This window comes from Pseudoalteromonas sp. MMG007 (assembly GCF_018100985.1).
Classification (GTDB): Bacteria; Pseudomonadota; Gammaproteobacteria; order Enterobacterales; family Alteromonadaceae; genus Pseudoalteromonas.
Genome location: NZ_JAGJEI010000015.1, coordinates 1 through 57139 on the forward strand (window position 1 = coordinate 1; position 57139 = coordinate 57139).

At 40.9% G+C, this 57139-nt stretch carries 59 protein-coding genes (1 of these 59 cut by a window edge); 17 read left to right on the forward strand and 42 right to left on the reverse strand.

Features of this window, described 5'->3' with window-relative positions:
- Nucleotides 1-411: 411 nt before the first annotated feature.
- The 18 genes from rplQ to J8L71_RS15385 all read right to left on the reverse strand — a co-directional run bounded on the left by rplQ (nucleotide 412) and on the right by J8L71_RS15385 (nucleotide 11126).
- A complete protein-coding gene (rplQ, locus tag J8L71_RS15300; protein WP_058547890.1) occupies nucleotides 412-813 on the reverse strand; it encodes a 50S ribosomal protein L17 in 402 nt (133 codons plus the stop codon).
- Nucleotides 814-852: 39 nt separating this feature from the next.
- Nucleotides 853-1839, reverse strand: a complete 987-nt coding sequence (gene rpoA / locus J8L71_RS15305; RefSeq protein WP_058547891.1) for a DNA-directed RNA polymerase subunit alpha — start codon at nucleotides 1837-1839, stop codon at nucleotides 853-855.
- Nucleotides 1840-1863: 24 nt separating this feature from the next.
- Nucleotides 1864-2484, reverse strand: coding sequence for a 30S ribosomal protein S4 (gene rpsD, locus J8L71_RS15310; protein ID WP_002959461.1), 621 nt, complete (start codon nucleotides 2482-2484; stop codon nucleotides 1864-1866).
- A gap of 21 nt (nucleotides 2485-2505) precedes the next feature.
- Entirely contained in the window at nucleotides 2506-2892 is a 387-nt protein-coding gene (gene rpsK, locus J8L71_RS15315) for a 30S ribosomal protein S11 (RefSeq protein ID WP_002959471.1), read from the reverse strand.
- Nucleotides 2893-2904: 12 nt separating this feature from the next.
- The gene (gene rpsM, locus J8L71_RS15320) at nucleotides 2905-3261 is read right to left on the reverse strand and encodes a 30S ribosomal protein S13 (RefSeq protein WP_058547892.1); all 357 of its coding nucleotides are present in this window, start codon (nucleotides 3259-3261) and stop codon (nucleotides 2905-2907) included.
- A gap of 125 nt (nucleotides 3262-3386) precedes the next feature.
- Nucleotides 3387-3500 (reverse strand): 50S ribosomal protein L36, encoded by a 114-nt coding sequence (gene rpmJ / locus J8L71_RS15325; protein WP_002959476.1) that lies wholly within the window; start codon nucleotides 3498-3500, stop codon nucleotides 3387-3389.
- Nucleotides 3501-3522: 22 nt separating this feature from the next.
- Nucleotides 3523-4851, reverse strand: a complete 1329-nt coding sequence (gene secY / locus J8L71_RS15330; RefSeq protein WP_211001297.1) for a preprotein translocase subunit SecY — start codon at nucleotides 4849-4851, stop codon at nucleotides 3523-3525.
- Nucleotides 4852-4861: 10 nt separating this feature from the next.
- On the reverse strand, nucleotides 4862-5296 hold the full coding sequence (rplO, locus tag J8L71_RS15335) for a 50S ribosomal protein L15 (protein ID WP_002959480.1): 435 nt from the start codon (nucleotides 5294-5296) through the stop codon (nucleotides 4862-4864).
- Between the two features lie 4 nt (nucleotides 5297-5300).
- Nucleotides 5301-5483, reverse strand: coding sequence for a 50S ribosomal protein L30 (rpmD, locus tag J8L71_RS15340; protein ID WP_002959482.1), 183 nt, complete (start codon nucleotides 5481-5483; stop codon nucleotides 5301-5303).
- 2 nt (nucleotides 5484-5485) lie between these two features.
- The gene (gene rpsE / locus J8L71_RS15345; protein WP_002959485.1) at nucleotides 5486-5992 is read right to left on the reverse strand and encodes a 30S ribosomal protein S5; all 507 of its coding nucleotides are present in this window, start codon (nucleotides 5990-5992) and stop codon (nucleotides 5486-5488) included.
- 9 nt (nucleotides 5993-6001) lie between these two features.
- Nucleotides 6002-6352 (reverse strand): 50S ribosomal protein L18, encoded by a 351-nt coding sequence (gene rplR / locus J8L71_RS15350; protein WP_058547894.1) that lies wholly within the window; start codon nucleotides 6350-6352, stop codon nucleotides 6002-6004.
- Between the two features lie 9 nt (nucleotides 6353-6361).
- A complete protein-coding gene (rplF, locus tag J8L71_RS15355; RefSeq protein ID WP_008115390.1) occupies nucleotides 6362-6895 on the reverse strand; it encodes a 50S ribosomal protein L6 in 534 nt (177 codons plus the stop codon).
- A gap of 13 nt (nucleotides 6896-6908) precedes the next feature.
- Nucleotides 6909-7301 (reverse strand): 30S ribosomal protein S8, encoded by a 393-nt coding sequence (rpsH, locus tag J8L71_RS15360; RefSeq protein WP_058547895.1) that lies wholly within the window; start codon nucleotides 7299-7301, stop codon nucleotides 6909-6911.
- A gap of 21 nt (nucleotides 7302-7322) precedes the next feature.
- A complete protein-coding gene (rpsN, locus tag J8L71_RS15365; protein WP_006794245.1) occupies nucleotides 7323-7628 on the reverse strand; it encodes a 30S ribosomal protein S14 in 306 nt (101 codons plus the stop codon).
- Between the two features lie 10 nt (nucleotides 7629-7638).
- Nucleotides 7639-8178 carry a 50S ribosomal protein L5 gene (gene rplE, locus J8L71_RS15370; protein WP_211001382.1) on the reverse strand — a complete coding sequence of 180 codons (540 nt, stop codon included), beginning with the start codon at nucleotides 8176-8178 and terminating at the stop codon, nucleotides 7639-7641.
- 16 nt (nucleotides 8179-8194) lie between these two features.
- Nucleotides 8195-8509 carry a 50S ribosomal protein L24 gene (rplX, locus tag J8L71_RS15375; protein WP_054206416.1) on the reverse strand — a complete coding sequence of 105 codons (315 nt, stop codon included), beginning with the start codon at nucleotides 8507-8509 and terminating at the stop codon, nucleotides 8195-8197.
- Nucleotides 8510-8519: 10 nt separating this feature from the next.
- Nucleotides 8520-8888 carry a 50S ribosomal protein L14 gene (rplN, locus tag J8L71_RS15380; RefSeq protein ID WP_002959498.1) on the reverse strand — a complete coding sequence of 123 codons (369 nt, stop codon included), beginning with the start codon at nucleotides 8886-8888 and terminating at the stop codon, nucleotides 8520-8522.
- A 267-nt stretch (nucleotides 8889-9155) separates the two neighbouring features.
- A complete protein-coding gene (locus tag J8L71_RS15385; RefSeq protein WP_211001298.1) occupies nucleotides 9156-11126 on the reverse strand; it encodes an AsmA family protein in 1971 nt (656 codons plus the stop codon).
- Between the two features lie 309 nt (nucleotides 11127-11435).
- Here J8L71_RS15385 and J8L71_RS15390 point away from each other — a divergent pair, with 309 nt between their 5' ends.
- Both J8L71_RS15390 and J8L71_RS15395 read left to right on the forward strand, forming a co-directional pair.
- Complete coding sequence (locus J8L71_RS15390; RefSeq protein WP_211001299.1) at nucleotides 11436-12599, forward strand: hypothetical protein; 1164 nt, start codon at nucleotides 11436-11438, stop codon at nucleotides 12597-12599.
- Between the two features lie 278 nt (nucleotides 12600-12877).
- A complete protein-coding gene (locus J8L71_RS15395) occupies nucleotides 12878-13564 on the forward strand; it encodes a TorF family putative porin (protein WP_211001300.1) in 687 nt (228 codons plus the stop codon).
- 385 nt (nucleotides 13565-13949) lie between these two features.
- Here J8L71_RS15395 and J8L71_RS15400 read toward each other — a convergent pair whose 3' ends face one another.
- Complete coding sequence (locus J8L71_RS15400; protein ID WP_211001301.1) at nucleotides 13950-17528, reverse strand: M1 family aminopeptidase; 3579 nt, start codon at nucleotides 17526-17528, stop codon at nucleotides 13950-13952.
- 9 nt (nucleotides 17529-17537) lie between these two features.
- A complete protein-coding gene (locus J8L71_RS15405; protein ID WP_029773142.1) occupies nucleotides 17538-18419 on the reverse strand; it encodes an ABC transporter ATP-binding protein in 882 nt (293 codons plus the stop codon).
- Between the two features lie 184 nt (nucleotides 18420-18603).
- On the opposite strand from J8L71_RS15405, the gene J8L71_RS15410 reads away from it, so the two are divergent.
- Entirely contained in the window at nucleotides 18604-19281 is a 678-nt protein-coding gene (locus tag J8L71_RS15410) for a nitroreductase family protein (RefSeq protein WP_138684037.1), read from the forward strand.
- 6 nt (nucleotides 19282-19287) lie between these two features.
- Here J8L71_RS15410 and J8L71_RS15415 read toward each other — a convergent pair whose 3' ends face one another.
- Nucleotides 19288-19596, reverse strand: a complete 309-nt coding sequence (locus J8L71_RS15415; protein WP_211001302.1) for a metalloregulator ArsR/SmtB family transcription factor — start codon at nucleotides 19594-19596, stop codon at nucleotides 19288-19290.
- 285 nt (nucleotides 19597-19881) lie between these two features.
- Between J8L71_RS15415 and J8L71_RS15420 the strand changes: the two genes are divergently transcribed.
- Nucleotides 19882-20226, forward strand: a complete 345-nt coding sequence (locus tag J8L71_RS15420; RefSeq protein ID WP_211001303.1) for a rhodanese-like domain-containing protein — start codon at nucleotides 19882-19884, stop codon at nucleotides 20224-20226.
- A 66-nt stretch (nucleotides 20227-20292) separates the two neighbouring features.
- The gene (locus tag J8L71_RS15425) at nucleotides 20293-22071 is read left to right on the forward strand and encodes an alkaline phosphatase D family protein (RefSeq protein ID WP_211001304.1); all 1779 of its coding nucleotides are present in this window, start codon (nucleotides 20293-20295) and stop codon (nucleotides 22069-22071) included.
- On the opposite strand, the gene J8L71_RS15430 is transcribed toward J8L71_RS15425, so the two are convergent.
- The 4 genes from J8L71_RS15430 to J8L71_RS15445 all read right to left on the reverse strand — a co-directional run bounded on the left by J8L71_RS15430 (nucleotide 22068) and on the right by J8L71_RS15445 (nucleotide 23912).
- A complete protein-coding gene (locus tag J8L71_RS15430; protein ID WP_211001305.1) occupies nucleotides 22068-22607 on the reverse strand; it encodes a PH domain-containing protein in 540 nt (179 codons plus the stop codon). The genes J8L71_RS15425 and J8L71_RS15430 overlap by 4 nt on opposite strands.
- Before the next feature lie 88 nt (nucleotides 22608-22695).
- Nucleotides 22696-23313: a LysE family translocator gene (locus J8L71_RS15435; RefSeq protein ID WP_211001306.1), complete on the reverse strand. Its 618-nt coding sequence runs from the start codon at nucleotides 23311-23313 to the stop codon at nucleotides 22696-22698.
- Entirely contained in the window at nucleotides 23314-23496 is a 183-nt protein-coding gene (locus J8L71_RS15440) for a hypothetical protein (RefSeq protein ID WP_024599480.1), read from the reverse strand.
- Between the two features lie 17 nt (nucleotides 23497-23513).
- Nucleotides 23514-23912, reverse strand: coding sequence for a DUF3224 domain-containing protein (locus J8L71_RS15445; RefSeq protein ID WP_211001307.1), 399 nt, complete (start codon nucleotides 23910-23912; stop codon nucleotides 23514-23516).
- A gap of 103 nt (nucleotides 23913-24015) precedes the next feature.
- Here J8L71_RS15445 and J8L71_RS15450 point away from each other — a divergent pair, with 103 nt between their 5' ends.
- On the forward strand, nucleotides 24016-25794 hold the full coding sequence (locus J8L71_RS15450) for an ABC transporter transmembrane domain-containing protein (protein ID WP_211001308.1): 1779 nt from the start codon (nucleotides 24016-24018) through the stop codon (nucleotides 25792-25794).
- On the opposite strand, the gene J8L71_RS15455 is transcribed toward J8L71_RS15450, so the two are convergent.
- Nucleotides 25791-26423: an OmpA family protein gene (locus J8L71_RS15455; RefSeq protein ID WP_211001309.1), complete on the reverse strand. Its 633-nt coding sequence runs from the start codon at nucleotides 26421-26423 to the stop codon at nucleotides 25791-25793. The genes J8L71_RS15450 and J8L71_RS15455 overlap by 4 nt on opposite strands.
- A 205-nt stretch (nucleotides 26424-26628) precedes the next feature.
- Here J8L71_RS15455 and chrA point away from each other — a divergent pair, with 205 nt between their 5' ends.
- Nucleotides 26629-27783: a chromate efflux transporter gene (chrA, locus tag J8L71_RS15460; protein ID WP_211001383.1), complete on the forward strand. Its 1155-nt coding sequence runs from the start codon at nucleotides 26629-26631 to the stop codon at nucleotides 27781-27783.
- Here chrA and J8L71_RS15465 read toward each other — a convergent pair.
- From J8L71_RS15465 to speA, 4 genes are read right to left on the reverse strand one after another with little or no spacing between them, the layout of a single operon-like run.
- On the reverse strand, nucleotides 27740-28999 hold the full coding sequence (locus J8L71_RS15465) for a mechanosensitive ion channel domain-containing protein (protein ID WP_211001310.1): 1260 nt from the start codon (nucleotides 28997-28999) through the stop codon (nucleotides 27740-27742). The two genes, chrA and J8L71_RS15465, sit on opposite strands and share 44 nt — an antisense overlap.
- On the reverse strand, nucleotides 28996-29916 hold the full coding sequence (locus tag J8L71_RS15470; protein WP_211001311.1) for an acetyltransferase: 921 nt from the start codon (nucleotides 29914-29916) through the stop codon (nucleotides 28996-28998). Before J8L71_RS15470 ends, J8L71_RS15465 begins: the two co-directional genes overlap by 4 nt.
- 24 nt (nucleotides 29917-29940) lie before the next feature.
- Nucleotides 29941-30822, reverse strand: a complete 882-nt coding sequence (locus J8L71_RS15475) for an acyltransferase (protein ID WP_211001312.1) — start codon at nucleotides 30820-30822, stop codon at nucleotides 29941-29943.
- A 60-nt stretch (nucleotides 30823-30882) separates the two neighbouring features.
- Entirely contained in the window at nucleotides 30883-32763 is a 1881-nt protein-coding gene (gene speA / locus J8L71_RS15480; RefSeq protein ID WP_211001313.1) for a biosynthetic arginine decarboxylase, read from the reverse strand.
- A 199-nt stretch (nucleotides 32764-32962) separates the two neighbouring features.
- Between speA and speE the strand changes: the two genes are divergently transcribed.
- On the forward strand, nucleotides 32963-33826 hold the full coding sequence (gene speE, locus J8L71_RS15485; protein ID WP_211001314.1) for a polyamine aminopropyltransferase: 864 nt from the start codon (nucleotides 32963-32965) through the stop codon (nucleotides 33824-33826).
- Between the two features lie 54 nt (nucleotides 33827-33880).
- On the opposite strand, the gene J8L71_RS15490 is transcribed toward speE, so the two are convergent.
- The gene (locus J8L71_RS15490) at nucleotides 33881-35113 is read right to left on the reverse strand and encodes a hypothetical protein (protein WP_211001315.1); all 1233 of its coding nucleotides are present in this window, start codon (nucleotides 35111-35113) and stop codon (nucleotides 33881-33883) included.
- Nucleotides 35103-35726 (reverse strand): methylamine utilization protein, encoded by a 624-nt coding sequence (locus tag J8L71_RS15495; protein WP_211001316.1) that lies wholly within the window; start codon nucleotides 35724-35726, stop codon nucleotides 35103-35105. Before J8L71_RS15495 ends, J8L71_RS15490 begins: the two co-directional genes overlap by 11 nt.
- Before the next feature lie 159 nt (nucleotides 35727-35885).
- Between J8L71_RS15495 and J8L71_RS15500 the strand changes: the two genes are divergently transcribed.
- Complete coding sequence (locus tag J8L71_RS15500; protein ID WP_211001317.1) at nucleotides 35886-37928, forward strand: glycoside hydrolase family 97 protein; 2043 nt, start codon at nucleotides 35886-35888, stop codon at nucleotides 37926-37928.
- A gap of 27 nt (nucleotides 37929-37955) precedes the next feature.
- On the opposite strand, the gene envZ is transcribed toward J8L71_RS15500, so the two are convergent.
- Complete coding sequence (gene envZ, locus J8L71_RS15505) at nucleotides 37956-39272, reverse strand: two-component system sensor histidine kinase EnvZ (protein WP_138684017.1); 1317 nt, start codon at nucleotides 39270-39272, stop codon at nucleotides 37956-37958.
- 5 nt (nucleotides 39273-39277) lie between these two features.
- The gene (gene ompR, locus J8L71_RS15510) at nucleotides 39278-39997 is read right to left on the reverse strand and encodes a two-component system response regulator OmpR (protein WP_058547924.1); all 720 of its coding nucleotides are present in this window, start codon (nucleotides 39995-39997) and stop codon (nucleotides 39278-39280) included.
- Between the two features lie 182 nt (nucleotides 39998-40179).
- Here ompR and greB point away from each other — a divergent pair, with 182 nt between their 5' ends.
- The 4 genes from greB (at nucleotide 40180) to J8L71_RS15530 (ending at nucleotide 44222) form a co-directional block, all read left to right on the forward strand.
- Nucleotides 40180-40653, forward strand: a complete 474-nt coding sequence (gene greB / locus J8L71_RS15515) for a transcription elongation factor GreB (RefSeq protein WP_211001318.1) — start codon at nucleotides 40180-40182, stop codon at nucleotides 40651-40653.
- A 135-nt stretch (nucleotides 40654-40788) separates the two neighbouring features.
- Nucleotides 40789-41100, forward strand: coding sequence for a hypothetical protein (locus tag J8L71_RS15520; protein ID WP_211001319.1), 312 nt, complete (start codon nucleotides 40789-40791; stop codon nucleotides 41098-41100).
- 50 nt (nucleotides 41101-41150) lie between these two features.
- The gene (locus J8L71_RS15525) at nucleotides 41151-41732 is read left to right on the forward strand and encodes a CBS domain-containing protein (protein ID WP_211001320.1); all 582 of its coding nucleotides are present in this window, start codon (nucleotides 41151-41153) and stop codon (nucleotides 41730-41732) included.
- A 168-nt stretch (nucleotides 41733-41900) separates the two neighbouring features.
- Complete coding sequence (locus tag J8L71_RS15530; RefSeq protein ID WP_211001321.1) at nucleotides 41901-44222, forward strand: Tex family protein; 2322 nt, start codon at nucleotides 41901-41903, stop codon at nucleotides 44220-44222.
- Nucleotides 44223-44310: 88 nt separating this feature from the next.
- Here J8L71_RS15530 and J8L71_RS15535 read toward each other — a convergent pair whose 3' ends face one another.
- The 3 genes from J8L71_RS15535 to bioH form a co-directional block, all read right to left on the reverse strand.
- The gene (locus J8L71_RS15535; protein WP_211001322.1) at nucleotides 44311-45162 is read right to left on the reverse strand and encodes a putative metalloprotease CJM1_0395 family protein; all 852 of its coding nucleotides are present in this window, start codon (nucleotides 45160-45162) and stop codon (nucleotides 44311-44313) included.
- Between the two features lie 5 nt (nucleotides 45163-45167).
- Nucleotides 45168-45476 (reverse strand): hypothetical protein, encoded by a 309-nt coding sequence (locus tag J8L71_RS15540; RefSeq protein WP_211001323.1) that lies wholly within the window; start codon nucleotides 45474-45476, stop codon nucleotides 45168-45170.
- A gap of 90 nt (nucleotides 45477-45566) precedes the next feature.
- Complete coding sequence (gene bioH, locus J8L71_RS15545) at nucleotides 45567-46304, reverse strand: pimeloyl-ACP methyl ester esterase BioH (protein ID WP_211001324.1); 738 nt, start codon at nucleotides 46302-46304, stop codon at nucleotides 45567-45569.
- A 74-nt stretch (nucleotides 46305-46378) separates the two neighbouring features.
- Between bioH and J8L71_RS15550 the strand changes: the two genes are divergently transcribed.
- Nucleotides 46379-47056, forward strand: coding sequence for a phosphoribosyltransferase family protein (locus J8L71_RS15550; protein ID WP_211001325.1), 678 nt, complete (start codon nucleotides 46379-46381; stop codon nucleotides 47054-47056).
- A 9-nt stretch (nucleotides 47057-47065) separates the two neighbouring features.
- Here J8L71_RS15550 and J8L71_RS15555 read toward each other — a convergent pair whose 3' ends face one another.
- The 4 genes from J8L71_RS15555 to J8L71_RS15570 form a co-directional block, all read right to left on the reverse strand.
- Nucleotides 47066-49186, reverse strand: a complete 2121-nt coding sequence (locus J8L71_RS15555; protein ID WP_211001326.1) for a TonB-dependent receptor — start codon at nucleotides 49184-49186, stop codon at nucleotides 47066-47068.
- Between the two features lie 193 nt (nucleotides 49187-49379).
- Nucleotides 49380-49685, reverse strand: coding sequence for a hypothetical protein (locus tag J8L71_RS15560; RefSeq protein ID WP_211001327.1), 306 nt, complete (start codon nucleotides 49683-49685; stop codon nucleotides 49380-49382).
- A 112-nt stretch (nucleotides 49686-49797) separates the two neighbouring features.
- Nucleotides 49798-51165 carry an alkaline phosphatase PhoX gene (locus tag J8L71_RS15565; protein ID WP_211001328.1) on the reverse strand — a complete coding sequence of 456 codons (1368 nt, stop codon included), beginning with the start codon at nucleotides 51163-51165 and terminating at the stop codon, nucleotides 49798-49800.
- Nucleotides 51166-51342: 177 nt separating this feature from the next.
- Entirely contained in the window at nucleotides 51343-53898 is a 2556-nt protein-coding gene (locus J8L71_RS15570; protein ID WP_211001329.1) for a M14 metallopeptidase family protein, read from the reverse strand.
- A 146-nt stretch (nucleotides 53899-54044) separates the two neighbouring features.
- Here J8L71_RS15570 and nfuA point away from each other — a divergent pair, with 146 nt between their 5' ends.
- Nucleotides 54045-54620, forward strand: coding sequence for a Fe-S biogenesis protein NfuA (gene nfuA / locus J8L71_RS15575; protein ID WP_211001330.1), 576 nt, complete (start codon nucleotides 54045-54047; stop codon nucleotides 54618-54620).
- Between the two features lie 9 nt (nucleotides 54621-54629).
- The gene (locus J8L71_RS15580) at nucleotides 54630-54899 is read left to right on the forward strand and encodes a hypothetical protein (RefSeq protein ID WP_211001331.1); all 270 of its coding nucleotides are present in this window, start codon (nucleotides 54630-54632) and stop codon (nucleotides 54897-54899) included.
- 1 nt (nucleotide 54900) lies between these two features.
- Here the strand turns inward: J8L71_RS15580 and dinF are convergent, their stop codons facing one another.
- The gene (dinF, locus tag J8L71_RS15585; protein ID WP_211001332.1) at nucleotides 54901-56235 is read right to left on the reverse strand and encodes an MATE family efflux transporter DinF; all 1335 of its coding nucleotides are present in this window, start codon (nucleotides 56233-56235) and stop codon (nucleotides 54901-54903) included.
- Between dinF and J8L71_RS15590 the strand changes: the two genes are divergently transcribed.
- Nucleotides 56215-57139, forward strand: the 5' portion of a protein-coding gene (locus tag J8L71_RS15590) for a polysaccharide deacetylase family protein (protein WP_211001333.1). The gene runs 113 nt beyond the window's last position; the window shows 925 of its 1038 coding nt (coding positions 1-925); the start codon lies at nucleotides 56215-56217; the stop codon falls past the right edge of the window. The genes dinF and J8L71_RS15590 overlap by 21 nt on opposite strands.

Genomic DNA, 57139 nt, shown 5'->3' on the forward strand with positions numbered 1-57139 from the left:
CGCTCAAAAACACAACTAAAAATAAGCTTTATTTATCTAATAACGCTATTTAACCTGAATTCATGATGATAAATCTATTCCAAGTTCCTATCTAAAGATGACTATTTTAAAAAACCTCATTAGATTATGAATCTATTTGGTTACCTAAATGCTAACGTCGACGTCTATGCAATAACACTGTCCATTTTCACTGAACCATCTAGGAACTAGAGGATTAGAAGTAGATAAGTAGATATATAGGTAAATAGGTAAATAGGTAAATAGGTAAATAGGTAAATAGGTAAATAGGTAAATAGGTAAATAGGTAAATAGGTAAATAGGTAAATATAATAATTTCAGGAATGATGTTTGTAAATTTCAGGCATTAAAAAGCCGAGCATAAGCTCGGCTTTTTGGTGTCTCTTTAAAGACTTACTCTGCAGACTGCGCGTCTTCTTGAACTTCTTCGTTTGTCGCTGGGCGACCTACTAGTTCAATATAAGCCATTGGTGCATTATCACCAGCACGGAAGCCACACTTAAGAATACGAGTGTAACCACCTGGACGATCCGCATTACGAGGACCGATTTCGCTGAACAATTTACCAACTACTTCATTATCACGCGTGCGAGCAAACGCTAAACGGCGATTTGCTACACTGTCAGTCTTAGCCAGTGTGATTAAAGGTTCAATTACACGGCGTAACTCTTTCGCTTTAGGCAAAGTAGTTTTGATGATTTCGTGTTTCACCAAAGAACTTGCCATATTGCTGAACATCGCTTTACGATGGCTACTGTTACGGTTTAATTGACGACCACTCTTACGATGGCGCATGACCCTATCCTTCTAACTAAACTAATATAGTGATTTAGATTATTCAGCTAGGCTTGCAGGCGGCCAATTTTCTAGGCGCATGCCTAGAGAAAGACCACGTGAAGCTAGCACGTCTTTTATTTCAGTTAGAGACTTCTTACCTAGATTAGGCGTTTTAAGAAGCTCAACTTCAGTGCGCTGAACTAAATCACCGATATATTGAATTTGCTCGGCTTTCAAACAGTTTGCTGAACGTACTGTTAGTTCAAGATCATCAACTGGACGAAGTAGAATAGGATCGAATTCTGGCTTCTCTTCTTTCTCTTCTGGCTCAGTTACATCACGTAAATCTACGAATGCATCTAATTGCTCAGCTAAGATAGTAGACGCACGGCGGATCGCTTCTTCAGGATCTAAGGTGCCGTTTGTTTCCATATCAATGATTAACTTGTCTAAGTCTGTACGTTGCTCAACACGGGCTGATTCAACCGAGTACGCAATACGTTCAACTGGGCTGAATGATGCATCAAGCAACAACCTACCAATTGGACGCTCATCGTCATCAGAGGATAAACGACTAGATGCCGGCACATAACCACGACCACGTTCAACACGAATACGCATGCTGATCTCGCTGTTATTTGTCGTTAAATGACAAATAACGTGATCTGGATTAGCAATTGTTACATCGCCATCGTGCTGAATATCAGCCGCAGTCACAGGGCCTACACCAGATTTAGTCAGGGTCAGAAAAACTTCATCTTTGCCTTCTAACGTTACTGCTAAACCTTTAAGGTTTAATAGTATTTCAATGATGTCTTCTTGTACGCCTTCTTTCGCGCTGTACTCATGCAATACACCGTCGATTTCAACTTCAGTTACTGCACATCCAGGCATAGATGATAACAGTATACGGCGTAAGGCATTACCCAGAGTATGACCGAAGCCACGCTCTAGTGGTTCTAAAACTACTTTAGAACGCGTTGGGTTGATAGCGTCGATGTCGACTAACCTTGGTTTTAGAAATTCTGTAACAGAACCCTGCATTTTATCCTCTCTTAACTCTTAACTTTACTTAGAGTAAAGTTCGACGATTAGTTGTTCATTAATGTCCGCAGACAGATCTGAACGCTCAGGTAGACGCTTAAAGCTGCCTTCCAATTTCTTACCGTCAACTTCAACCCAAGTCGGCTTTTCACGTTGCTCAGCCAACTCTAGAGCAGCGATGATACGTGCTTGTGTTTTAGACTTCTCACGGATTACTACAGTATCTTCTGGAGTAATTACGTATGAAGGAATATTCACAACACGACCATTAACTAGAATCGCTTTGTGGCTTACTAACTGACGTGCTTCTGCACGTGTGCTAGCAAAACCCATGCGATATACAACATTGTCTAAACGTTGCTCTAAAAGCTGTAACAAGTTTTCACCTGTATTACCTTTAAGGCGAGCAGCTTCTTTGTAGTAGTTACGGAATTGCTTTTCTAATACACCGTAGATACGACGTACTTTTTGCTTTTCACGTAATTGTAAACCGTAATCAGATAAGCGACCTTTACGAGCGCCGTGCTGACCAGGTGCAGTCTCAAGTTTACACTTAGAGTCGATAGCTCTTACGCCGCTCTTAAGGAACAGGTCAGTACCTTCACGACGACTCAGCTTGAGCTTAGGGCCCAAATATCTTGCCATGTTATTTCTCCTAACCTATTGTTAAACGCGACGTTTCTTCGGTGGACGACAACCATTATGTGGTATTGGCGTCACGTCAGTAATGTTGGTAATACGGTAACCAGCAGCATTCAAAGCACGTACAGCAGATTCACGACCTGGACCTGGACCTTTGATGAAAACTTCTAGATTTTTTAAACCGTATTCTTGAGCAGCAGTACCTGCACGCTCTGCAGCAACCTGAGCAGCAAATGGTGTAGATTTACGTGAACCACGGAAACCTGAACCACCGGCAGTAGCCCATGATAGTGCATTACCTTGACGGTCGGTAATCGTTACAATAGTGTTGTTGAAAGACGCATGAACATGAGCCATACCATCAGCAACTTGCTTTTTAACCTTTTTACGACGAATTGGTGTCTTAGCCATAATACTATCCCCTTATCGCTTAATAGGCTTACGAGGACCCTTACGGGTACGCGCGTTAGTCTTTGTTCTTTGACCACGAAGTGGTAAAGAGCGACGGTGACGTAGGCCACGGAAACAACCAAGGTCCATAAGGCGCTTGATATTTAGAGTAACTTCACGACGAAGGTCACCTTCTACAGTGTACTTGCCAACTGCATCACGCAGTACGTCAAGAATTTCGTCTGAAAGTTCACCGATTTTTGTGGTTTCGGCGATACCAGTCGCTTCTAAGATAGCCTTAGAGCGAGTCTTACCTATGCCATAAATAGCTGTTAAACCAATAACTGCATGTTTATGATCAGGGACGTTAATGCCAGCGATACGGGCCACTAACACATCTCCTATATTTGAATTTGGTAATCATAAGTTTGAAAAGCCCGTAAGGATACTCAAACGAAGACCAAATCACAACTAAAAACACAGGCCGAGAAATCTCAGCCTGCACGACTGTTTACTTAGCCTTGCCTTTGCTTATGCTTAGGCTCACTGCAAATTACGCGTACTACACCAGCACGTTTAATAACTTTACAGTTACGGCATATTTTCTTAACGGAAGCACGTACTTTCATTGCTCAACTCCGTAAACTGACCTTATCGACCGTAGCCTTTAAGGTTCGCTTTTTTCAGCACAGAATCATACTGATGAGACATCAGGTGAGTCTGTACTTGTGCCATAAAGTCCATGATTACTACAACGATAATCAAAATTGATGTACCGCCGAAATAGAATGGCGTTTGCCATGCCATAGTCATGAATTCGGGCACCAGACAGATAAAGGTTATATACAAAGCACCTGCCAATGTCAGGCGTGTCATCACTTTATCAATGTATTTAGATGTCTGCTCACCTGGACGAATACCTGGGATAAATGCGCCAGATTTCTTCAGGTTATCTGCTGTTTCACGAGGGTTAAACACCAACGCTGTATAGAAAAAGCAGAAGAAGATTATAGCCGCAGCTAGTACAAGTGAATACAACGGCTGACCTGGGGTCAACGTAGTTGCAACTGCTTGTAATACATCAGCGACCGGACCTTCACCCTGGCCGAACCAGCTGGCAATAGTACCAGGGAACAGAATTATACTGCTAGCGAAGATTGGTGGAATAACACCCGCCATGTTTACTTTTAGTGGTAAATGCGTGCTTTGAGCAGCAAATACTTGACGACCTTGTTGGCGTTTAGCGTAGTTAACAACGATACGACGTTGCCCACGTTCGAAAAACACTACAAGATAAGTAACAGCGAATACTATAACCGCAACCATCAACAGTACAAAAACATTCAAATCACCTTGGCGCGCCATTTCGGCTGTCGAACCAATAGCAGACGGCAGGTTAGCTACAATACCAACAAATATTAGAACTGAAATACCGTTACCGATACCGCGTTCTGTTATTTGTTCGCCCAACCACATAAGGAACATGGTACCTGTCACTAAACTCACCACTGCGGTGAAATAGAAACCGAGACCCGGGTTAACAACTAACCCGTCCATCATGCCCGGTAAGCTAGTAGCAATACCGATTGATTGGATAGTAGCAAGCACAAGCGTGCCGTAGCGTGTGTACTGGCTAATTTTTTTACGCCCTTGCTCACCTTCTTTCTTAAGCTCTATAAACGGAGGATACATATGCGTTAATAGTTGCGTAATAATCGAAGCCGAGATATACGGCATAATACCCAGTGCTAACACTGAAGCTCGCTCAAGCGCACCACCGCTAAACATGTTGAACATCTCAACAATGGTGCCCTTTTGTTGCTCGAAGAAATCGGCAAGTACAGCGGCGTCAATCCCAGGGATTGGCACAAATGAACCTAGACGGTAAATAATGATAGCACCTAAAACGAATAGTAATCGACGCTTCAATTCCGAAAGTCCACTTTGTGCACTTTGTGTATCTTGACCTGGTTTAGCCATTAGTACTTCCTTAGTCTTCTACCTTGCCTCCGGCAGCTTCAATAGCTTCGCGAGCACCTTTAGAGGCTTTAAGGCCTTTAACGGTAACAGCGCGTGAAACTTCGCCAGATTTAACAACTTTAACGAACAGAACGTTCTTTTTAACTAGACCAGCTGCTTGTAACGCGCTTAGGTCTACCACATCGCCTTCAACTTTAGCGATTTCAAAAAGGTTTATTTCTGCAGATACTAAAGATTTGCGAGAAGTGAAACCAAATTTAGGTAGACGACGTTGCATAGGCATTTGACCGCCCTCAAAACCAACGCGTACTTTACCGCCAGAACGTGATTTTTGACCTTTGTGACCACGGCCACCAGTCTTACCAAGACCAGAACCGATACCACGACCAACACGTTTTGGAGCAGTTTTAGAACCTGCAGCAGGTGAAAGTGTATTCAAATGCATCGAATTAACCCTCTACCTTAACCATGTAAGAAACCTTGTTTATCATACCACGCACACATGCTGTGTCTTCTAACTCAACAGTGTGATTGATACGACGTAAACCAAGACCGCGTAATGTAGCTTTATGTTTCGGTAAACGACCGATAGAGCTTTTTACTTGTGTTACTTTTACAGTTTGATTTGCCATGGTTACCCCAGAATTTCGTCTACACGTAAGCCACGTTTTGCAGCGATTGACTGTGGAGAATTCATATTCTCAAGAGCCGAAATCGTTGCACGTACTACGTTGATTGGGTTAGTAGAACCGTAACATTTAGAAAGTACGTTCTGCACACCAGTAACTTCTAGTACTGCACGCATAGCACCACCTGCGATGATACCAGTACCTTCAGATGCTGGTTTCATGAACACTAGTGAGCCAGCATGACGTCCCTTAACAGGATGCTGTAATGTGTTGCCATTTAGGTCTACGTTGATCATGTTACGACGTGCTTTTTCCATTGCTTTTTGAATAGCAGCTGGAACTTCACGTGCTTTACCATAACCGAAACCTACTTTACCTGCGCCATCACCAACTACAGTTAGTGCAGTAAAGCTAAAGATACGACCACCTTTAACTACTTTAGACACACGGTTCACCGCGATTAGCTTTTCAGCTAGATCAGGCTGTTGTTGCTTTGCTTCTACGTTAGCCATAGTCTACTCCTAGAATTGCAAACCGGCTTCACGCGCAGCATCAGCTAGCGCCTTCACACGGCCGTGATATTTAAAGCCACTGCGATCAAAAGCAATCTTTTCGATGCCTTTGTCAGCCGCACGTTCAGCAACCGCTTTGCCAACTGCTTGCGCAGCTTCAACGTTACCGGTGCCTTTAACTGTTTCGCTAATAGCTTTCTCAACAGTAGAAGCAGCAGCCAGTACATTACCCTCAGCAGTAACTACTTGAGCATAAATGTGACGTGGCGTGCGGTGGATAACAAGACGCGTTGTGCCTTGTTCAATATAATTTCTACGAGTGCGTTTAGCACGACGTAGACGAGCTGTTTTTTTATCCATCGTCTTACCTTACTTCTTCTTAGCCTCTTTACGGCGTACATTCTCATCTGAATAACGAACACCTTTACCTTTATAAGGCTCAGGTTTACGGTATGCACGAATGTTAGCAGCTGTTTGACCAACTAACTGCTTATCTACGCCCTTAACTAGAACTTCTGTTTGGCTTGGAGTTTCAATCGTAATTCCTTCTGGAACTGCGAAATTAACTGGGTGCGAGAAACCAAGTGTTAAGTCTAAAACTTTACCCTTAGCTGCTGCACGGTAACCAACGCCTACTAACTGAAGTTTCTTCTCGTAACCTTCATGCGTACCAACAACCATGTTGTTGATTAGAGCGCGAGCAGTACCTGCTTGAGCCCATGCATTAGCTACGCCTTCACGAGGTAAAGTTGTAATAACGTTGTCGTTAACTTGTACTTCAACAGCGTTGTTGATAGTACGAGTAAGTTCACCGTTTTTGCCTTTAACTGTGATTTCCTGGCCTTTTAATGTAACTTCTACACCGGCAGGAACATTAATTGGTGCCTTTGCTATGCGAGACATAGTTCCCCTCCGATTAAGCTACAAAACCAATGATTTCACCACCAACACCAGCACTGCGTGCTGCGCGGTCTGTCATTAGGCCTTTAGAAGTTGATACGATAGCGATACCAAGACCACCCATTACCTTAGGTAATTGGTCACGTTTCTTATAGATACGTAAACCAGGGCGACTTACACGCTGGATATTTTCAATTACAGCTTTGCCTTCGAAGTACTTTAACTCGATTGAAAGCTCAGGTTTCGCTTCGCTGTTAACAGCGTAATCTGCGATATAACCTTCGTCTTTTAGTACTTTAGCTAATGCTACTTTCAGCTTTGAAGTTGGCATCGTTACAGATACTTTCTTCGCTGATTGACCATTACGGATACGTGTAAACAAATCCGCGATAGGATCTTGCAAGCTCATAGTCTTACTCCCATGATTCTATTACCAGCTAGCCTTTTTAAGGCCAGGAATTTCACCGCGCATAGCTGCTTCGCGAACTTTAATACGGCTCATGCCGAATTTGCGAAGGAAACCATGTGGGCGGCCCGTAATGTTACAACGATTACGTTGACGTGCAGGGCTAGAATCACGAGGTAAAGCTTGTAGCTTAAGTACCGCGTCCCAACGATCATCTTCAGATGTATTAACATCACTGATGATAGCTTTTAGTGCTGCACGCTTTTCAGCATACTGAGCAACTAGTTTTGTGCGCTTTGCTTCGCGCGCTTTCATAGAATTCTTTGCCATAACCCTACCCTTATTTCTTAAATGGGAAGTTAAACGCTTCTAACAACGCACGGCCTTCCTCATCAGATTTCGCAGAAGTAGTGATAGTAATATCCATACCGCGTACACGGTCTACTTTATCGTAATCGATTTCTGGGAAGATGATTTGTTCACGTACGCCCATGCTGTAGTTACCACGTCCATCAAAAGACTTAGCACTTACGCCACGGAAGTCACGAATACGTGGGATAGCGATTGATACCAAACGCTCAAAAAAGTCCCACATACGCTCGCCGCGTAGGGTTACTTTACAACCAATTGGGTAACCTTCACGCACTTTGAAGCCAGCAACAGATTTGCGTGCTTTAGTGATTAGAGGTTTCTGACCAGAGATTGCTGTTAGATCCGCTACTGCGTTATCTAAAATCTTCTTGTCAGCTAGGGCTTCGCCCACGCCCATATTCAATGTGATCTTTTCGATCTGAGGGACTTGCATGACAGAGCTGAAACCAAACTTCTCTTGAAGTTCAGAAACTACTTTGTCTTTATATACTTCATGCAGTTTCGCCATCATTCTACTCCAACTATTAGATAGTTTTACCAGTAGATTTAAAGATACGTAATTTCTTACCATCTTCAATCTTGAAACCTACACGATCCGCTTTACCCGTTTCCGAGTTGAAGATCGCAACGTTTGATGCGTCCATTGACGCTTCTTTCTCAACAATGCCGCCAGCTTGGTTCAATTGTGGAACCGGCTTTTGGTGTTTCTTGATCAAGTTTATGCCTTCGACAAAGATTCGACCAGATTCAGTAACAACTGAAAGCACTTTTCCGCGCTTACCTTTGTCTTTACCTGCTAGTACGATTACTTCGTCATCACGACGTATTTTTGCTGCCATGATTGGCTCCTTACAGTACTTCTGGGGCTAGTGAAACGATTTTCATGAACTTATCATTACGAAGTTCACGAGTCACAGGGCCGAAAATACGTGTACCAATTGGCTGCAAGTTATCATTTAAGATAACAGCCGCGTTGCTGTCGAAACGGATCAGAGAACCATCTGGACGGCGAACACCTTTTCTGGTACGCACAACTACCGCGTTTTTAACATCACCTTTCTTCACTTTACCGCGAGGAATAGCTTCTTTTACAGAAACTTTAATGATGTCGCCAATCGCTGCGTAGCGACGGTGTGAACCACCAAGGACTTTTATACACTGCACTTTGCGAGCGCCGCTGTTATCAGCAACTTCCAGCTGAGTTTGCATTTGGATCATGTTAATGACCTCCGGTGTAGTAATTACAACGTGCCTAAAATTTGTTTAAAAATCAGACATTTCGATTAAATCCCATTCAAAAACAAACGAGTTGTCTCTTAAGGGCGGGCAATTGTACCAGCATTGAGGGGGTAACGATAGGTTATTTTTTAATTAATTTAACCTAGATAGGAATTAAAATTGAGTAATTACGGCTATGTAGCTATTTTACAGGTGGTTACAAAACAAACAAGGCGCTAAATGCGCCTTATTTGTTATTTACGTTTTTTAACCGAACAAACCTTTTAGTTTATCTTTCACTTTATCTTTGGCTTTTTCTTTTGCATCTTCTTTGGCGTCATCTAGCTTCTGTTTTGCTTCATCTTTAAGCGCATTACTCACGTCTAATTTAATACCCACATCGTGGAATGGGCCTTTTATACGTAGAGGTATTTTAAAGCCAGTACTATCATCAGTAGTCCCTTGCCCTTCAATAGAATCAACAATCCCTGTAACTAAGCGGTAATCTATATTTGTTTTTGGTAAATCTACGTCGCCTTCACCAGAAATACGAATTAGTGGGCTAATTAGTGAAAGATCAGTATTGTTTCCCACACCATTAGTAAAATTAAAGCTACCTGAAAGCGCAGAGAAATCAGTTTGCTCTGATTCTTCAAAACCTGTGTCTAGCCCTTCACTTACCGCACCAAGATTACCAGTAATAAGCTCCTTACCTTTACGAACCATTTCAGCTACGTTTGCACCTTTTACAGCCCCATCAGCAAATTCAAAACCTAATTTACCGTTCAATGCATCAATAAACGATTTTTGACTTTGACCCGTGGTCGTCAAGTCCCAATTTAATGAACCTTTACCCATTAACTTATCGAATCCAGCGGCATCAGTTAATAATGGTTGTGCATCTATGCCTGACAAATCAAAATTAGTGGTTATTTTATAAGGTGTGTTTTGGGCGTTAATGTTAATGACCCCTTTACCAGTGCCCTCATATGCAGAAAAGCTATCAAGGCTTAATTTAGCCACGCTGCTTTTTAGTACCACTGTAAATTGGTTTGCACCAAGCTCAATATCATTCGCTTTTAAACCGCTTGAACGAATAACTACATTGGCATCTAGTGCATTTAACGCACTTAAATCAATTTTAGTGTCATCCCAAACAATAGGCTGTGCTTCACTAGGTTCTGCACTCTGTTGCTCTTCCTGCTTCGCTACTGTCTCTGGTAGGTATGGATTTAAATCGAGCATCCCTAAGTCAATATCAGCATTAACAGCTAAGCGGCTTCCTAAGTTAAGCTCACTTTTTCCTTTTATCTCTAGCTCATCTAATGTAGCGATTAGCTCTTCAAGGTTAAATGTCTCACCCGCAAGTTGCATTTTACCGTTAACACTAAAGGCATTAAACGCGTTTTGTTTAGCGTTTAAGTCTACGCCCTGCCATGCTGCAAGCTCTTTGACTGAGTCACCGCTGAGTGCCAACTCACCTTTTATATCTTTTCCTTGGTGAGCAATGCTGCCATTAAACGTTAAATCGACTAAACGAGAGTCGAGGCTTTGCGTAACATCAAATGTAGCGCCTTCTATCGCTTTTGCAGGTGTATCTAGTGTTATATCAAGCTCAAAACGCTCTTGCATATAAGTGATACCACCCTTTACTTCTAATGCTTTACGAAGAGAAGGAAGTAAAATAGCCAGCTCTAAATCACTAATTTGCTGCTTAGCGCCAGTTTGCCCATCTAGGTAAGTAAACGTACCGCCATAAATAGCTACCTCACCTAGCTCTATATCAAAGTTCTCTGGTAGTTTAACAGCCTCACCTGATTGACTTTGCTCTGTGGGCTGCTCTGCTACAGCATCAAATAATTGCCAATTAGCTTTACCGTTTTTATCGGTTTCTAATAAAATATTGGGTTCATTAATTACAAATTTATCAAGCTTAAACTCACCACCAAATAACGACATCCAAGGTATATGAACTGCTAGCTGCTGCATGCTTGCCATGTCATCTCGCGAACCAGACTTCATGTTCGCAAAGTGCACGTCGTTAAGTTCTAACTTTAACGCAGGAAATACGCTAAGCGTTTTATCGCCATTTATAGTAAGTGTGCGGCCAGTTGTGCTTTCAACCTGCTGCGAAACTTTGTTAAAAATGGTATCAGTAGGAATTAAAAATGGCGCGGCAATAATTAATGCAATACAAAGTAGGAGTATTACACCAACAATTTTAAATAAGGTCTTCATGATCATCCTTTCAAACGTGCAAATAATGTTCTTATCATAGCGAGTGTTAGCTTTAAAATCATTGTAGTTATAATAAAAAAGCGTTTTATTGCAATTTATTTACCTAAAAATGAATTTGTGCTGAAAAACGACTTAACTGACACATACAATTTTAAAAAAACGTAAGTTAATATCTATCGTACTTATTGAAGTTCTTCAACATTGCATACATTAATTTCTTAGGTATGATGCACGCCCCTGTTGCTATTGGTGTATTTACGCTAAAATGAAGCAGCTAAAAAATGTATCTAATCGGAGAGTCTTCAAAGCATGAAAAAACTGCTAATTTCACCGTCAAAAATGGCGCTAGGCGAGCAAGAAAGTCAAATTTACCAAAATATTTTGAAGCAAGCTTCAGAACTTAGCCTAAACCTAATGGCCGTGAAAGTAGAAAACCACCCAGAAGATTTTTTAGGTTGGTGCTACGAGTTACTGAGCGCAAGTAAAGATCGTATTAATTACGACTTGCTTGAAACGCCACAGCTTCCCATTTTAAAAAAGTTACACGATCAACTCATATCAGCAATTAGCTTTTTACAAGTTAAAACTTTACGCGTTGCGCCTTGGCCAGTAGTAAGTATGTTTGTAGAGCAACATAAAGAGCTTATTGCTCTTGAAGAACAGCTTCGTTTAACGAATTACATAAGCAGTATTCGCCAGCAATCACTAAAGGAAATGCTCCCTGAAGATTTACTTACCTTTAGTGGTAAGCATACATCTGCCCTAGACCCAAGCACGTATAATTTTGACGTTGAATGGTTTGCTTCAACTAAAAGCGCTAAAGGTTTTCACCAAATGCTAGCAGACTTACCTGGTGCATTTGATGATGCGCTAAGTCATATCCCTCTTGAAGGCGATGTAGAGCAAAATGACTACCAACAATTCGTTGTAGCTTACTTAAATGCATTTAACGCCACAGATGAAAAACCAACATTAGCGCCAGCAACTCGCTTGTTAGCTATGCGTCGCCCTGATGTATTTACCCCAATTAGTAATAGCCGACTAGATGCCCTATGTGGCGCACTTGGTATTACTAAACTAAATAATCGTGATTTTGAACGTTACTGGCAAGATATTGTGCAAAGCATACACGCTATGTCGTGGTTTAAAATGGCGAGTGGCTCAAATGAATTAGAAACTCAACTTGTGGGTATTAAAGCACTACTACCCTGCTTTTTTTACTACGCAGATAAAAGCACAGCCGATAACTCTAACTACATAAAGTTACTGAGCAAGCCTAAGCGTAGTACGTCCACTACTGGAAAGACGCAGCGTAGAGGCAAGGAATCGGCAGAGATTTTAGTAGATCGCGCCCTTGCCGCCGATGATATCCCGGAGCATATCCGCACTAAGCGTGATTCAATTATTAGCGAAGTACAAAAAGGTCGCGGTGTAAACGAAACAATTAGCCTTATGCGCACTATATTTGGCTAAAAACTTCTAACCTAACTGTATTTATCTGGTGCAGTTAGGTTAATTTATGCACCAGCAGTGTGCGCAATACTTCCTTCCTCATAATACTACGCTTTAATAGAAAACCTTCAAGCATCTGTTTTATATCAATAAAAAACCATTTTAAAGATAATTTAATTGAGCTGGCACATACAGTGCAAATATACCGTTAGTTAAACAATAAAAAGCCGCCAGCCAAAAGGGTTGCGAATACATAATAAAAACCTTGGCGAGCAAAAATCATATAACGGGAAATGGACATGTTAAAACTAAAAAAAACCATCGCTATTAGCGCAATAGCATTAATGGGTGCAACTTCTTTAACGTCAACGGCTGTACATGCTGAAGTAACAGCAAACGCTGCGGCAACATCTAACTATTTATGGCGTGGACAAGAGCAAACTGGGGGAGATGCTGCTGTTTCTGGTGGTATTGATTACGCAGATGAGTCTGGCTTTTATGCTGGTACTTGGGTATCAAATGCTTCATGGGCCGACGAAATGACTTATGAGCTAGACCTATACGCTGGCTTTGGTGGCGATATTAATGAAACAGTTAGCTATGATGTAGGTTACATTTACTACGCATACCCAGATGCAGCGTCTGAAGCAGATGCTGATTTCTCTGAAATTTACGGTAGCATTAGTGTAGAAGGTTTTACTTTTGGTGCAGCAGTACTTGCTACTTCAGCTGCTGACGGTGATGGCACTGACTTTGGTGATTCATTATACCTAAATGCTGATTACAGCTTTGCTGTTGGCAGCAATGGTACGGAAATGGCACTTCATTTAGGTCATTACTCTGGTGACTTTATTGGCGATGATAATATTATTGATTACGGTATCTCTGTATCAAAAGATGGTTTTACTTTTGGCGTATCTGACACCGACATGGACGAATCAGATGTTAAAGTTTACGTAGCATATGCAGTAGACTTTACGCTATAGAAAAGAATGTGTTACTTGCTGCAACACGAAGGGCCTTTTGGCCCTTTTCTCGTTTTTAGAACAGCTTAAATACCCATAACGCCCTCTAAGGTTAGCAACTAATACGCTCGACCATACGCCTCGGTTAATCAATCACTATCTCCCTGAGGTTAAATCATTTACCTGTTATACCAACTCGCTTAAGTGACTAATCTATTTTGGGTGAGAGAAACGCGGCGGAACCTAAACAAAAATTCACTATTTAGTTTTTCTAAACCAGAGGTTTTAACGCAGCTAGCTGCCACGTTTAGCCCTGAAGTAATTAAGTATTATTGAGGGTTAATGCTATACACATTAGCTAAAAAAAGGCCGCACTAAATGCGGCCTTTAAGTTAATAGCTAATATTTAAAACTTAGCTAGGTTGTTTTTACTGTCTTTATCTACAAGCTTAATGTACGGGTCTACCCCTGCAAACATCGGCTTTTCTTTTACTTTTAGCTCAATAGTATTGGTACCAGATACTATTTGATGCTTTTGCGAGTAAATAACAAAGTCTTCAGCGAGTAGGTTTTCAGGGTCATCGCTAAACAATGCAATATCAATTAGCTCATCGAGTGGTTGCTCGGTTTCTTCACCTTGTCCATCGGCATGCTGCTTTGTTGCTTCAACGTTCAGTGTTACTGTATAAAAACCTTCGCTATCAACATCATCTGTAACCGAGATTTCTTTCATTTCAAGCTCATAAAGCGTTATATATTTAAACTGATCGTCAATAAAGCGTTGTTCAGCTTGTGTTGCATCTCGCTTTAAGTAACTAAGTAAATCAAGTGTGGTTGGGTATGGCATTGATTGGTATTTAAACTCATTCAAAAACGCTTTAAGTGCGGCATTTAAGCGTTTTTCACCTAAGCGGTCATACAAAGCCATCATTGCAACTGAGCCTTTATTGTAATGAAGATATTGTTGCGACTGTGTTTTATACAGCGGCATTTCTTCAAAGGCTTCGCCAGTACGGCCCATTAAGTATTTATCTAACTCGTACTTTAAGAATTTACGAAGCTTCTCGGCGCCAAAGCGTTTTTTTAGCACCATAAGCGCACTGTATTGGGAAAGTGTTTCAGAAATAACGGCACTGCCCTCTACATTAGCCCCCGATACTTGATGCCCCCACCATTGGTGTGCAACTTCATGTGCGGTTACATAGTAAGGTAAGTCAACTTTACTCTCATCTCTTAGGTCTGTAATAAAGCCAATACTTTCTGAGTAAGGCACCGTATTGGCAAAACTTTGCGCAAATGAGCGATACTTAGGAAACTCAATTATACGAAGCTGCTTATGCTGATATGGCCCAAAGGCTTGAGTGTAGTAATTTATTGAGTCTTGTACTGACTCAATCATACGGTCAACATTCCATGCATGATCTTTGTGGTAGTACACCTCAATGTTTACACCGTTGTGCTCCACCTTTTTACTTTCAAGCTCTGCCGAAAGCACAGAATAAAAGTTTATAATTGGTGCATCCATTTCATAAACAAAAGTACGGCGCCCGTCTTTTACACTCTCACTTTTTAAGTAACCAGGTGTAATAGCAAACTGCGATTCATCGGTGGTTACCGTTGCCTTGTAGTTTATAAACCCATTAGCAGGACCAAACTCATTTTGCGTATAAAAACGACTGTCTTCTAGTTTATGTGCGCGCTCAAGTTCGGGTAAGTCGTGCTTACGGCGCTCATACTTATCGGCAATTTGAAAATACTTTTGATAACCAAAACGCGGTAGTAATTCTCTATTATTTATAAAAGTACCGTTGTGCACGAGTTGAGTATCAGATCCTCTATCAACAAAACCGTCGTGTTCACGAGAAACAGAAAGCTCACCTTCGCGTACTTCATTCGGCATTAGCGGTTGTTCAAACTCAAACCATACCATGCCAAAATCGGTTAAACGCTCAACTATTTTTCCGCCCGCCATTTTTACATCCCAGCTTTTAGATTGGCTAGGCTCGATAATTAACACACGGGTTATTGGCTCGTTTGCGGTATTGGTAAACTTAATTTTAGCCACGGCATTTAAAGCACGTTTTTTAGGATAAATATCAATGTGTAAATCAACATCAGTTATTATAGGCAGCGGTAAATCTTTGTATTGTGAGAACTCTTGCTCATACCTTACTTGTAGCGCTTTGTTATCATCACTTGTTACAAACTCATTGATTACACGGGTGTTGTAATAAATGTTATAACCCGCGCCCACAAATACCAATAAACTTATAACGGCTGTAACCTGGCCTTTTAAAGACATGTTGTAACGCACTAAAGATAAACGCGTACGCAATGTTTGCGATGGACCGCGATGCCATAAAGCAAACCCTACAATAGCTAAAAACACACTCAATGCACCCCAATATAGGGTATACCAATGCGCGCCTTGTAAAAAATGCCCGTAACCGTTTATGTCTGAATACGGTACGCTACTGCTTTGTGAAAAATGATACATATGATGCTCAAACCCGTAAGCACCCATTACCATTTGAGCAATGTAATACAGAATAAACAAACCCATACCTATGTATTTATTAGGGCTAATTATTTGTAAAAAGAACGCCAATATAGCCATCATAATTAAAGGCAGTAATGTAAGGTAGCCCAATCTAAATAAGTACTGGCCAAGCTCTAGGTTAAATTGCCCCTTAAATAGTTGCACTGCAATGGTAAACATCATGCCTACTAAATAAAGGCCACAAACTGCAGTGATTAGCGCAATAATTTTAGATACCCAAAACACACTGTTATGCACTGGGTAGCTGTCAACAATATCGCCCATACCACTGTGGCGTTCTCGCCAAACCAGCTCTGCGCTGTAATAAGCAATAATAATAAACATAAATATAGCGGAGGCGTTTTGAATAATGCCCACCATGTTTTGTGTGAGCGGCCAATCTGTTGTGCCATATGCGCCAATAGGCGCAAAAAGTGGTGCGAGTAACGTAATAATACTGACACCCGCTAAAATCATAAAAGGAGCACTTAATATAACCTGCTTAAGCTCAAATAAGCTGCGCATTACTAATTGCGATTGCGTATTGACCCCTTTTGACTTGTAATTTTTAGCGCTGCTAATAAGTGCTGCTTGTTTATTTTTTACAAACGTAGAAACAGCAAATTGCTTTTTCTGTTTTTTAGTGACTACGCGGTTACCTAACTTTCCAAGGCCAAAAAACATCGCTAAACTTATTGCTACCCATAAAATACGGTTAATTAAAAAATCGCCCGAGAGCGTTAACACTTCAGTATTTTTATCACTTACAGTCCAGTAACGGGTTAAGTCAATTAATGAACCAGTGCCAAATGGGTCTGCGTAAACAACAATATTTCTAAACGCTAAATCGTCAAAATAGATACTCGCCAATTGGTAACTTATATAGATCACCACGGCCGTTACATATACCGCCATTATGGTTTTAAAATAAACCGCCACACTATTAAAAATAGCACTGAGCACCAATAAGCTTGGCACCGCTAAATATAAGAAAGGCGCAGCGTAATATATAAACTTATTAGGGCCAACTAGCTCACTATCAAGCCAACCAACCAACAAACCAAATTGAGTTCCCAAAAACACGCCTAATGGCACCGTTAAAAAAACAACGAGCACAACCAAGTAAGCACCAAAAAAACGTCCTGATTGATAAGCAAGCGGGTTAACGGGCTTACTAAACACCAGCTCATCCATTTTGGTCTCACTATTGCGAATCGCTGAGCTTGCAACAAAGTTAACCACTAAAAACATAGCAAGCGTACAAAAGATAACCGTTAAAAGCATAATGGTATAAGGCGAGTTCATATGAACATTAGCCCCACCTAGCGGAAACTTACTACTGGAGCTTATAAAAAACGCCATAAAAAAGAAGATTAATGAAGTCACATAAAATGAAGGCTGGCGCACAAAATAGCGCAGCTCAAACGCGAGCATATTAAAAAACATAGCGCCCCCTTATGCTACTTGGCTGTTACGATGATTAAGCAATGTAGAAAAATACACATCTTCTAGGTTTGCACTGCTGAGCTCAAAACCTTCAGGGGCTTCATTGGCTAATACATGTAATATGGTTTGCCCAGCAAATAAGCGTTTTGAAATAACAGGCAGTTGCGGTTCAAGCTCTAGCGCTTCTTCTTGGCTCATAGCTTTGCGCCAAATTTGGCCTTGGAGTTTATCGGTAAGGGCAATGGGGTTACCCTCTAATAGTATTTTTCCGCCTGCCAGTACGGCCATGTTTGGGCAAAGCTCTGCTACATCTTCAACAATGTGGGTCGATAATATAACGACTTTTTGCTCGCCCAAGCTTACTAACAAGTTATGAAAACGATTTCGCTCTTCAGGGTCTAGCCCTGCGGTGGGTTCATCAACAATTAGTAAATCAGGGTCGCCAAGTAAGGCTTGTGCAATTCCAAAACGCTGGCGCATACCGCCCGAAAAGCCACTTACGGCTTTTGAACGATGTTGATATAAATTAGTATGTGCAAGCAAGCCTTCCACCGACTCTTTACGCTCGCCTTTGTTATGAATGCCCTTCAAAACAGCCATGTGGTCCAGCAAGTCGTAAGCACTAACACGCGGGTATACGCCAAAATCTTGCGGTAGGTAACCTAAACGTTGGCGCAGAGCCTGTGGGTCTTTAAAAACATCAATACCATCAAAAGTGATTGAACCCGAATCGGCAGATTGCAACGTGGAAATAGTGCGCATAAGTGACGATTTACCCGCGCCATTTGGCCCAAGCAGCCCAAACATCCCTTTTCCTATTGATAAATCAACACCTTGTAGTGCATGTACGCCATTATCGTAGGTTTTAGATAACCCTGTTATTGATAGCATTTTTACTTCCTTGAATTCTAATAGTTTTTTATTGCGTTTTTTATACCACATAAAAAAAAGGAACATAAGTTACACGACAGTTAATTTTGTAACAATAAATAAACACAGCAAGTAAAAATACTTGCCTAGCATTTATTCAGTCGGTATAAAAACCACACACACTATTTATAAGAAGCGTAAAGCCATGCAAAAACATCAAAGCCAACCACTAAACGACTTTATAGAATACCCTCACGATGAAATGCTAAAGCGTGCAAACGAATTTTTACAAACTAGTCAGCGCCGCCATAGTATTCGTAGCTTTAGCGACCGACCCGTACCTAAAAATATAATTGAAGCCTGTATTAAAGCAGCTGGTACTGCGCCAAGTGGAGCTAATCATCAACCGTGGCATTTTGTGGCTATAAACAGTAGTGATGTAAAAAAACAAATAAGAGAGGCCGCCGAAAAACTAGAGCGATCTTTTTATGAAGGCAGAGCAGGAGAAGAATGGCTCGATGCGCTAAAGCCGTTAGGCACCGATGCTAGTAAACCTTATTTAGAACACGCGCCTTGGCTTATTGCCGTATTTAGTCAAAAAAAGGGAGGCGTAAACACCGATGATAAAAACACCAATTATTATGTGCATGAGTCTGTTGGCTTAGCTACCGGCTTTTTAATTCAAGCTTTGCATCGTAGTGGTTTAGCAACACTTACCCATACCCCAAAACCAATGAGCTTTTTAACCGATATATGTAAGCGTGACAAAGACAACGAACGCCCATACATGTTACTTATTGCAGGCTACCCAAGCGATGATGCAACAGTACCTGCCCATGCACTTGATAAAAAATCGCTTAATGAAATTGCGACCTTTATTTAAAACACATTATTTAGCCATACTTTGCTTGCAAAACCACTCGTAAAGTAACGTAATAATCGACTCAACTTTTGGGTCGATTAGCGAATAATAAATAGTGTGCCCATCGCGGCGAGTTGCCACTAGCTGCGCTTTGCGTAAACTCGCCAAATGCTGAGACAAAGCAGACTGGGCCAACGGAATATTTTTATTTAACTCACCCACACTTTGCTCACCTTGCAACAAACTACATAAAATCATTAAGCGACTTTTATTAGCCATAAGTTTTAAAAATTGCTCTGCCTGCTGAGCGTTTTCGGCAAGTTGTTCAATATTCATTGTGATGCTTAGTTATTTTGCGTGCTTTAATTATAGACTTTTACATTAGTAAGTACTAATATAATTAACATTAGGGGTTGCTAATATTAATTATATTAGATTTAAATCATCGGTAATACAGTTTTTATTAGTGGCTGTGCCGTTACAATTTCGGTGCTTTTAAACTACTTTGTTGAGAGTAGCTTTCAATTTTTAACACATTTATTGGCATTAACTTAGTGCAATCAAATTACACCAAGCGATGCCCGTGAGTGTCTTTTGCGCAAAAAGAGGATATACCTACTCATGCTTACTTCAATTCCTGATTTACTAAAAATTATCACACCTAACCAACGCCGTATTGATGCAGCGCAAGCAAAGCAAGAGCTTGAACAAAATAAAGGGCTGCTTATTGATGTGCGCGAACCTGCTGAGCGTGCCAATGTAGCTGCAGTTGGGGCAATCAATATTCCTCGCGGATTACTTGAAATGAAGCTAATGGAAATAGAAAAAGACCCTGCCCGCCCTATTTACTTACATTGTGCCAGCGGTGCGCGCGCCACATTAAGCGCAGAAGCGCTAACCCGCGTTGGCTACGAAAACGTAACGGTTATAACCTGTAACGCAACGCAAGTGAGTGAAGTTTTTTAACTGCTTCATAAAAAAGTAACCTAAATTGCCTACACTTTGCTTTTTACACTTAACAGGTACAAAGCAATGGCATTTACACGGAGAAGTTTTTTAAAAGCATCGGCAGCAGGATTTGGCGCTGCCGTATTATCACTTGGTTTAGCAGGTTGCAGGTTTGATGACGATGACGACACTCCTGTTAGCTTTGATCACGGTGTTGCCAGCGGCGACCCGCTTAGCGATAGCTTAATTATTTGGACCCGTGTAACCCCACTTAATATAACAACTAAAACATTAAACGTGCAGTGGCAAGCCGCCACAGATAAAAGCTTTACTAATATTGTTCACGATGGTGAAGCACGCATAAGTGATACCACCGATTTTACGCTTAAAGTTGATTTACAAGGGCTTGATGCCAACACCATTTATTACTACCGATTTAACGCACACGGAAAAACCTCCCCTACCGGGCAAGGAAAAACGCTTCCTGTAGGTAACGTAGATAAAGTAAAGTTAGCAGTTGTATCGTGCGCAAATTACCCTGCCGGGTATTTCCATGTGTATGGTGAAATTGCTAAGCAAAGCGATTTAGATGCCGTATTACATTTAGGTGATTACATTTACGAGTACAGTAATACTGGCTATGCAACCGAAGACGCTGCCCAATTAGACCGACTTCTCCCCCTCGATAACAGCAGTGAAATTATAGCGCTTACCGATTACAGAAAACGCTATGCAAATTATCGCCTCGATGCCGACTTACAAGCAGCCCATAGCCACTGTGCATTTATAACGGTGTGGGACGACCACGAAATTACCAACGACACATGGCGCGAAGGCGCTGAAAATCATAACGAAGGTGAAGGCGAGTTTAGCCAACGAAAGCTAAATGCACTACAAGCTTACTTTGAGTGGATGCCAATTCGTAATGTAGCCGATAAAGAGCGCATTTACCGTCGCTTTGAATTTGGTAACTTAGTTTCTTTATACATGCTAGACACCCGCGTTTTGGCCCGTGATGAACAGCTTAGCTACAGCGATTTTGATCTCACAACCCCTGTGGGTCAAAGTGCATTTGCCGCAGCAATTGGTGCGAGTGATCGCGCATTATTAGGCAGTGAACAACTTACTTGGCTTAGCGATGCAATAACGACCTCAAGTACTCAGTGGCAAGTATTAGGGCAACAAGTGCTCATGACCAAAATGCATTTACCTGTAGAAGTGATGCTGCTACTAGCTAGCTTACAAAGTACACAAGCAAGTGGTGGCGACCCTAGTGCTTTACTCGCACAGGCAAATATTTTATTTGCAGAGCTGGCGAAAATTAAAGGCCGAGTATTAGCGGGTGACCCAAGCGTTACAGCCGCTGAGCTTGCACGGGTAGAAACCACCATACCGTATAACCTTGATGCTTGGGATGGCTACGCCTACGAGCGAGAAGTGTTATTAGGCACCGCTATTGCTGCACAAAAAAACTTAGTGGTTTTAGCCGGTGATACACATAATGGTTGGGCAGGAGAGCTTAAAACTGATGCCAATAACCCTATTGCAGCCTCACAAAATGCAGGAGTGGAGTTTGCAACTGCCTCGGTTTCATCACCAGGGCTTGAAAAGTATTTAGCGCTAAACACACAAGATGCGCAAACCGTGGCACAAATAGAGCAAGTGATTGCTTTGTTAGTTGACGACCTTGCTTATAATAATTTAGTAGAGCGCGGCTATTTAACCGTTACTTTTACACCCACACAAGCCAGTGCTAAGTGGAACTATGTAAGCACAATTAAAGCACATGAGTATCAAATTGTTGAAAGCCGTACCAAAGAGCTAAGTATGCTTGCGGGGCAAGCTCAATTACAAAGCGTTTAACGCTTCGCCTCTAAAGCAGCTAAGCGCGTATCTATTCGCTCTACTACCTCAACTAAGCGGGCAAGTAATGCTTGGTTGAGGTGATCTTCAGCAAACTCTTCCACTTTAGGTGCTTGCGCAGCTAAGTTATCTTTTTGCTCAAGTATGGCTTCTCTAAACTCACTTGCGTTTACAACACCAAGTAATGACACCAATGCACCATGGCCAGACTGCCCCGCAGTTTCAAAACTTAAGCGGTATAAACCAAATAAACGCATCAGCGGCCCTTGGCTCAGCCCAACATCGGTTATTTTTTCAAGTGGTATCGATTTTTCTTCTTTAAATAAAATACCGCGTTTAACAACCAGCTTTTGCGTGAGTAATTGCGCCGACATAGCCACTAAAACTTTACCTGCCACCAGCCAAACAATAATTAACACCACAGGTATGAGCGGAATAGTCACCAGCGCTAAGGCGCTAAAAAGGCATGCCGTAGTCATCCAGTATTGTTTCACTTTAGGATCAAAGCTGGCACTTTTTAAAATAGGGTTGCCCATTGGTTTATCCTCAATACATCTAAACGTCTTATAGATTAAAAGAGCTAAATTAAAATCTAACCTATTGATTTATAAAACCAATAAACTATCACACACTAAACACTACTTTTATGGCTAGCATGATAAATATAATCCCCAATATTTTATCGAGCCATGGGTTTTGCTTAGTAAAACCAAAGCGGTTTTTTGAAATCTCTGTAAGTAACGCCACCAGTAAATACCAGCCGGTATCAATTACAAATACTGTTAAGCACATAATAATACCAATGCTTAAAGTAAGTGCCTGAGGGTCAATAAACTGTGAGAACAAAGCTAAAAAGAAAATAGCGAGTTTTGGATTTAAAAACGCAATGGCAAAGCCATCTTGTAATGCTTTAGCTGCACTTACCTCACTTTTTTGTACTTCAAGTTCGTTATTACTTGGTTTTGCTAGCAATATTTTTATACCTAAATACGCCAAATAGGCCGCACCTAAGTAAACGAGTATTTGATAAACAGTTGGAAACTGCGTCATTAAAGCGCCTAACCCTAATAAAGATGCACCGGCATACAAGCCAACGCCTGTGCCATGGCTTAGTGCGGCAAGCATACCGTTTTTCATACTGCCGTTAAGTGAGTGCTTTAAAACCACCGCCAAACTTGGCCCTGGCGACATTGCCCCCATCATGCAAATAGCCGCTAGGCTTAACCATACTGAAAATGTCATTTAAAGCTCGTCAGTTTCAATAAATAACGTATAACCATGCACTTGCCCATAAAAGCCTGTCAATGGCACTGCATTTATTACTTTCCAGCCATCTTGGTTTAATTCCTGTATGCGGTCATTCAGTGCGACTATATCTACCCCACCCAAAAAACGAGTCTTTCTAAATTCGATTACTTTTTGCATTTTAATCCTTGTGTATCTTATAGGGTGTATTCAAAATCGTAGTAGTGAATCCCTTGCTCAATACGTATTTTCATACTGCCCGTTAACCCTTCTAGCTCATGAGTGCCTGAATCAGGAATAACATTTAAAATTAGGCTATCTTGGCCTTTATTCATAGTACCAAAATGCTGCAATACAAAGCTGCCTTTTTTGCCTTCAAGCTCGCCTATTACTTGCTCTATAGCAACATAACCGGCACTGCCTTGCGTGGGTGTCATGGCGCTTAGCATTTCGCCTTGGCTGGTGGCATTTAAGCTACCTTTAAAAGTTTTATCTATCGACATACGCCCTAAATTAATACCATTTTGGCCGCTTGCGTAGCCTTCTATAGGGGCTAGGTTTACATTAAATTCTCCACTTACGGTTTTAGTAGTCATAACGTTTCCTTATTGATGATTTAAACTGTACTTATATTTAAGCGTATTGATTTTTATTATCTTAGTGCCATATCTATACCTTAACCTTTAAAAAGAATCCACTATGTCAAAAACAACACCTAATCCCGAAAAAGCCGCCTTTAGTAGTTTATTACCTATTTTTGCTTTTATTAAACCGTATAAATGGATGGTAGTAGCGGCGCTTGGCGCCCTTTTAGTAACTGCTGGCGTTAACTTATCATTAGGGCAAGGCGTTAAATTTGTCATAGATCATGGCTTTATCGCAGGCTCCCAATCCCAGTTACAACAAGCTGTATTGGTGCTTATTGGTTTAATTAGCTTATTGGCCGTGGGCACGTTTAGCCGCTTTTATTTAATGTCGTGGATTGGCGAGCGCGTCAGTAACGATATTCGCAAAGCGGTGTTTAATCGCATTGTTACCCTGCACCCAAGCTACTTTGAAGAAAACCGCAGTGGCGAGCTTATGTCGCGTTTAACAACCGACACCACCTTATTACAATCGATTATTGGCTCATCGTTTTCTATGGCACTGCGTAGCGCATTAATGTTGGTGGGTGGCTTGGTAATGCTATTGGTTACTAATTTAAAGCTTACCCTTGTTGTGGTTGCTTGTGTGCCGCTGGTATTGGTACCCATGATGGTATTTGGTAAAAAGGTGCGAAAGCTTGCAAGCTCCAGCCAAGATGCAATAGCCGACATAAGCACCTATGCCGGCGAGATCATTCAAAACATAAAAGTAGTACAAAGCTATAGCCATGAAGCACAAGAGCAGCACGCTTTTGCACTTGAAACCGAAAAAGCCTTTAGTGTGGCTAAAAGCCGCATTAAGCAACGCTCATTTTTAATTGCTGCGGTCATATTTTTAACTTTTAGCGCTATTAGCGCAATGCTTTGGGTAGGTGGCAGTGACGTACTAGCTGGTACTATGACTGGCGGTGAGCTAGGCGCCTTTGTGTTTTATGCTATTATGGTGGCTATGTCGGTGGCAACCGTTGCAGAGGTTTACGGCGAGCTGCAACGTGCAGCAGGTGCTGCGGCGCGCTTACTGGAGCTACTTGCAGTTAAAAGCGAAATAGAAAACCCAATCACTTCACAAGACGATGAGCTATTAGTAAACACTAACAGTCCTGCTATCGAACTTGAAAACATTAGCTTTAACTACCCATCTCGCCCCGATGTAAGCGCGCTTAACAAAATAAGCTTAACTATAGAGCAAGGTAAAACCGTTGCCATTGTTGGCCCCTCTGGCGCAGGTAAAACGACGTTATTTGAATTACTACAGCGCTTTTACGACCCAGCAAAAGGCGCGATTAAATTTAATGATATAAACATTAAAGACCTATCGCTTAATACCCTCAGGGGTAAAATGGGCATGGTGGCACAAAATCCTATTTTATTTAGCTCAGATGTAATGCATAACATTCGCTACGGCAACCCAAATGCCACTGACGAGCAAGTATACGCCGCTGCAAAGCACGCCCACGCAGATGAATTTATTAAACAGTTACCGCAAAGTTATAACAGCTTTTTAGGTGAGCAAGGGGTAAGGCTTTCGGGCGGGCAAAAGCAGCGTATTGTATTGGCACGCGCTATTTTAAAAGACCCTGAAATACTGCTCCTTGATGAAGCAACCAGCGCACTCGATGCGCAAAGCGAGCATCACGTTCAAGCCGCGCTTGAGCATTTAATGCAAAACAGAACAACGTTAATTATTGCCCATAGGTTGGCAACGGTTAAACATGCAGATGTGATTGTAGTAATGGAAAATGGAGAAATAAAAGCAACAGGGAGCCACCAGCAATTACTAGCAAGCTCCCCTTTGTATCAGCGTCTTTGTGAATTGCAGTTCAACAAAAACTAACCTTCTGTGTTCGGCACTATTTGAATTTCTACACGGCGGTTTTGAGCACGGCCATTTGCGCTATCGTTAGTCGCAATTGGGCGTGTTTCGCCATAGCCTGTTGTACTAATACGTGCAGCCATTATCTGCTGGTTTACTAAATAGTTTTTAACGCTTTGAGCACGTTCGCGCGATAGGTTCATGTTGTAGCTATCTTTACCTGTGCTATCGGTATGTCCTTCAACACTAAGGTACGTTTTTTCGTATTTGTTCATTACTTTTGCAATTGCATCTAAGGTATCGTTAAAGCCTGATGAAATATAAGATTGATCGGTCGCAAAAGTGATATTAGACGGCATAACTAAACGTAAATTATCGCCCTCACGTACAACTTCAACGCCCGAGCCTGCAAGTTCATCACGAAACGCTTCTTCTTGCTTATCCATGTAATCACCTACTGCAGCGCCCGCAAGCGCACCAATAGCAGCACCAATAAATATGCGTTTATCTTTATGATTACCCGTTGCTTTACCTAGTACGCCACCAGCTGCTGCGCCAATAGCTGCACCTTTACCAGTGTTGTTCATTTCACAGCCACTTACAAGTAAAGCTATAACAGATGCACTTACTAGTGATTTAGTTAATGTCATGATGATGTCCTGTTCTTTCTATAATTAGCAAGAGTATGCAAATACATCTATGAACAAACTATGAAGTGTCTGTTAATAATTAAGTAAATTTAACCCCTGCTCACTTCACAAATACGCACAATAGCAAACTCTGCAGCGTAGTATTAATAAAAGTGTCATACTGATTTGTGACAATTAAATGAATTTTAACGAGGACTTTGGCGCTATGTTATTCGCTACTTTTAGGCAGTTTTTTTTACTTGGCTGCATGAGCTTTGGCGGTCCAGCTGCTCATTTAGGCTATTTTAAACGCCATTTTGTAGATACATTAAACTGGCTAACTAACACTCGTTATGCCCAGCTTATTAGCTTGAGCCAAGCTCTTCCTGGGCCAGGTTCAAGCCAAGTAAGCTTTGCTATTGGTGTAGAGCGAGCGGGCGTACTTGGAGGAATAGCTGCGTTTATTGGTTTTACACTGCCTTCATTCTTAATTATGGTGCTACTTGCTATTAGTGCGCATCAGTTTGATGCAGTTTACTTTGCGGTTATTGCGGGGTTAAAGTTATTTGCAGTGGTTATTGTGGCCGATGCCACGCTGAGCATGGCTAAAAGCTTTTGTACAAGCATTACTTTAAAGTTACTTGCAGTACTAAGTACGCTTGCCTTAATACTATTGCCAATGATGGGCACTCAAATCGCTATTTTAGTAATTGCTGCAACAATGGGCGCGGTTTGGCCTTTATTAAAATTAGGTAATAACCCGCCGCAAACAAGTGATACCAAAAACACTGTAAATTGGCTTCCACTAGGCTTATTTGCTTTATTGCTGTGTATTAGTTTTATTCCTTTAGGGCGAGAATTTGCTTTGTTTACCCCTTTTTACCAAGCGGGTGCTATGGTATTTGGAGGTGGACATGTTGTGCTTCCTGTTCTGCAGGCAGGTGTACCAGCACTCAGTGATGAGCAGTTTTTAAGTGCATATGCCAGTGCACAGGCAGTGCCTGGACCTATGTTTACCATTGCGACCTATTTAGGCACGCAGTTAACCACAGAGCAGCCATTAGTGGGCGCTATTATTGCTACGCTTCTTATATTTACACCGGGCTTTTTATTAATGCTGGCATTTCAAAAAAGCTGGTTAAACCTTGCAAACAAAGCTCGCTTCGCAAGCTCCATAGCAGCGCTTAATGCTGCCGTAGTAGGCTTTTTAGCCGCTGCATTGTATTCACCAATTTGGACATCAGCAGTGCATAACCTATGGCAAGTAGGGCTGATAATTGCGGCCTTTGCATGGTTAAGAATAAAAAAGCCACCTATTTGGTGGCTATTAGCTTTATTTATTGCTGTAGGTCTTGCCCAGTACTATTTGCCATTACTTTAAAGGTTGGCTTATCTGTTTGCTGGGTATTCGGTGGGCTTAATTGCCCACTCACACTTTGATACGCTCTAAGGCCAAACACCGGCAATACAGCAAGTAAATGATCCATTATTTCAGCTTGTAAGTGCTCGTACGAAATCCAACGTTTGTCTTCACTAAAGCAATAAAACTCAATAGGTAAGCCGTGATTTAACGGCTGCAGCTCTCTCACCATCAGTGTAAGCGTTGTATTAATTTTATTATGCTGTTTTAAGTAGCCCTCTGCGTAACGACGAAACAACCCTAAGTTAGAGACCGGATCAGGCAATGACGCAACACGTATATACTCATGCAGCGGAATAGCCGCATCTATTTGCTTTCTAAATTCATCACTCACTAAGCAAATACTGTGCATATCTATATTAAGTGAGCGCTTAATACGTCTGCCACCAGATTCTTGCATCCCGCGCCAGTTTTTAAACGAACCCGCAACCAGCATATAAGTAGGAATAGTCGTAATAGTGTTATCCCAGTTGCGCACTTTTACAGTATTCAAACCTAAATCTATAACCTCACCATCTGCGCCATAGTTTTCTACTTGGATCCAATCACCGTAAGTAACCAGTCTGTTTGCCGCAATTTGAATACTCGCCACAAAGCCTAAAATGGTGTCTTTAAATACTAATAAGGTAACAGCGGCTATAGCACCAAAGCCAGAAAGAATATACGTAGGTGATTTTTCAAGCACGATACTCACTATTAATATTGCACATACAATAAACGTAATAAGTTTTACGACTTGTAGTAAGCCCTGAATAGGCACTTCGCGTGCAAAATCTAGCTGGTTATAAATAGCGCCAGCTATACTCACTATACTGCTAAAAATAAAGCCTACATGAATAATCAGTATGCCTTGCCCAATCGTTTTTAAAATCTCGGCTGTTAGCTCATTAACCGGGTATACGCTATCAAAGGTTGCTAAAAAAAGTACACTACATAGCATACCTGCAATACGTTTATTGAGTTTATTAAGCAACGGGGAGAGTAAACCAATACGCTCAGGAGATAATTTAGTAACAATCTTTTGAATACCAGGAAGCATTAATCGGCGTGTAAACAAGTAGACAATTAATAGTGATAAAACCCCAATTGAGGCCGCTGTAATTGAACTAAGAAAATTTGCATCGGGTACTTTTTCAAACCAAGGTGCAATTAAATCCTGAAGGTGTGTGTGGGTCATAGTGTTTCAATTTCCTTACTGATTTGTGGTTCAAGTAAATCTTGTTGAGCATAAATGCCAGTGAGCTGCCTATCTTTAGCAACCCAAAGCTCATTAACGTATTTTTGAAAATCGCTTCTAAATACTCTGTCGTGTTGATAGCTGCCTAGCATTTGCTCGCTGATAGGTATCACATCAATAGAGACATAAATTGAGTTAAGCTCGCCTTTTAAAATATTGCGGCACACATGGCTAGTTTTACCGCTGTAAACTACGCTCGAATTCAACATGGCGTCAAATTGCTCGCCAAGTACCTCAAGCGCAAAGGCTATTCCCCCAGCTTTAGGCTTAAGTAAATGTTTAAAAGGGCTTTGCTGACTTGCGTGCTTTGCGGGAGTATACCGGGTGCCTTCTACAAAATTAATTATTGTAGTGGGATTACGCTTAAAGTTACGGCAACTGTGTTTTGTACGCTCCACATCTAAGCCTTTAAGCTTTGGGTTTTTAGCGAGCTGCGCTTTACTCACGCGTTTCATAAATGGCATGCTCATAGCCCACGCGCCAGTACCAATAAAAGGCACGTATTTTAATTCATCTTTTAAAAAAAACTTTGGAGCTGGCAATTTATGTAATGAGCTAAGTACGGCTATATCTAGCCAGCTCATATGATTGCAAATAAGTAAATACCAACTTTGCGCGTTTAAATCGCCATTTATATTTACTTCAATGTTAGGGCAACCCAGCCACAAACCAAATCTATTACCATTACACCAGCCACGATAGACCTGATGTAAAAGAGTATTTATTATCCCCAAGGGCAGTAGTAGTTTAACCACTCCCAGTAATAAAACTAAGGTGCCAAAAATAATCACATTAGAGAATAATACGCAGCCTACAATTAAGCCGTTAAGCCAATTAGGTAACCATTTTTTTAGCATAACTGTAAGCTCATTATATTCGCCTTATTGTTTATGGTTTTGCTCAAGCTGTTGTAGCGTCAGCTCTTTTTCTTCCCATAAACGATTTAGTTCACTTTGAAAGCCCACTCTAAACTCAGAGTCGCCAGTATAATCACCAATTAGCTCTTTGCTCACAGGGCGAATATCTACATGTACGTTGATTTGCTTAACTTTACCACCAGCAAAGTCCATAAACGTAGGTATGCCATCGGGGTAATGAATCGTGACATTCACTACTTTAGAAATTTGCTCACCCATCGCCTGCATTACAAATGCAATTCCACCTGCTTTTGGTTTTAATAAGTGTGGAAAAGGACTGCTTTGTCGTGCGTGCTTTTGCTTTGTAAAGCGTGTGCCCTCAACAAAGTTAACAACGCTTACTGGCATTTCTTTAAATTTTTCGCAGGCTTTACGGGTTGTTTCTAGGTCTTTACCACGTAATTTAGGGTTCTTTTTTAACTGGCTTTTGCTGGTGCGCGTCATAAATGGAAAGTCGAGTGCCCACCAACACAAACCTAAAATAGGCACGTAAATAAGCTCTTTTTTCAAAAAGAAGTTTAAAAATGGAATTTTGCGATTAAACACTCGCTGCAGTACTAAAATATCTACCCAGCTTTGGTGATTAGCAATTACTAAGTACCAATCTTTTAATTTAACGTCTTCTAAGCCAGTTACATTTAATTTTGTAGGCGTACATAGCTTTTGATTTAGTCCATTAAAAGAGACCCAAGCTGTAGCACATGACTTGGCTGTCCAGCTCATTAATTTTTGTAGCGGCTTAAAAGGAATAAGCTTTAAAAGACCACAAGCAAAAATAGGCACAAACCATATAAGTGTGTTTAACGTGTAAAAAATAAGGCTTAATACACTGCGAATAACTGACATTACTTCCATTCCTTTAAACAGTGCGCAGCAACTAGCACTGCGCTTTTATTTACTTATAAATTAATCTTCAAAATAGGTGTAACCTTCAAGGCCTGCATTAAGCTCTGCTAGATATCCCTCTTTGCATTGCTCAGATACAGCTAGCTTATTAACTTGATAAGCAAAGTTATCCGCCAAAATGGCGCTATCATAATCAACAAACTTTAATACATCCTTAACGCTATCACCTTTAATGGCATTGGTTAATACATAACCTTCGTCATTTAGCTCAACATGTACTGAGTCGGTGTCGCCAAATAAGTTATGTAAATCACCTAAAATTTCTTGGTACGCACCTACCATAAACATAGCAATATGGTATTGCTCACCAGGTTTGTACTCCGGAATAGGTAGGCTGGTTTCTATACCCGCGCCTTCTACGTATTCACGGATTTGTCCGTCAGAATCACAGGTTATATCTTGAATAATTGCACGCTGAGTTAAAGGCTGATTTAGGTGTTCTATTGGCATTACCGGAAATAACTGCTGAATGCCCCACACATCAGGTAACGACTGAAAAAGTGAAAAGTTAACAAACAGTTTATCAGCTAATTTTTCGTTTAAATCATCAAGTACTTCGCGGTGTGCACGGGCGTTATTACTAAGCGATGCACGCACGCGATGTAAAATAGTAAAGTATAACTGCTCTATTTTTGCCCACTCTAACATGCTGACTAAACCATGCACGTATTGATCGTGTGCTTCGCTAAATAGGTGCATCGCATCGTGATAAATTTCCAGCGCCATACGCGGGTTTAACCGTTGTAAACACTGCCACATTTCATCAAGCACTAAGGCACTATTTGCGATAGGTGGCTCTGGGTTTAAATGATTAGGTGCTTTTTCTACATCTATTACATCAGTAATTAACACAGCGTGATGAGCCGTTAAAGCGCGGCCCGATTCAGTAATAATAGCCGGGTGGGTAAGGTTATGTTGGTCGCACACTTCTGCAAACGCATTTACTACGTTACGTGCGTACTCCTCTACTGTGTAGTTCATCGAACACGCACTGCGAGAGCCCGAGCCTTCGTAATCAACGCCTAAACCACCACCTACATCAACCGTATTAAGTGGTACACCTAACTGAGTAAGTTCCGCAAAGTGGCGCGCACATTCGCGCAGGGCGCGGTGTATGTCTCGAATGTTGGCAATTTGAGAGCCAATATGAAAATGCACCATTTGCATTAAGTGCAATTTATTATGCTGCTTAAGTACTTCAACAGCACTAAGCACTTGCCCTGCCGTTAAGCCAAACTTACCTTTTTCACCACCGGTATTTTGCCACTTACCTTTACCCACTGAGTTTAAGCGAATACGAATGCCAATAGCGGGCTCAATGCCTAAGTTATCTATTTCTTCAAGTAACGTGGTCAGTTCTGATAGTTTTTCTACTACTATTTTAACGCTGTGCCCCATGGCTTGACCAATACACGCTAAGCGTAAAAATTCACTGTCTTTATAGCCATTACAGACAATAGTAATTGGCTCTTTTGCAACGCCTAAAATAGCCATAAGTTCTGGTTTTGAGCCAGCTTCAAGGCCGACTAAACCACTAGGATGGGCAAGTAACTTACTTACCACGGAGCGCTGCTGGTTTACTTTAATAGGATATACACAGGTGTATTTCCCGTTATATTCACGGCTGCTACGTGCTTGAGTAAACGCATTTGTCAGCGTATCTACACGGTTTTTTAAAATATCAGTAAAGCGCACTAAAACCGGCAGCGTCAAACCTTGTTGCTTAAACTGCTCTGTTAATTGCGTTAAAGAAATCGCGCTTTTAGTTTGGTCACCATCGGGGTAGGCTACCAACTCGCCTTGTGCGTTTATATCAAAATAACCATCACTCCAATGAGCAACGTTATAAGTAGCGCGTGCTGTTTCTAAACCCCAGGTCATGGCAACTCTTCTTTAGTCAATTTAGCTATAAAGGCGCATTTTAATACGTCAGTACTGGCTAGGCTAACAAAAATTGAACTTTCACTCACCCCTAGCTAACTTTATTCGTTAAATAGGTTAAAATTTCATTGAGCAAAACGACAAGCACTGGCAGAATTGCCCCTTTTTCATACTCAACCAAAAAAGTGTAAAAGCAACTATGGCAAATTTAGATCAAAGTAAGTGGTTTACTGAAATTAGCGACCGCGATGGCAGCGCATTTTCATTACGTATTAACAAAAAGCTAGACGAAAAACAGTCTCCTTTTCAAAAAGTAGAAATGTTCGAAACCACAGACTTTGGTAATTTAATGATCATCGACGGCTGTACAATGGTTACAACCCGCGAAAACTTTTTTTACCATGAGATGATCAGCCACCCTGCACTTTTAGCGCACCCAAATCCTAAAAACGTGGTCATTATTGGCGGCGGCGACTGCGGTACATTACGCGAAGTATTAAAACACCCAGATGTAGAAACCGTAACCCAAATAGATATAGACGAAGTAGTGACGCAAATGTCGTTAAAATACTTCCCAGAGCTTTGCGAGTCTAATAACGATCCTCGTGCAACCGTTATGTTTGATGATGGCATTAAATACATGCGCGAAGCTGCGGGTGAGTCTATCGACGTTGTTATTGTTGATGGTACAGATCCAGTAGGCCCTGGTGAGGGGTTATTTAACCATGCGTTTTACACAAGCTGCCTAAATGCACTTCGCCCAGGCGGTATTTTAGTACAGCAAAGTGAATCGCCACTTATGCACATGCCATTGTTAGTTGAAATGCGTGAAGCTATGTTAAGTGTAGGATTTAATGATTTACAAACACTGCCATTCCCACAACCAATTTACCCAAGCGGTTTATGGTCGGTAACACTTGCTCGTACATCAGAGGCATTTAGCGGCTTTAGAGAAGACGGCGCAGCACAAATAGCCAAGCAAAGTGAATACTACAACAGCGGTATTCACCATGGTGCACTCGCTACACCTAACTACATGAAACGCGCTTTTGATAAAAAATAATTTACACTTTTTTTGAAACTAAAAGGGAGCTTTAAAAGCTCCCTTTTTTGTACTTTAAAAACGCCATTGAGCGTTTAACATAATTTGCTGCTGCGATATGCGCTGTGCAAAGCCGCTGGCGGCTCTATTTTTTATAAAACTTTTAATCGCAGAGCCTTCAACACCTAATTGCCAACTATTACTGAGCTGGTAGCGCCACGTTGCGGTTACTCCCTCCCCATGGCTCGCATTAGGATCAAACGCAGTGGTGTCGTTATCTGTCACTTTAAAGTAATCATAGCGTACTGAAACTCGATGCTTACCTTCTTTATGGCTTAGCATTAAGTAATGGCTGTAAAACGCATTATCAATTAAAGCATTCGCACCCATTTCGGTTTCACCATTGAGCACCTGTGCTATAACGCGAGTTTTGCTATTAAATTTATATAGCCAGGCAACGCTCGTAAAGCGAGTGTCCCATGCATACTGCCCAGAGCTATAATTTACAGTACTGGGATCGCCGTTATTATCGTAGTAATAAACACGAAACTGCGATTTTTTTAAGTAATCCCAATGTACACCTGCATAATAGCCAAATCGCCCATCTACTTCTTCAAAGGGCAAAACACGGCCCGATTGCCAGCGTAAATCAAACTCATTTAATGAGGCTATAGGGCCAATGTTAACCCCTTCATTAAATGTGGTTTGTCTATCGTGCAATGCAAAGCCACGCCAAGCGAGTAAAGTACCGGTAGGATCATTGCCTTTAAACGTAGCGCCTACAAAGCTAAAACTATGCTTAGAATTAAAGCGTTTAGCTGGGCGTTTAAGAGTTGCTTCGATACCAACGGTACGTAACTCTTCGCCTATCCAGCTATTAATGGCTGAGTTTGTGTAGTTATAAGGAGAGGTCCAGCCAATATCGGGGTTTTCAAGCGACATGAGCGGATAAAAACCACCACCGCGCACATGCCATTTGTACTTACTATCAGTAAGAGGCTGATACTTAATATAAGCTTGTGTTAAGCCTAAGCCAACATCAGGATCTTGATTTAAATTTAATACCCCATGAGCCGACCAACTAGATGCTAAATCAACATTAAAATCTAAAATCCCTTGCGATAAAATAAGCTCATCACTTTTTGTATCATGGCGATAGAGGCCAATTCCACCATCTTGAAAGCTTGTATTATCATCACCTTGTACGGTTCTAACTTGTATCAAACCTTTAACCTGCGCATGTAGCGCAGCGCTAAAAAATAAAATACTAACTAAAAATACAAACGTTAAAGTGCGATTAATAATCATCAAATTCATCCGTTGCAAAATCAATTTGCGCGGCTACTTCCTGTTTAACTTTATATTCAAGCGGTTGCGTACCTACAATTACGTTTTTAGTTTCAACGTTACTTATATCACTAAACCCTGAATGCCAAACACTTAACGTATATTCGCCCGCGCCGGTCTGTAAATTAGCCTTGCCGTTTTCATCTGTAATTGCAAACACAGTACTATCGACGACCACTATATAACCTAGCATCCAATCGTGAATATTACAGCCAAGCTCAACCACACCCGTTTGGTCAAAAATAATCGGTGCTTTTGGCTGCTCTTTATATAGCTTTAATTCAAATGTTTTTGCTTTAGAAAATGAATAAACGTGGTGCATGATAGAATCCGCATTTGGAAATTCTACTTTTGCATTTTGCGGAACAACTAATATTCGCGGAATAAATTCTCTATTTTGTTGACTCATTGCATAAGGAGCTTCGGGCACGGTAATCTCAGTAGAACCGCTAGCGGTTAACCACACAACGGCATTAGCTAAGGGCTCATTACTTGAATTTTTTATCGTTATATTGGCGGTAAAGCCCTGAGCGCTGGCACATAATAAAAATACATAAACTAAAACTTTGATCATATTAGTCATCGCTATTATCAATTTATTTACATTATAGACCGAACAAGTAGTTAAATTCTTTCTATTTTTTAAAACATTGAATACGTATGTAACCAGTCGTATTAATTTACAACTGTCATTATCCTTAAATGTCACCACTGACTCACCTAAGGACACACAATGAGAATACCAGCACTTGTGCTTTTAGCCTTTGCTAGCAACAGCTACGCACAAACGGTTGAGCTAAAATCGCCAGACACACAAATAACGGTCACTATTTCTGATGAAAACACCACACCAAGCTACTCTATAAAATTTAAAAATAAGCCTGTTATAAATAAATCGCTGCTTGGTTTTGAATTTAAAACTCAAGCTGCGTTTAGTGATGGCTTTAAAATTAAAGATATCAAGCAGCAAAGCGTTAACTCGCAGTGGCAACAGCCATGGGGTGAGCGCCAAACAGTCACAGATAAACATAACGAAATAGCTGTTACCTTTACAAAAAAAGAACCTAACTTAGGCACTTATACCATTCGTTTTCGCGCATTTAATAGTGGAGTCGGCTTTAGATACGAAGTACCTAAACAAGCAGGCTTTGAGCAAACGTTTATAACTAAAGAGCTCACTGAGTTTGCCATAAATGATAGTCAAAATGCTAAAGCTTGGTGGATCCCCGCTCGTGGATGGAACCGTTATGAATACGTTTACAACACTACCGCGCTTAACGAAGCCGCACTTGTGCATACACCCTTTACGTTTAAAACAAGTGATGGCACTCACGTAAGTATTCATGAAGCAGCCCTTGTTAATTACGCTGGTATGGTACTTAATCAGCGCCGGCCAGGAACATTCAATGCCGATTTAACCCCGTGGTCAGATGGTATTGCGGTTAAAAAACAAGGCGCGTTTAATACCCCGTGGCGTACCATTCAAATTGCCGACAGCGCCGTGGGTTTAGTTAATTCAGACATTATATTAAATTTAAACGAGCCTAATAAACTCGGTGATGTGTCGTGGGTAAAACCAGGAAAATACGTAGGTATTTGGTGGGGCATGCATATAAACACGCAAACATGGGGCAGCGGAAAAAAACACGGTGCAACCACACAAACCACAAAATACTATATGGATTTTGCGGCTGAGTACGGATTTGATGGTGTGCTAGTAGAAGGTTGGAATGAAGGCTGGGATGGCGATTGGTATTTTAATGGTGATGTATTTAACTTTACCAAACCATACGACGACTTTGACATAGCTGCGCTGACTCAATACGGCAAACAAAAAGGCGTACAACTCATTGGACATCACGAAACATCGGGTAATGTAAGTAATTACCGTGACCAAATGGAAGATGCTTTTGCTCTTTACGAAAAATCAAACGTAAGCCAAGTTAAAACGGGTTATGTGGCTGATGGCGGTAATATAAAACTTATAGACAAAAACGGTATTGCACGCCATGAATGGCATGATGGCCAATTTATGGTTAACGAATATTTATACAACGTAAAACTGGCTGCTAAACATAAAATTAGTATTAATACCCACGAGCCTATTAAAGATACTGGCCTGCGCCGTACCTACCCTAATTGGATTGCGCGCGAAGGTGCACGCGGGCAAGAATATAATGCATGGGGGTCGCCTCCTAACCCACCAGAGCATGTACCAATGCTTGCTTTTACACGTATGCTTTCTGGCCCAATGGATTTTACACCTGGTATTTTTGATATGAGCTTTAATGGTTTAAGGGATGATACAAACCGCCCACAAACCACGCTTGCAAAACAGCTTGCGCTTTATGTTGTGCTATATAGTCCGATTCAAATGGCTGCTGATTTGCCTAAAAATTACTTAGCTAAGCCAGACGCATTTCAATTTATACAAGATGTACCTACAGATTGGCAGCAAAGTATTGCCCTTGATGGCGAAGTGGGCGACTTTATTGTATTTGCTCGTAAAGAGCGCGAACGCGGCAAATACACAGGTAATGATTGGTACTTAGGCGCCGTAACTGACGAAAAAGCCCGTACTATTGAAGTAAAGCTCGACTTTTTAGAGCAAGGTAAAAAGTTTGAAGCGCAAATTTATCAAGACGGTAAAAACGCAGAGTGGAAAAATAATCCATATGATTTAAATATCGAAAAGCGCGTAGTCACCACAAACGATAAACTAACCTTAAAACTCGCTACCAGCGGTGGCACAGCCATTCGCTTTAAAGCACTTTAAATCATTGAGTAAGTAACTCTGCACAGTTTACTGTGCAGAGTTAAGCGCCTTAATCGGTAAATAAATTTGTGCACTTAAGCCACCTTCTGGGCGGTTTTCTAATTTCACTTTGCCGTCATGCATATCAATAATGCGTTTAATAATAGCAAGGCCTAACCCACTGCCTTCGCTGCCACGCGCTGCATCCCCTTGTTTAAAAGGTTCAAATACAGATTCAAGCTCGCTTTCAGGTATACCTGGACCCTTATCGTTAACCGCAATAACGACGTATTTTTTATTTGAATTAAAGTAACTCAGTACTTCAATATCATCCTCAGAGTAACGCAATGCATTACCTATCATATTTGTAATTACACGCTTAATAGCCACAGAACTCAATGGAATTTTGCCTATACTTGGATTGCTCTTAAATATGATTGTGCGCTGGTGTTGTAGCTCTGAATGAACAACCTCAGCAACTAAGGCGTTTATATCTTCGCAGGCGAGTTCTTCACGTTTATGGTGGCGTAAATACTCAATAAACTGATCGATAATACCGTTCATGTCTTCTATATCGTAAATAATGCCTTCACGGAGGTAATCATCTTCATCAACCATCATCTCAGTTGCAAGGCGAATACGGGTAAGTGGCGTGCGTAAATCGTGAGATACACCCGCCATTAATAAACGGCGGTCGTTTTCAAGAGCGGCTATACCGCGCGACATTTGATTAAATGCGCGAGTAACTTCAATTACTTCCGTGGAGCCTTCTTCATCAAGCTTAGAGCTAAAGTCGCCTTTGCCTACCTTTACCGCCGCTTGTTGCAATGCTTTTAACGGGCGGTTTAAGTGCCTGGCAAATAACCAGCCACCTAAAACACTTAAAAAGCCAATACTTGATAAGTAAAAAGTTAAAAACTCGAGGTTGTTTTCTTGATAGCCTGATAGCGGCACTTTGACCCAATAACCTGGCGCTTGTGGTGCTTCTACCCAGTATATTAATGGATCGGTTTGGCTAATACGCACTCGTGCAGAGCCATTTAATTGCTCAGACATACTACGTGAAAGCATTGAATATTCGCGAGTTTGACCAAGCCCTTGGCGCATTGCTTCGCGTTGAGTCATTACCTCAATTCCGGTAATTTCAAAAAACTTAGCCGACACTTCGTCGTTAATTTCGACCCCATCTTCCCAATCAATAAATACTGTTTTAATTTGCTTTGCGAGCATTAGATTAACTTGCTCTATAGTGGGTTTTACAACATAAAAACTCACCGTAACATACGACACAATTTGGTTTATTAGCAGCAAAGCGGCCACTAAAAAAACGGTTTGTCCAAATGCACTACGCGGAAAAAATCCCATATAAATTACTTTTCACCGTCAGGAACAAACACGTAGCCTAAACCCCAAACGGTTTGAATATAGCGTGGATTAGCCGCATCTACTTCAATCATGCGGCGTAGTCGTGATACTTGTACATCAATGCTGCGCTCAAGCGCACTGTAATCACGCCCACGAGCAAGATTCATTAATTTGTCGCGGCTAAGTGGCTCTCTTGGGTGCGAGACCAAAGCTTTTAACACTGCAAACTCGCCGCTGGTTAGTGATATAGTTTTATCGCCTTCGCTCATTTCGCGTGTTGCCAAATTAAGTGTAAATTTACCAAAAGCTATTAAGTTTTCTTCAGCGGCTGGCGCACCGGGAACCTCTTTTGCTCGACGGCGTAAAATAGCTTTAATACGCGCTAATAATTCGCGTGGGTTAAATGGTTTTGGAATGTAGTCATCGGCACCAAGCTCAAGACCAATAATGCGGTCTACCTCATCACCCTTTGCAGTAAGCATAACAATAGGAATTTCGTTTTCTTTTTGACGTAAGCGGCGGCAAATAGATAAGCCGTCTTCTCCTGGGAGCATTAAATCGAGAACCATTAAGTGAAAGTTTTCACGTTCAATGAGCCTATCCATTTGCTCTGAATTTGCAGCCGTCCTAACAATAAAGCCTTGCTCTACTAAATAACGCTCTAGCAGGCTGCGCAAGCGCATGTCATCATCGACAACCAATACTTTTGTAGTTTCATGTCCCATTGTGTTTCTTATTTTTATATCCAGTTAATAGTTAATATAAATGAAAAACTTAATAATCAAAAACTAATTACTTGCTTAGATTGTTACTGAACATTTCAAAGCTATATTATTAAAGTTTACGCTCGACAAATTTTGGCAATTTTAATAACGTGCACACCATTAGAGTTAATAAAGAATTCATCATGAAAACAAACTTAGTGACCCGAGAGGGGTATTTGCAGCTGCAACAAGAGCACGACCATTTATGGAACGTAAAGCGCCCTGAAGTAACCAAAATTGTAAGTTGGGCAGCAAGCTTAGGTGATCGCTCTGAAAATGCAGACTATCAATACAATAAGCGACTACTGCGTCAAATTGATCGCCGCGTGCGCTATTTACGCAAGCGTTTGCCCGATTTAAAAATTATTGATTACTCACCAGAGCAAGCCGGTAAAGTATTTTTTGGTGCTTGGGTAGAAATAGAAAATGAGCAAGGTGAAACTAAAAAGTTCAGAATTGTAGGCCCTGATGAAATTTACGATCGCAAAGATTACATATCAATCGATTCACCGATGGCTCGCGCACTTATTAAAAAGCAAGTAGATGACGATTTTGAAGTAGTTACACCTCAAGGTAAAAGGGAGTGGTACGTAAATAGTATTGAATATCAAAAATAAAGCCCAATAACAGTAGTTATCAATTAAAACTTTGATTCAGATCATATTAACTTTTTATTGTGTAATCTATTTGAGTAGGTTATAAGAGAGTTAATCAGGTTATTTGGTTAACCTGTATTTTTTAAGGTAATGGCCATGTCAAACGTAGTACAGCGCATATTAAGTAATGCCGTATTATTTACACTTTTTATGAGTGTAAGTTTGTCTCTGCATGCCAATACTACACAAGTAAACATTGATAGCGCTAAGCTAACCAACCACTTTATTGCTTGCGATGTTCCTGACCAAGCTAACCTCGACTTTGACGTTGACTCTCACGTTAATGCATTTACCTTTAGGACGCTTCAACCACTTCCTAATGTCGTAAACTCTTTTTATAAGAGCACTAATTTAAACAGACCTTTTAGCACTGCGTACCAACGTGGACCACCTAGCTATTTAATTTAATTCATTATTTTACAACTTAATTAAATTTTATAACGACTAAGGTGACTATTATGTCTAACTTTAAAGAATTACGTACCCAAAATGTATCTCACGGTGTTATTGCAAGCACATTTGCAGACGATCAACCATTAATTGATTTATCATCTCCTGCGTTAAAAATGGTAAATAACTTTACCCATAAAACGCCAATCCGTGCACAGTACGGAACAACGATAACTGAAGCACTAAAACAAGTAAGTGCACAACAATCAGACTTTGTTTTAGTCACTGATGAAAATCAAAAATTAATTGGGCTGGTTTCTAGCGCTGATCTACAAAGCTCTAAAATCACTATTATTGCCCAGCGTTTAAATACACCAAAAAGCGAAGTGAGCTTACGCGACATCATGACCCCTATTAGTAAACTTACAGGTGTAAGCATGCAAAGCTTAAGCTACGCATGTATTGGTGATGCGCTTCAAACAATGGAGCACCAAGGCACGATGTTTTTATTGGTAACAACAGCCAGCAGCGAAATTTGCGGCTTAATTTCAGCTCGCCAAATAGCTAAAACATTACACATACCAGTACATATTACGCCAATAGCCCACTCTTTCAGTGAAGTATTAGAAAACATTGAGCACCCTCACTAGGGCGCTCTTTTAACCGCAGTAATTTACTCCCAACCCAACCATCTTAAAGCAAGTAAAATAGCTTGCTTTAAGAGCTTTTTATTACTACCTCCTGTGATATTATTCAAGCAATTAACGACGCCAGTAACACGCTTCTGGTCTTATTTTATTGTATAAAAAGGTTTTTGCATGAGCGATATCTCTGCACGTTTAGCCACAGAGCTAAATGCACAGCAGCAACAGGTTGTTGCAGCAACAAAGTTACTTGATGAAGGCGCAACTGTTCCTTTTATTGCACGTTACCGTAAAGAAATCACTGGCGGGTTAGATGACACTCAACTGCGTCTTTTAGAGCAACGCTTGTCGTACTTACGAGAACTTGAAGAGCGCCGTGGTTTTATTTTATCGACGATAGAATCGCAAAATAAACTCACCGCCGAGCTAAGCGCCGATATTGCCAGCGCACAAAGTAAAACAGAGCTTGAAGATTTATACTTACCTTATAAAGCTAAGCGCCGTACTAAAGGCCAAATAGCAATTGAAGCAGGCCTAGAGCCTCTTGCCGATGCACTATTTAACGATGCAAATTTAAACCCAGAGCAACAAGCTGAACAATTTGTAAATGCCGAGAAAGGCATTGCAGATACCAAAGCAGTACTTGATGGCGCTAAGTTTATTTTAATGGAGCGCTTTGCCGAAGACGCTAAATTGCTTGCTAAATTTAGAAGTTACATAAGCCAAAACGGCGCTATAGAAAGCGCTCTTATTAAAGGGCAAGAACAAGCTGGCGCTAAATACCGAGATTACTTTGAGCATCAAGAAGCCCTTAAAAAAGTTCCTTCTCACCGTGCACTAGCTATGTTGCGCGCTCGTAACGAAGGCATTCTACAGTTAAACGTAAACCCAGAGCCTAACTCAGAAAATTCAGCGCAACTATGCGCACAAATGATTGCCGAGCATTACCGCTTAGACATTAAATATAAAGCTGCAAGCGAGTGGCTTTTAAATGTTGTGCAATGGGCATGGAAAATTAAACTCGGCTTACACCTTGAGAATGAGTTTTTAGCAGCAATGCGCGAAAAAGCAGAAACTGGCGCTATTGATGTATTTGCTAAAAACTTAAAAGACTTATTAATGGCAGCTCCAGCAGGCCCGCGAACTACTTTAGGGCTCGATCCTGGCTTACGAACTGGCTGTAAAATTGCCGTTGTAGATAGCACAGGTAAATTGCTTGCCACACAAACTATTTTCCCTCATGCGCCACAAAATCATTGGGATAAATCACTTCGCACATTAGAACAACTCTGTCGCCAACATAAAGTAGAGCTGATTGCGATCGGTAATGGCACGGCTTCTCGCGAATCAGATAAATTAGTTGCCGAACTAATTAAAGCCAATACCGAGCTTAAAATTAATAAAATTATGGTGAGCGAAGCGGGTGCATCGGTTTACTCAGCCTCTGAATTTGCTGCTAACGAATTTCCAGATTTAGATGTTTCTATACGAGGAGCTGTATCTATTGCTCGTCGCTTACAAGACCCTCTTGCTGAACTTGTTAAAATTGAGCCAAAATCAATTGGTGTAGGCCAATATCAACACGATGTGTCACAAAGTCAATTGGGGCAAACGCTAACAGCTGTAGTTGAAGACTGTGTAAACTCAGTAGGTGTAGATTTAAATATGGCCTCAGTGCCATTACTTACTCGTGTGTCTGGCTTAAACAAAACACTAGCGCAAAACATTGTTAATTACCGCGATACTAACGGCGTATTTACTAAGCGTAGTGAACTTAAAAAAGTTGAACGTTTAGGGCCAAAAGCCTTTGAACAAGCAGCCGGCTTTTTACGTATCAACAATGGAAGTGACCCTCTAGATAATTCATCTGTTCACCCTGAAGCTTACCCAATTGTTAAACGTATTTGTGAACGTAATAGCCTTGATGTAAGTAGCTTAATTGGTAACAGTGACTTTTTAAATAAACTTGCTGCTAACGACTATATTGACGAGAAATTTGGTTTACCAACGGTGACCGATATCATTAGTGAGCTTGATAAACCTGGTCGCGATCCGCGTCCTGAGTTTAAAACTGCTGAATTTAAAGCGGGCGTTGAAAAAATTAGCGACCTTAAACCAGGTATGATTTTAGAAGGTGTTGTATCTAACGTTGCCAACTTTGGTGCGTTTGTTGATGTAGGCGTTCATCAAGATGGCCTTGTACATATTTCAGCTATTACTAATAAGTTTATTTCAGACCCTCGCGAAGTAGTAAAAGCTGGCGACATTGTAAAAGTAAAAGTAGTTGAAGTAGACGCAGCTCGTAAACGTATTAGCTTTACTATGCGTTTAGATGACGACATAGACACAAGTAATAAACCCGCTGCTGCTCCTCAAAAACAACGTAACAGCAACTCACAGCAACCTCGCGCAACTAAGCCAAAGCGCGATAATGGCAATGCGATGATGGGTAATGCATTTGCAGATGCATTTGCTAACGCAAAAACTAAAAAGTAAACGCTGTTAACTTACTAAACTAAAAAAGCCGCTAATGCGGCTTTTTTATTATTTATATTGTTTTAATGCTAACTAACCTAGAACCTAATCAACCATACGCTGAAAAGCTACTTTCACTTTGTGGTGAGCTCGTCATTTGATAAAAATTAGCAATACGACCGGCTCGTGCGTCTACTTCAGGATCGCGTGATTGCTCTGTATTAGTATCGCTTTGTGATTCTGCTGTGCTGGTTTCGTTTGATGAGAGTTTAGTGCTTTGCTCACTTTCTTCAGTTTGCTCTTCTTTAGGAGCTGAAAGCTCAGCTTGGGCAGCCGCCATTTTTTGTGTTGCATCAGCAGCTATGGCTCTGTCGGCACTTGATGGCTCTGCTGGGGCAAGTGCCGCTGCACGTACCGTTTGCATTTTATCTATTGTCGCTTGCGGATCATCTGGGATTTCAGATACATCAATTTGTACCTCACCGCCAACAGCGTAATTTGTGCCATCTGGACCGCGCTGGTATTCATAACTAGGAGAGCCAGCATACTGCCCACCTACAGAGGCGTGCGCTTGCTCATGAACTCGCACTTCGGTATCGCGCGCTTTCAGTTCTTTTATTTGTTGCTGCTCTTGTTCGAGCTGTTGCTCTTCTTGCTCAGTTTCTTGTTGAGACGCTTCTTGCTCGGCCTCTTGATCAGCACTCTCTGAATTGCCTTCACGCTGATCAATTGCTTTATCGTCAGCTAGTTTACCGGTGGCATCATAAGTCGATACATCACTATTACTGCCTGGCAGCTTAGCTTTTTCAGCGTCGCTTTGAGCTTTAGTTTCAGTATTGCTTGCGCTACTTGAAGCTGGAGCAGGAATAACTTCCCGAAGTTGATTGTCACGCCGTGCAGATTCCGTATAAACATTTGCGGTGTTTATATTGATTGACGGAAAAGGCGTGACGATATTCATTATTGCTACACTTTAATATCTATTAACGTGCCTAATACGTCATCGGCCGTTTGAATAGACTGCGTATTAGCTTTGGCGTTAAACTCTTCCACTTTTAAATTCACAAGTGCTTCGTCAACACGCGCGGGCTGTGCAACGGGTGCAGTAACCGCTTCTTCTGGGCGTGCGGCTGTTAGCTGACGCTGCTGCGCTAATTGCGCATCGTCTTGCTGATCTATGCTGGCACGGTTAATCTCAGCGCTTGCCTTTTCTATACCTTGGCTTGCACGATTAAACCCTTCAACACCACTATTAAATACAGATCCTATTGGCATAATAAAACCTCCACCAACTAAACATTGTTTAATTATCGCTCAGGTTATATACAAAATAAAGCTTTAAACAACGTTAATATTTTCTCTATTTTAAAGCATTGATTTAACGGTAGATAAAAACTCATCTTTATGAGAAATAAACGGCGCATGTGAGGCTTTATCTAACACCTCGTATTCAAAGTCAGCATTTAGTGCTGCCATTTTACTAATCGCTTTGTACGGCACCAACGCATCTAACCGACCAAATATAGCTTTAATCGGCACAGAGCAATGTGCAAATAAGTCACGCAAGTCGTTATTTTGTAAAATATCTAAACCTGCACTCAATGCTTCACTTTTTGGTGCGCCGTACTGATTTAGTAATTGCTTAAGCTGCTTTATATCATCACGCGCCGACCCACTACCCATTGCTTGAATAGCTAAAAAGCGCTCTATTGTTTTTTCTCGATGGTTAACTAACTGCTCTTTAAACTGCGCCAATACATTTGCTTTTATTCCCGGCCAATTATCTGCCTCAGCAAAAAAAGGGGTTGAGGCAATTAAAATTACTTTTGATACTTTTTCTGGCCAATGCTTAGCAATATAAAGAGCAAATAAGCCACCTAACGACCACCCCATTAGAATAGAGTCTGGCTTTAGTTGCTCACTTAAAAGTGCTGCCGCATCATGTAAAGTATAGGGCGTTGGGCAAGCTGCGCTATCACCAAACCCTGGTAAATCAAGACTGCGTACATTTGCTGAATATAAAAACTCTAGCTCTGGCTTTATTAATTGCCAAACGCCTTGGTTCATTCCCCATCCGTGCAATAGCACTAACTCATTTTGCATATTTACCAAACCTTTACCAAACTTAGGCTCATCATAGCGTTTAAAAAGGCGATTGCAATGCGAAGGTTGTATCAATGAAACAGGCGGTTTTAAATTGGTTATTTCCTTCATACTGCATGCAATGCCAAAGCCCTATTACTACTAATTTAGGGTTATGTAGTTTTTGCCTTGAAGACTTACCATTATTTGATTTTACAGCGCATAAAAATTTACTGCACCGACCTGATATTGTTGACATGTTTCCTAACTGTGAATTTGATACGTTATTTGCTTGTGCATTTTATCAAGCACCTTTTGAGCTCTGGCTTAAACAGCTTAAATTTAATAACCAAATTCATTATAAAAAGGCATTACAGCAAGTCATTGAAAAACAGCTTACGCAGTTTTTTGAGCAAAGCCCTACTCTGCCAGACTTCTTTATTATTTTACCGTTGCATAAAAGTCGATTTGTTACGCGTGGTTTTAATCAAGTAAGCCAAGTGTGGCGACCTTTATTAATTAAAGTTGCACCTTTAAATAACAGCCTTATTCGCAATAAAAAAACGCAAGCGCAATCTGAACTTTCAAAAGCTAAGCGAGTTAAAAATTTAAAAAATGCCTTTATTTGTACACAGGATATGAGCGGTAAAACAATTGCTATTATTGATGATGTGATGACAACAGGCGCTACACTTAATGCTGCTACACAAGCTTTAAAACAAGCGGGCGCTAAACATGTGTGGGCATTTACCACCTGTTTAACGCCGCTTTAATTATTTCATTTAAAAACGAGCTCTTACGCCTAAACTAACTGAGCGTCCCGGTAAAGGGGCTTCGTCTTTTAAGTACGATGAATGCACACGCCCTTCTTGATCAGTTAAGTTATCGCCTTTTATATAAATGGTCATATCTACATCGCCTAAATCTAGGTAATAATTAGCTGAGGCCGATAGCATGGTATAACCCTTTGTTGAAGTTTCGTTATCCGCTATTTTGTCTTGTTTAGCATTACGAATAACTTCGACTTCGGTGTGCCAATTTCCATATTCATAATGTACTGACGAGCCAACTCTCATTGGTGGTATTCTTGGTACATTACCGCCTGAGTCTAATTTAGCGCGCGTATAATCGGTAAACACTTCTAAGCGCCAATCATCGTTTAAATGCCAATCTACCTGCGCTTCATATCCATATAAACGAGCGTCTTGCTGTGCAAACAACACGACAGGCAAACCATCAGCTTCGTCGTCAGGTTCACCTGAAACAGCCACTTGGTTTTCGTAATCGGCTGAGGAAATAAAAGCACCATCACTGATAACTAAATCTGTGAAGCTTTCAAAAACATAGTCACTAATATCGTTATTAAAAACGCTAACGTTAGCGTTCCATGTATCACCAGTATATCTATATGTAAGGTCTAAATTATTTGAAACCTCTTTATCCATACTGTCATTAGATTGAACAACACTATATTGGCCCGCGTTGTTACTAAGCTCAAATCCTCCGCCAACTTCGTAAGTACCAGAGCCAATATGAGGCCCATATGCATATATTTCTGAAGCTGAAGGTGCACGCTGTGAATATGCGTAATTAAAAGCTAATGAGTGTCTATCATTGATACTCCATACAACACCAGCAGAACCTGAAACCGCGTCATAATCTTTATCGTCAAACGAAACTGAGTTAGACGAACTAAGGGCTGTAAAAAAGTCATTGTCTACATTATGTGTTGACTGCTCAACACGAGTACCTACTTGCCACAATAGCGAGCCTACTTTTTTCTCCTCCATTAAAAATGCAGCAATGCTGTCTGTTTTGGTTGGAGGCGTAAATGCTTCTTCGCCAATCGCTTCAAAATCGCTATGGTTATAATGTAAGCCCGCAATCCCTTTCCAACCATAAACAGGTGCATGCTCAGCCCACAACCTTGACTCTATACTTTCGTTTTTAAAAGTTGTGCCAATTTCGGCCCCTTCAATTTCAGAGTGCTCGTAATCGGTATAAGCATTTTGCCAATGCACTGCTTGTATAAAGCCATCTAAATTATTCCAATCCACTACGCCTTGATAGCGATCTTGGTTGAGCTTTATAAATACGCCCTCTTCACCCGGTAAGCCATAGTCAGAGTCCATATGCCCATACGAAAAAGCAACGCGCATATCGTCAGTTATCCAGCCTGCGCCTAGGTTATAGCCACTTGCGTCAATATCTGAGTTTGCAAGTGTAGTACTTCCACCGTCTTCATCAATATCTGCTGGTACAGGGATTTTGTAATCATCGGTTTTACGGGTATACCCATCAATATGAAAAGCAAAATCGCCGGAACCTGCGTTTAAATCTGTTGAAAGGGTTTTAGCATCTGCAACATTATCGTACTGCGCAAATACTTCACCACTTACGCCTTCTTGCCTTTGCGCGGGCAGGCGGTTATCAACCACATTTACTACTCCGCCAATAGCACCACTGCCGTATAAAAGCGTAGCTGGACCTCTTAAAACCTCAATTTGGGTGGCTGTAGATGTTTCGGTTGAAACCTGATGATCTGGCCCTACACGCGATGCATCTGATGCGCCTAAACCATTTTGAACCACTTTAATTCTTGGGCCATCTAAGCCTCTAATAATAGGGCTACTTGCCACAGGTCCGTAATAAGAGCTGTGTACCCCGGGTACACTTTTTAATGTATCGCCTAACGTTGCAGCTTGATTTTGATCTAACTCTTCGCCACTTAAAATTGTTACAGGGGTGCTTGACTCAAGCACCGTACGCTTTATTGGCGACGCTGTAATTAAGACTCTTTCAATGTCTGTTTCGTCTTTTTGAAGGTTTTTTTCATCGGCATACGCCGAGCTACTCATTGCTGCTAATAAAGCGATTACTAAAGGTGAATAGTTACTTTTCATTTTGTTATCTCTAAAGTACACAATAAAACACACTCGTTATTATTAAGAGTGCTAAGGATGTTTTAACTGATGAACTTAACCAGATCTCTGAATCATAAATTTATTTCGCGCGCTGAAAATCTCTCGCTAGCAAAATAATTTAAATATCAACACAACTTTAATTGGTTAGAAAGCCACTTAATTAGAGATCTGGTTAATTTAAGATAACAATTGGAGGGTCTCTGTTTCCTGCAATAGCCACAAATTCACTGTAAAAGTGCTGGCTACTAAATTGTATTGCAGAAAAATAATCTGTGCTTAGCGCAAACAGGCTTACTTTGGCAGGTATAGAATGTTCTAAATCAAGGGAGCTTAAGCACAGCTCACATTCTTGCTCAGTTTTTAAGGCATGTGCAGTATCGTGCCATACAGAAAAAACACTGAACAACAAAAAAAACACCGCACTGTAGTTTAATAATGCTTTGTGGTTTCTAAGTGAATGTAAAACAGATGCTTGCATAATAGATATACTATAACGTTACCATAAGGTGTGTCGATAGAATAATTGATTATTTATACGCATAATAAACCTGTTAAGTATTATAAATATAAGCACTTAATAGGTTACATGGCTATGCTTTAAAGCGAGCCCAAGGGCCAGTAATGGCGAGCGTTTTAGTTGGCGAGTATACATTTACAAATAAAGTAGCCCCGTCCGGTGAAAAACAAGCGCCGGCAAGTTCTGTTTGCTCAGCTAAGCGCGCAAACGTATAAACTTCTCCGGAAGGTGTAACACCCCGTAAATGGTTATCTACTACATCTGTATATTGGTCTTCACAAACAATAAGATGACCATTAGGTGCAACAGTTAAATTATCACCAAAGTTAAATAACGACTCGTCTTCGCTTTCTACAAATAATTCTATTTTACCTGGTGAAGAGCTTTCATTATCAGCGCCTTCAAATTCCGATGGCTGATATTTCATTACTTGGCCTAGCTGCTTTTTACCGCCGTTAGTGCAACAAAAATAAAGCTCGTTATTGCCCCAGTGTATACCTTCTCCACGGGCAAACAGTGCCGCCCCTTGTTTATGACCTCTTATTCTTAAATCATCTTTTGGGCTCTGTGGATCATCTAAGTCAATCCACTCAACTTCCATTTGTGTGTGTTTAAGCATTGCAGTTTCACTCCAATTTCGGGTATCAAATTGAGCGTGTTTTTTAATAACCATAGCCTGCAACTGGCCACCTTTATTAAGTTTGCCATATTCATTAGGAATAAAACGATAAAATAAACTATCCCCCCTATCCTCAGTAAGATAAACAATGCCTGTACGTGGATCGATTGCAGCGGCTTCATGATTAAATCGGCCCATTGCAACAAGTGGTTCTGGTTTTACCAAACCTTTTGCCGTAGCAGGTACTTCAAATATATAACCGTGAGATTTGCCTAATCCATCGGCCTGACTAGCGACTGTTTCTTCGCAAGTAAGCCAACTCCCCCATGGCGTAATACCACCAGAGCAATTGCGTATTGTTCCACATAAGGATAAATATTCTTGCTCTTTTTTGTGCTCTTTCATATTGTAAATTATATGGCTTGTGCCGCCAGGTAACGCCACGCCATCTTCAAATTCATCATACGCTAACGGTGTTTTATGCGACTGAATACTAGTGGCTGCGTGCTTAATATTTTTAGGGGAAAGTTCGTGGTTACGAACTAACGCGACAGTGTCTTCGTCAAGTGCTATACAGCCCATGCCGTCGGCTTTATCCGGCACATCTAAGCCATCATCCATAGTATCGCCCAATTGAGAAATAACCTTGTAGCTAAAACCAGCAGGTAAATCGAGTAGTTTTTTTGTATCAGGAATTAAACCACCGTATGCATATACGCTATCTGCTAAGTTAGCTAAAGTAACTTTACCAAATGCGCTTTTAGAAAGGCCGATAAATGCAAGCGTACCTGCACTCAAAAGAAACTGTCTTCTGGAAACCATAATTAAACCTATAGCGATAATGCTTTTAAAAGAGGGTAGATAGTAAATTAAAATGACGAACTAAAATGCGTCTGCATTGTAAATTCATAGAAATGTCATATTTAAAACTAACCACAAATGTATAAAACTCTGTGGCTTAAAACAGGCCTTAGCAGCCTGTTTTAAATATAAATAGTATTAACCGCCATTTACTCTGAATGTATGGCCAAAAAACAAAGCGTTACTTAGTAAGCGACTCGTACCATACCAATACCCTCTAAACACAGGGTTATCTGTCATGGCGATAACACTTCCTCGTCCGTACGAGTGAGCAATCATAGCTGCACCACCTGCAATTTGATCCTCGTTTACCCCGTCAGTAAAGCCTGCTAGCAGCGGCTTTTCTGGATAAGTAAGAATATTTACAAACGGAGCATCTGACTTTTCTAATAACCACGTACTGTTTTTAAACACGGGTAATGTATCGCGGTTAAGTGAAAACGTAAGTGGGTGTGTTGTATCAACCTGAGTATTAAAAATAGCACCAGCAATGCGCTGACGCCCTGCTAAATGATCTTTATCAGCGTAGTTTAACCCTTGCGTATTAAATGCACTCGCTACATCTTGACGCGATAAGTAGCTGGCTTTTAATAATTGCTGATCAGCTAAAAATTTAGCCCCGCCTTTGTGGCCCCAAATCACACCGCCTTTTCTTACCCAGCTTTTAATAGCCACTTTTTCGCTATCAGCCAGGCCAGAGTAATTACCATTAGTAAGTACAATGTGTGTGTAATTAGTTAAATCCAAGCTACTTAAACGCTGCATTTCAACAATCGTAGGCGCAACACCCACAAAACGGTCAAGGTAGTACCATACTTCGCCAACTTCATACTGACTAACGCCTTTACCGCCTACAAGTAACACTTTAGGCTCTTCTAGTACCGCCATAGTGCGCGACCCTAAATCAGCACCTTCACGTGTTAGGCCTGTTGTAATAGGCTTAATAGCAATGCCAAATTGAGTTTGGGCTTTATTTAATATAGCGACCCAATCACTGTTATTTTGCAGCCCAGCAGGTACGATAATACTGCCCGGTGAAAATTTTATTTCTCCCGAACGTGATTGAGCCGTTAAACCGCTTAGTGCAACACGTGCTTTAATACCTTGCTTTAAAAGACTGTTTAGCATTTTAGGCGCTAAGTAATCATCCCATGCAAAGCCAAATGCATATTCCTGTTTTAATGAAGCGAATGAAGGCTTTACAGCTTTTTGCCACTCAGTACTTGCCACTTCTAAGCCCCAGCTACTTTTTACCTGCGCAAACTCTAAATTAAACGCATGGGCAAGCGTCCAACCCGATACATCGTAAAACGTGTTATCAACAAAGTTTTTTTGTTCGCTAAAAATAGCTTTCACTAAACGAAATTGAGGCTGAGCCAATGGTACAAAATAACTATTAGTAGAAAAGCTTTTACCGTTAGCTTTTAGCGACTTCGTAAGTGGGTAGGCGTTTATTTGATGCTGCTTTAATAGATTTAAAAATAACTTAATGCGCGTGCTGTCTTTAGCACCTTCCACTACGTAACCTTCAAAACTTTCATCCTTTGCTAAATCAATTGCTTGATTGTAAAACTTAGCTTGGTAGTTTAATAAAGCCTCGCGATTATCAACAGCGGCCTCAAAAGTAGATAAACTTGTTAAAAGCTGATTTTTTATTGTAAAAGGAAATGTAAGCGTGCCGTTTATGGTTTCTTGTACGTGGCCGCGCGAGCTGGCTTGTTCGAATAAAATACCGACTCCGCCGTTAACATCGGGATAAGTTGAACCTTTACCGTAATAAAAATCGTCAAAGCTTTCTTCTGTAAAATACAGCGCGTTATTTTCATCAAGGGTTTTTGCGTGATAGTTAGCAATTGCTTTGGTGAGTGTTACGTTTTCATCTGGGGTAATTGGGTGCTTGCGACTCGCTATACCAGGTTGAAAAAAGTAGCTGCTGTTTGGTCCCATTTCATGAAAATCAGTTAAAACATTTGGCTTCCACTGATGAAATTTAGCAATACGTGCGCGTGATTCTGGATGTTGTAGTAATAGCCAATCACGGTTTAGATCAAACCAGTAATGGTTAGTACGGCTACTTGGCCAACTCTCAACATGTTCACGGGTTTGAGGATCGCTCGATAAGTTCATACCGCGATTACTATTAGCCCAATTAGCAAATCGCGCTAAGCCGTCGGGGTTAAGCGAAGGGTCGAGTAAAATAACAGTGTTATTTAGTAACTCTTCTATTTCAGCACCTTGTGCGGCAGCTAAATAATAAGCCACCAGCAAAGCGGCATTGCTACCTGACGACTCGTTACCATGCACGCTATAACCCATCCAAACAACCGCAGGCTGCTCTGCACTGCTTTTAGTTTTATCGTTATTTGATAAGCGTGCTAAGTGGGTTTGTCTAATTTGCTCTAAATTGGCCAGTTTTTCAGGCGTGCTAATACTCAGCATCATTAAAGGGCGTTGCTCATGCGTACGCCCTATTACTTCAAAGCTTATTCTATCGCTTTTATCGGCAAGTATTTCCATGTAGCGCACGAGTTGGTCGTGCCTTACATGCCATTCACCCACTTCGTAGCCAAGCACTTGCTCGGGCGTGGGAATACTTTTATCAAATTCTATATCTTGTTCAAAATAATACGAAAGTGGTTTTGCCATACTTGAAAAGCTAAGCATTGCCACCATTATAGTTACTATCCAGCGCATATAAATCACTCTAAAAATGTTTGTTATTTGCACGCTAGCATTGCTTAAAATAGATGCCAACTTTTTACGCTCAACACTAGCCGCAACACGATGAGCGGAGTATGATATGCAGTATCCGAGTAATTTAGTCAAGTATAGACGGTTTTATGATTTCAATTTCCGAAACAGCACAAGCGCATTTTGCTAAACTTTTAGCAGATCAATCACAGCAAACCAACATTCGTGTGTTTGTTGTAAATCCTGGTACATCACAAGCGGAGTGTGGTGTTTCTTATTGTCCAGAAGACGCTGTTGAAGACAGTGACATTCGCTTAAACTTTAATGGTTTTGATGCCGTTGTAGACACAGAAAGTGCACCATTTTTAGAAGAAGCTGAAATTGATTTTGTTACCGACAAAATGGGCACTCAGTTAACACTAAAAGCACCCAATGCTAAAGCACGTAAAATTGGCGAAGACGCTACATTAAACGAGCGCGTACAACACATGCTTGAAACAGAAGTAAACCCACAACTTGCTAACCATGGTGGTCAAGTAAGCCTTGTAGAAGTAACAGCTGAAGGTATTGCTGTACTTCAATTTGGTGGTGGTTGTAATGGGTGTTCTATGATCGATGTAACACTTAAAGAAGGCATCGAAAAAGAGATGATAGCTAAGTTTGAAGAAATCACTGGTGTTGCCGATATTACAGAGCACCAAGCAGGCGATCACTCTTACTATTAAGCATTATTGATGCTAAAGCAGCTTATTTATCGCTTGGGAAGCAATCCTAAGCTGAGCTTAAAGCGCTTTTTTCGCGGCTTAGCACTGTTTGTGCTAGCCGTGATTTTCATATCTATTGGGTACTACACCCACTTCAGTTTACAAATTATCGGCATTGTTATTTTAATCCCTGCACTTTTTTTTGCTGCTTGGGGCTATAGCGGTATTTTTGCCAATCGCTTTTCTCAGGTTTTAAAAGATATGGGGCCTAAAAATCACGACCCTGATCTGTGGAAGTAACCTAATCCAATAATTGGTTATTTGCTTTTAAGCGCTGATATTTAATAATTAATGTAACCCCACGCATTAGCATAAAGCAGCTCATTGCAAGCCATAATCCATTGTTTTGCCAATCAATAAATACCCAAAACACACCAAAAAAACCTACACCAGCCGAAAGTACCATACTGTTACGCATATTCTTGGCGCGTGTTAAGCCTACAAATACGCCGTCAAACAAAAAGCAGCTCATCGCTAAAATAGGCAATACAATTACCCAAGGTAAATAGTGAATAGCCTCTTGTATTACTTCTGGTACATTAGTTAAAAGCTTGATTATCGTGCTGCCAAATAATGCAAAAAAGGCACTGTATAAAATGCCAAAAAGCATTCCCCAAAACACACTAATTTTAACCCACATCCTTATTTTTTTAACGCTTTGTTGGCCCTTCGCCTGCCCCACTTTAGCCTCTGCGGCATACGCAATTCCGTCTAGGGCAAAGCTCACCAACATTAAAAAGTTAAGTAATACAGCATTAGCGGCGAGTGTGGTTTCGCCAATACGCGCCGCATAAAATGTCATAAAGCTAAAACATAATTGCAGTATTAAAGAGCGAATAAATATATCGCGGTTTAAGCTAAGTAACTCAGTCATTTTGCTCATGCTAAGCCAATGAGGAGTGTTTAATTTAATCCCTTGTTTTTTAGCTAGTTTTACGACCAAAATCAAAGCAAATACTAAAGCGGTATAATCAGCAATAAGTGATGCCCATGCAGCCCCTGCAACCGCCCAATCTAAGTACACAACAAAGTAAATATCGAGCACGATGTTAGTTATATTAGTCACTAATAAAAGATAAAATGGTCCCCTGCCATAATGCACGCCGAGCATCCAACCGAGTAACACTAAATTACACAATGCTGCTGGAGCACTAAAAATTCGAATGCTAAAGTACTGATAGGCTTGAATAAGTACATCGTTATGCGCAGCTGAAAGGTAAGCTATAGCGTGTTTTATTAAGGGGGATAACACAATTAATAACACAGCAACTGCACTTGCAAGCAATAAGCTTCGTTTAAGTAAAGCAGCAAGCTGAGTTAAATCGTTTTTTCCATATGCTTGAGCAACCAGTCCCGTGGTACTCATTCTTAAAAAACCAGCGAGCCAGAATAAAATAGAAATAACAGCGGAGCCTAGGGCAATACCCGCTAAGTAATGAGCGCTACCTAAGTGCCCTATTACGGCGGTATCAACAATTCCTAACAATGGCACTGTGATATTTGATAGTATCATCGGACCCGCTAACAACAGCAAGCTTTTATGGTGTGCCTTATTATGTATAAGAAATTGTTTCATTTAGTATTATTTATCCTCATTAGTGTATCTGTACGTGCTCAAGCAGCCGTTATTTTACAGTATCATCATGTTAGCGAAACCCTGCCCGCCGTAACAAGCGTTAGTGCAAATACATTTACTAAGCATTTGAGTTATTTAAAAGAGCACAACTTTAACGTTATTGCGCTTAATGAGTTAATTAGCGCTCTAAAGCAAGGTGAAACCCTGCCCGATAAAACCGTTGCCATTACTTTTGATGACGGCTACAACAATAACTACGAACAAGCAGCGCCTATTTTAGAAAAATTTGGCTACCCATACACTATTTTTGTAAACCCAAAATTAATAGACGAAGGCAAGAGCTACGTTATGGGTTGGGATAAACTCAGAGAACTCGCTAAAAAAGGCGCGCTGATTGCTAATCACAGTGGGCAACACGACTACTTACATCGCACGCTTGAAAACGAAACAAATGCTCAGTGGCGCTCTCGTATTAAAAAAGACATTTTAGATTCGCAAAAACGTATAAAAGAAGAAACCGGACAAGATTACAAATACTTAGCCTATCCGTATGGTGAGTTTAATAACGAGCTACAAGCACTGGTAACAGAGCTTGGCTTTATTGGTATTGGCCAGCACTCAGGAGCGGTAAATAAAGACTCTAACTTTAGCCGTTTACCGCGTTTTCCGGCATCTGGTTTTTACAGTAAATTGGAAACACTTATTACTAAGCTTAATTCGCGGGCTTTTAATATTACTAAACTAACTTACAAAGACAGCGTGACAGAGCAAAACCCACCTATGCTTACAATTGAGTTTAATATGGGCGATTTTCATAAAAGCCAATTTGCTTGTTACGTATCAAGCGTAGGCCAAGCAGATTTAAACTGGATCAATAAAAACACAGTTGAAATAACCTCACCAA

What these genes read in the sequence shown, in the direction of transcription:
- rplQ (WP_058547890.1), bottom strand. Translation starts at nt 813, where the DNA reads ATGCGCCATCGTAAGAGTGGTCGTCAATTAAACCGTAACAGTAGCCAT.
- rpoA (WP_058547891.1), bottom strand. Translation starts at nt 1,839, where the DNA reads ATGCAGGGTTCTGTTACAGAATTTCTAAAACCAAGGTTAGTCGACATC.
- rpsD (WP_002959461.1), bottom strand. Translation starts at nt 2,484, where the DNA reads ATGGCAAGATATTTGGGCCCTAAGCTCAAGCTGAGTCGTCGTGAAGGT.
- rpsK (WP_002959471.1), bottom strand. Translation starts at nt 2,892, where the DNA reads ATGGCTAAGACACCAATTCGTCGTAAAAAGGTTAAAAAGCAAGTTGCT.
- rpmJ (WP_002959476.1), bottom strand. Translation starts at nt 3,500, where the DNA reads ATGAAAGTACGTGCTTCCGTTAAGAAAATATGCCGTAACTGTAAAGTT.
- secY (WP_211001297.1), bottom strand. Translation starts at nt 4,851, where the DNA reads ATGGCTAAACCAGGTCAAGATACACAAAGTGCACAAAGTGGACTTTCG.
- rplO (WP_002959480.1), bottom strand. Translation starts at nt 5,296, where the DNA reads ATGCATTTGAATACACTTTCACCTGCTGCAGGTTCTAAAACTGCTCCA.
- rpmD (WP_002959482.1), bottom strand. Translation starts at nt 5,483, where the DNA reads ATGGCAAATCAAACTGTAAAAGTAACACAAGTAAAAAGCTCTATCGGT.
- rpsE (WP_002959485.1), bottom strand. Translation starts at nt 5,992, where the DNA reads ATGGCTAACGTAGAAGCAAAGCAACAACAGCCTGATCTAGCTGAAAAG.
- rplR (WP_058547894.1), bottom strand. Translation starts at nt 6,352, where the DNA reads ATGGATAAAAAAACAGCTCGTCTACGTCGTGCTAAACGCACTCGTAGA.
- rplF (WP_008115390.1), bottom strand. Translation starts at nt 6,895, where the DNA reads ATGTCTCGCATAGCAAAGGCACCAATTAATGTTCCTGCCGGTGTAGAA.
- rpsH (WP_058547895.1), bottom strand. Translation starts at nt 7,301, where the DNA reads ATGAGCTTGCAAGATCCTATCGCGGATTTGTTTACACGTATCCGTAAT.
- rpsN (WP_006794245.1), bottom strand. Translation starts at nt 7,628, where the DNA reads ATGGCAAAGAATTCTATGAAAGCGCGCGAAGCAAAGCGCACAAAACTA.
- rplE (WP_211001382.1), bottom strand. Translation starts at nt 8,178, where the DNA reads ATGGCGAAACTGCATGAAGTATATAAAGACAAAGTAGTTTCTGAACTT.
- rplX (WP_054206416.1), bottom strand. Translation starts at nt 8,509, where the DNA reads ATGGCAGCAAAAATACGTCGTGATGACGAAGTAATCGTACTAGCAGGT.
- rplN (WP_002959498.1), bottom strand. Translation starts at nt 8,888, where the DNA reads ATGATCCAAATGCAAACTCAGCTGGAAGTTGCTGATAACAGCGGCGCT.
- J8L71_RS15385 (WP_211001298.1), bottom strand. Translation starts at nt 11,126, where the DNA reads ATGAAGACCTTATTTAAAATTGTTGGTGTAATACTCCTACTTTGTATT.
- J8L71_RS15390 (WP_211001299.1), top strand. Translation starts at nt 11,436, where the DNA reads ATGAAAAAACTGCTAATTTCACCGTCAAAAATGGCGCTAGGCGAGCAA.
- J8L71_RS15395 (WP_211001300.1), top strand. Translation starts at nt 12,878, where the DNA reads ATGTTAAAACTAAAAAAAACCATCGCTATTAGCGCAATAGCATTAATG.
- J8L71_RS15400 (WP_211001301.1), bottom strand. Translation starts at nt 17,528, where the DNA reads ATGTTTTTTAATATGCTCGCGTTTGAGCTGCGCTATTTTGTGCGCCAG.
- J8L71_RS15405 (WP_029773142.1), bottom strand. Translation starts at nt 18,419, where the DNA reads ATGCTATCAATAACAGGGTTATCTAAAACCTACGATAATGGCGTACAT.
- J8L71_RS15410 (WP_138684037.1), top strand. Translation starts at nt 18,604, where the DNA reads ATGCAAAAACATCAAAGCCAACCACTAAACGACTTTATAGAATACCCT.
- J8L71_RS15415 (WP_211001302.1), bottom strand. Translation starts at nt 19,596, where the DNA reads ATGAATATTGAACAACTTGCCGAAAACGCTCAGCAGGCAGAGCAATTT.
- J8L71_RS15420 (WP_211001303.1), top strand. Translation starts at nt 19,882, where the DNA reads ATGCTTACTTCAATTCCTGATTTACTAAAAATTATCACACCTAACCAA.
- J8L71_RS15425 (WP_211001304.1), top strand. Translation starts at nt 20,293, where the DNA reads ATGGCATTTACACGGAGAAGTTTTTTAAAAGCATCGGCAGCAGGATTT.
- J8L71_RS15430 (WP_211001305.1), bottom strand. Translation starts at nt 22,607, where the DNA reads ATGGGCAACCCTATTTTAAAAAGTGCCAGCTTTGATCCTAAAGTGAAA.
- J8L71_RS15435 (WP_211001306.1), bottom strand. Translation starts at nt 23,313, where the DNA reads ATGACATTTTCAGTATGGTTAAGCCTAGCGGCTATTTGCATGATGGGG.
- J8L71_RS15440 (WP_024599480.1), bottom strand. Translation starts at nt 23,496, where the DNA reads ATGCAAAAAGTAATCGAATTTAGAAAGACTCGTTTTTTGGGTGGGGTA.
- J8L71_RS15445 (WP_211001307.1), bottom strand. Translation starts at nt 23,912, where the DNA reads ATGACTACTAAAACCGTAAGTGGAGAATTTAATGTAAACCTAGCCCCT.
- J8L71_RS15450 (WP_211001308.1), top strand. Translation starts at nt 24,016, where the DNA reads ATGTCAAAAACAACACCTAATCCCGAAAAAGCCGCCTTTAGTAGTTTA.
- J8L71_RS15455 (WP_211001309.1), bottom strand. Translation starts at nt 26,423, where the DNA reads ATGACATTAACTAAATCACTAGTAAGTGCATCTGTTATAGCTTTACTT.
- chrA (WP_211001383.1), top strand. Translation starts at nt 26,629, where the DNA reads ATGTTATTCGCTACTTTTAGGCAGTTTTTTTTACTTGGCTGCATGAGC.
- J8L71_RS15465 (WP_211001310.1), bottom strand. Translation starts at nt 28,999, where the DNA reads ATGACCCACACACACCTTCAGGATTTAATTGCACCTTGGTTTGAAAAA.
- J8L71_RS15470 (WP_211001311.1), bottom strand. Translation starts at nt 29,916, where the DNA reads ATGCTAAAAAAATGGTTACCTAATTGGCTTAACGGCTTAATTGTAGGC.
- J8L71_RS15475 (WP_211001312.1), bottom strand. Translation starts at nt 30,822, where the DNA reads ATGTCAGTTATTCGCAGTGTATTAAGCCTTATTTTTTACACGTTAAAC.
- speA (WP_211001313.1), bottom strand. Translation starts at nt 32,763, where the DNA reads ATGACCTGGGGTTTAGAAACAGCACGCGCTACTTATAACGTTGCTCAT.
- speE (WP_211001314.1), top strand. Translation starts at nt 32,963, where the DNA reads ATGGCAAATTTAGATCAAAGTAAGTGGTTTACTGAAATTAGCGACCGC.
- J8L71_RS15490 (WP_211001315.1), bottom strand. Translation starts at nt 35,113, where the DNA reads ATGATTATTAATCGCACTTTAACGTTTGTATTTTTAGTTAGTATTTTA.
- J8L71_RS15495 (WP_211001316.1), bottom strand. Translation starts at nt 35,726, where the DNA reads ATGATCAAAGTTTTAGTTTATGTATTTTTATTATGTGCCAGCGCTCAG.
- J8L71_RS15500 (WP_211001317.1), top strand. Translation starts at nt 35,886, where the DNA reads ATGAGAATACCAGCACTTGTGCTTTTAGCCTTTGCTAGCAACAGCTAC.
- envZ (WP_138684017.1), bottom strand. Translation starts at nt 39,272, where the DNA reads ATGGGATTTTTTCCGCGTAGTGCATTTGGACAAACCGTTTTTTTAGTG.
- ompR (WP_058547924.1), bottom strand. Translation starts at nt 39,997, where the DNA reads ATGGGACATGAAACTACAAAAGTATTGGTTGTCGATGATGACATGCGC.
- greB (WP_211001318.1), top strand. Translation starts at nt 40,180, where the DNA reads ATGAAAACAAACTTAGTGACCCGAGAGGGGTATTTGCAGCTGCAACAA.
- J8L71_RS15520 (WP_211001319.1), top strand. Translation starts at nt 40,789, where the DNA reads ATGTCAAACGTAGTACAGCGCATATTAAGTAATGCCGTATTATTTACA.
- J8L71_RS15525 (WP_211001320.1), top strand. Translation starts at nt 41,151, where the DNA reads ATGTCTAACTTTAAAGAATTACGTACCCAAAATGTATCTCACGGTGTT.
- J8L71_RS15530 (WP_211001321.1), top strand. Translation starts at nt 41,901, where the DNA reads ATGAGCGATATCTCTGCACGTTTAGCCACAGAGCTAAATGCACAGCAG.
- J8L71_RS15535 (WP_211001322.1), bottom strand. Translation starts at nt 45,162, where the DNA reads ATGAATATCGTCACGCCTTTTCCGTCAATCAATATAAACACCGCAAAT.
- J8L71_RS15540 (WP_211001323.1), bottom strand. Translation starts at nt 45,476, where the DNA reads ATGCCAATAGGATCTGTATTTAATAGTGGTGTTGAAGGGTTTAATCGT.
- bioH (WP_211001324.1), bottom strand. Translation starts at nt 46,304, where the DNA reads ATGCAAAATGAGTTAGTGCTATTGCACGGATGGGGAATGAACCAAGGC.
- J8L71_RS15550 (WP_211001325.1), top strand. Translation starts at nt 46,379, where the DNA reads ATGAAACAGGCGGTTTTAAATTGGTTATTTCCTTCATACTGCATGCAA.
- J8L71_RS15555 (WP_211001326.1), bottom strand. Translation starts at nt 49,186, where the DNA reads ATGAAAAGTAACTATTCACCTTTAGTAATCGCTTTATTAGCAGCAATG.
- J8L71_RS15560 (WP_211001327.1), bottom strand. Translation starts at nt 49,685, where the DNA reads ATGCAAGCATCTGTTTTACATTCACTTAGAAACCACAAAGCATTATTA.
- J8L71_RS15565 (WP_211001328.1), bottom strand. Translation starts at nt 51,165, where the DNA reads ATGGTTTCCAGAAGACAGTTTCTTTTGAGTGCAGGTACGCTTGCATTT.
- J8L71_RS15570 (WP_211001329.1), bottom strand. Translation starts at nt 53,898, where the DNA reads ATGCGCTGGATAGTAACTATAATGGTGGCAATGCTTAGCTTTTCAAGT.
- nfuA (WP_211001330.1), top strand. Translation starts at nt 54,045, where the DNA reads ATGATTTCAATTTCCGAAACAGCACAAGCGCATTTTGCTAAACTTTTA.
- J8L71_RS15580 (WP_211001331.1), top strand. Translation starts at nt 54,630, where the DNA reads ATGCTAAAGCAGCTTATTTATCGCTTGGGAAGCAATCCTAAGCTGAGC.
- dinF (WP_211001332.1), bottom strand. Translation starts at nt 56,235, where the DNA reads ATGAAACAATTTCTTATACATAATAAGGCACACCATAAAAGCTTGCTG.